The organism is Sideroxydans sp. CL21 (assembly GCF_902459525.1).
Lineage (GTDB): Bacteria > Pseudomonadota > Gammaproteobacteria > Burkholderiales > Gallionellaceae > Sideroxyarcus.
In genome coordinates this window covers 1,656,201-1,713,871 of the sequence record NZ_LR699166.1, presented here as the reverse complement: position 1 = coordinate 1,713,871, position 57,671 = coordinate 1,656,201, and the positions used below count along the sequence as shown (strand labels likewise).

Sequence of the window (57,671 nt, the reverse complement as noted above, 5' to 3'; positions counted from 1 at the left end):
TCGATGGGTTCAGCGGCAATCGTAGCGGCGAAAGCAAGTTCAAGCGCCCCCACCGGTTCGTCAGACGTTTTCGGCAAGTGGCAATCGGCGGTGAAGCGATCGCGTGTCGCCGACGGCGAAATCACCAGCTTTGCCACTTGATGACCGACCTCATCGGACGGAACGGTGAACGAACGACCGAATGGGAAGATCACGAAGTTCAGGAACATGGCGACCAGCTTGCTCGGATAATTTCCGATCACGCCCTTGAACGCTTCCTGTGCCAGGTAACGCGAGTTCTGCAGATTCCAGTGCAACAGAGGCGAATCGGCGTTCTGTCCCACATCCTGATAACGCTTCAAAGCGGCCGACATGAGGTACATCTGCGCCAGGATGTCGCCCAGACGCGCCGACATTTTCTCGCGGCGCTTGAGGCTGCCACCGAGCACAAGCATGGACACATCGGAGATGAAGGCGAACGCGGCCGAGAAGCGCGTGACCTGCTGATAGTAGCGCCTGGCTTCGGGCGCGACGCTGGACGGCACACTGACAAAGCGCGCGCCGGTCAGGCCGTGCCATAAGGCGCTCACGCCGTTGCGCAGGGTGAAGCCGATATGCCCGAACAGGGCTGCATCGAAATCGTGCAGAGCCTGTGCCGCATCCGGATTGTTCGCCGCCTGCATCTCTTTCAGCACGTAAGGATGGCAGCGGATCGCACCCTGGCCGAACAGGATCAGGCTGCGCGTCAGGATGTTGGCGCCTTCGACCGTGATGCCGACGGGTACTTGCTGATAGGCACGGCCGAGGAAATTCGATGACCCGAGACAGATGCCCTTGCCGCCGATCACGTCCATGCCGTCATTGACGACTTTGCGTGCTAGTTCGGTGACGTGATACTTGGCGATGGCGGAAGCCACCGAGGGCTTTTCCCCGAGATCGATTGCACCTGCGGTCATGATGCGCGTTGCATCCATCAGGTAGGTATAGGCACCGATGCGGGTCAATGCTTCCTCGACCCCTTCGAACTTGCCTACCGACATTTTGAACTGGCTGCGCACCCGTGCGTAGGCGCCAACGCCGCGAGCAGTGAGCTTGGCCATGCCGGTATTCGACGACGGCAGCGAGATCGAACGTCCGGCGGCCAGACATTCCATCAGCATGCGCCAGCCGCGACCCGCCATCGCCGGGCCGCCGATGATGAATTCCAGCGGCATGAACACGTCCTTGCCGCGCGTCGGGCCGGTCGTGAAGACGCCATTGAGAGGGAGGTGACGACGGCCGATATCGACGCCCGGATGATCGTGCGGCACCAGCGCACAGGTGATGCCGATGTCTTTTTGATCGCCCAGCAGCCCCTCGGGATCGTACAGGCGGAACGCCAGACCGAGGATGGTGCACAACGGAGCGAGCGTGATGTAGCGCTTGTCCCAGGTGACGCGCATGCCGAGCACTTCCTTGCCTTGCCACTGCCCCTTGCACACAATACCCGCATCGGGGATCGACGCCGCATCGGAACCGGCCCACGGCGAGGTCAGCGCGAATGCCGGAATCTCAATGCCTTTTGCCAGACGCGGCAGGTAATAATTCTTCTGCGCATCGGTGCCGTAGTGCAACAGCAATTCGGCCGGACCGAGCGAGTTCGGCACCATCACCGACACACCCAACACCGACGAGCGAGTGGACAGCTTTTGCACCACCTGCGAATGTGCATAAGCGGAAAACTCAAGGCCGCCGTATTTCTTCGGAATGATCATGCCGAGGAAGCCTTTGTCCTTGATGTATTGCCAGGCTTCGGGCGACATGTCGTAGGTCGTCTGGGATACCTTCCAGTCGTCGACCAGGCGGCAAGCTTCGTCCACTTCGTTGTCGAGAAATGATTGCTCGATTGCGGTCAGCTTCGGTTGCGGATAGGAGTGCAGCTTCTTCCAGTCCGGCTTGCCGCGGAACAGTTCGCCCTCCCACCACACGGTGCCGGCTTCCAGCGCCTCGCGTTCAGTGTCGGACATTTGCGGCAGGATCTTCCTGTAAACGGCAAGCAGTGGTGCGCTGAGCAGCACGCGCCGCAAGGGACGCACGACCAGCAATGCGGCCAGTGCCACAGCGACCAACAACAGCGAGGATGCAATTGAGAACATGATGACTCTCTCCTGAATGATTAGTTACGGACTTCTGTCTTGTTATGCCGCGCCATTTTTATTTGGCCGACTTGGCCGTTGTCGGCTCGGCCACATTTCCGGACTGCGGCAACGGTGCACGCAGGCCACCAAGCAGGAACGACATCAGGCGCGGCAGGAGATTGTTATCCTGCTCTGTCGATCCTTCTTCAACCTGCCAATCGGTCACCAGGTGCAATGCGTCGGTACCTGCGATCGCATAGGAAGTCGCACCCAGCATGAAATGGAAACGCCACACGATCTCGGCCTTTGGCACGTCCGGCAGCGAACGAAACAACGCTTGCTTGTAGCGCTCCAGCACGTCGGCATATTCCGTCGACATGAAAGCTCGGATGAAGTCCGACGGTTCGGTGAAGGTACGCCCGAGCAAGCGCAGGAACGTTTCTCCGCCCGCCTTCTGGTCAGCTGTAGCGCGCAGCAGCGTGCCGAAATAACAATCGATGATCACGGACGGTTTCAGCGGTTTTCCAGCCGCTTTGGCCTCGGCCTCGTTCAACAGGCGCAATCGTTCCTGGTTGATGACCTCCAGGCGTCGTCTCAGTACCGCCTGCATCAAAGCTTCCTTGGAACCGAAGTGATAGTTGGCAGCTGCCAGATTGACCCCGGCTTCGCTAGTCACCACCCGCATTGAGGTTCCTTCATATCCGTACTGCATAAACAACTGCTCCGCGGCATCGAGAATGCGCTCCCGTGTGTCCCTGAGGGTCTGTTCATTAATCGGTTTGTTCATGGCAGCCAACCTCTCTCACCCAATCTAATTCAAACGTTCGTTTTAATTCTAGGTAAAAACAAAAGGGTCCGCAAGCGTTTTCTCACTTATCTTTCGAAATAGCGCGATTCCGCCGGCTTAAAACCCTCAATGACCTAGATACAGCCGGGATATTTCTTTTTCATAGCGCTCAAAAACGCGGGTGCGCTTGAGTTTCAAGGTTGCCGTCTGCAAGCCGTTCTCGACACTCCACGGCTCCAAAGTTAACGATACGCGGCGCACCTTGGCGTAACCGGGGAATTCCCTGATCTGCTCCGCGATGCGCTGCAGCACGATCGCCTCGATGCGGGGATCACTGAGCGATGCGCCCAGATCGGCCTGCACACCCGCTTGTTGCGCCAACGCATTCCACTGCTCGGGATTGAGCACTGCCAGCGCGATCAGGTAGGAGTGCCCCTCGCCGTAAAGCACGACCTGTTCAAACAGGGGATCGCGCATGATGGCGCCCTCCATGTCGGCAGGCGGGAGCTTTTCGCCGTTGGACATGACGATGATCTCCTTAATACGTCCGGTAATGGTGATATGTCCGCTCTCGTTGATGCTGGCCGTGTCGCCGGTGTTAAGCCAGCCGTCCTTGTCTATCGTGGCGGCAGTCGCTTCGGGATTGTTCCAATACCCGAGCATGTTGCAAGGCCCCCTCACCAGCAGCGCGTTCTGCTCGCCAATGCGCACTTCTATGCCAGGCAGCGGCTGCCCCACCGTAGAAGGAAGATTTTCCCCAACGCGATTGATGCTTACCACCGGACTGGTCTCGGTCATGCCATAACCCTGAATCAACGGCAGGCCCAGTGCAATGAACAGACGCGAAACTTTTGGCGGCAAAGCCGCACCTCCGCTGATGGACAAGCGTAAACGTCCTCCCAGTCTTTGCATCAGCTTGTCGGCCACCAGCTTCTTCAGCACGGGCCACAGCAAAAACTTCGGCGACCATTTGCGGCGTCCCTGCTGGTATTCAAAGCGTTCCCAGCCGACATTCACCGCCAGCGTGAACAGCCTGCGGCGCAACGGCGACGCTTCTGCCAACTTGGCGTGAATTGCGTTGTAGATGCGCTCGTAGATGCGCGGCACGGAAACCAGGATGGTGGGGCGGATGATCTTGAGATCATCCGCTAGCAAGGGAATGGAACGCGCATACGCCACGGATGCGCCGGCCATCATGCTCATGTAGTAGCCCGCCGTGCGTTCAAATGCGTGCGACAGGGGCAAGAACGACAACATGCTGTCGTGCGGATGGACCGTACAAGTTTGCAAACCGCCGTAAGCGTTATGGATGATATTGTGGTGGGACGACATCACTCCCTTGGGTTTGCCGGTCGTGCCCGATGTGTACATGATGCAGGCGAGCGCATCCCGGTTCCGGCTGCGTTCCGGCTGCATCTCGGCCTGTGCAGGCAGCCATGACTCAACCTGCTGCAGGTGCGGCACGCCATGCCCGGCAATGCTTTCCAGACTGACGAAACGCTGCACGCAAGCCATTTGCCCGAGTACCGTGCTCAAACCCTGCCACTGGGCTGCAGTCTCGAAGAACAGCACTCTCACCCGTGCATCGTTGACGATGTAGGCAGTATTCTCCGGCCTGTCCTCGACATAGAGCGGGACCAACACCAATCCCAACGACAGGGCAGCCTGTTCGTACATCACCCACTGCGGGCAGTTGCGCAACATGATCGCGACGCGCTCGCCCACGGCCAGATTCTCCTGCCGCAGCGCGGCCTGCCAGCGCGCCACTTGTGCGTGCATCTCTGCCCAGCTCAGCGTCAGCCACGCATCCCGCTTCGCATCGAAATAGCGGTAGGCCATTCCTTCCGGCGTACGTTTGGCGCGCTCAAGGAATAATCCGTGCAGCGTCACCGCTTCTTCCGGCTTGATGTAATGCTCCCCCATGCTTCTTCGCTCCTCTTGTTTTTTCTAATGCCCTGTGAAAATCTTCCTCAGGGTTTGTTAAGGAAAAAGTCCTCGAACAGCGGCGTACCGGGCGTCGTCGCGTATTGCTCAAAATCCTTCACACCGGTTGTGCGCAACAGATCCTCATCCACAAAGAAGTTGCCGGTACAGTCGCGACTGTTGCGCGTCAGGATGTGATATGCCGCATCCGCCATGATGGCCGGATGGCGCGACGCACGCAGAACGACTTCCGGAAAATTGAATTCGACTGCGGCGGTGGCGATGACGGTACGCGGCCACAGGCAATTCACGGCGATGCCGTCGTTGGCGAACTCCATCGCCATGCCGTGGGCGCACAAGCTCATGCCGTATTTTGAAATGCTGTAGACCACATGCGGCGCAAACCATTTCGCTTCCATATTGAGCGGTGGCGACATCGTGAGGATATGCGGGTTCGCCGATTTTTTCAGATGGGGGATGCAGGCCTGCGAGGCCAGGAAAGTGGCGCGCATGTTGACATCCCACATCAGATCGAGACGCTTGGCCGGGGTATCCAGAGTCTTGGTCAGGCTGATAGCGCTCGCGTTGTTGACCAGCACATCGATACCGCCGAAATGCTGTGCCGCGTGCTCAACCGCGGCCTGCAACGCAGACTCGTCGCGCACATCCATCTGGATGGCCAATGCGCGCCCTCCCGCCTGCTCCACCTCGGCAGCCACGCTATGGATGGTACCGGGCAGTTTTGCATGCGCTTCCGCCGTTTTGCCGGTAATCACCACATTCGCCCCGTCGCGTGCGCAACGTAGCGCAATCTCGCGCCCGATGCCGCGACTGGCACCGGTGATGAATATTGTTTTTTCATGCAGGTTGTTCATGCCTATCAGCTCCATATGGATTGTTTCGTTGGTGAAAGTGAGGATCAGTCGTTTCGGTATATCTGCCGAATGAAATCCGGCAGCGGCTGCGAAATGCCGGTACGCGGGTTCCACCACACAACCTTGACGGCGCCCTCGGCATAGAGCGTGGTGTCTTCGCCTTCGCAGCGTATTTCGAAATAGGTAGGCAGGCTGCTGTTCCCGGGCTTGCCGATCAGGATGTCGATCTCAACGGTCGCCGGATACACGATCGGCTTCAGGAAGGTACAACTCGCGTTGATGATCACCGGTCCTCCGTCAACGTTGACCATGTCGGTGACGCCGAGCGATTCGAGCCACTCGATCCGAGCCTGTTCCGCATAGCGAAAGTAAACCGTGTTGTTGACGTGTCCGAGGGCGTCCATGTCGCCCCAACGGACGGCAATGTGTGAGGTGTGTACGAGTATGCGATTAGGTTCCATGATCGGGAGTCTCCGACGGTTACGCCAAGGCGCTGTCGGCAGCTTGCAGGCTGGAAGCGCCGCGCTGAGTCATGACGAGCAGAGAAGCGGTCAGGGGCAGCACCTGGTCGGCATAGAAATGGGCGGTCGCGATCTTCTGCTTGTAGAAGCCCGCGTCGCCTTCCCCTGCCGCCAGCCTGGCTTGGGCGGCCACCGCGGACTTCACGAGCGCCCAGCCGCCAGCCACGGTGCCGAACAACTTGAGGTAATGAGCGGCACTCAGCAACGTCCCGGCAGTGTTGGTCGCAAAGTTGTGCAGTATCCACTCGCTGGCAGTCTGGAGGTGGCCCAATGCCTGCGCGAGATCCTTGCCCAACCCGGCAGTGACCGGATCGGCCATGGCTGCAGCCACAGTCTGCTGCATTTCCTTCAGCAGCGCGATCGCGGCTTCACCCTTGTCGCGGGCCAGCTTGCGCCCCATCAGGTCGTTGGCCTGGATGCCGGTGGTGCCTTCGTAGATGGTGGTAATGCGCGCATCGCGGAAATACTGCGCCGCGCCGGTCTCCTCGATGAAGCCCATGCCACCATGCACCTGCACGCCCAAGGAGGCGATCTCGTTGGCTTGTTCGGTGCACCAGGCCTTGACCACGGGGATCAATAGATCCACGCGAGCCTGCCAGAATTTGCACTGTGCTGCGTCGGGATGACGCTCGGCCTTGTCCATTGCGGCAGCGGTGATAAAGGACAACGCGCGCATGGCTTCGGTCTGGGAACGCATGGTCATGAGCATGCGGCGTACATCGGGATGGAAGGCGATGGGCAGATTGCCTTCGCGGCCGATCACCTTGCCCTGGATGCGTTCCATGGCGTAGCCGTATGCGTGCTGGTAGGCGCGCTCGGCAAGGCCGACACCCTGCAGGCCGACACCCAGGCGCGCGTGGTTCATCATGGTGAACATGTATTCAAGTCCGTGATTGGCTTCGCCCACCAGATAGCCGATGGCCCCGCCGTCTTCACCGTAGGCCATGACGGCGGTGGGACTGCCGTGGATACCCAGCTTGTGTTCGATGGAGACGCACTTCACGTCATTGCGCGCGCCGATGGAGCCGTCGGCGTTGACCAGAAACTTGGGCACCACAAACATGGAAATGCCCTTCACTCCGGCGGGCGCATCGGGCAGACGGGCCAACACCAGGTGGATGATATTGTCGGTGTAGTCCTGCTCGCCGTAGGTGATGAATATCTTGGTGCCCGTGACACGATAGTGATCGCCCTCCGGTATGGCCTTGGTGCGCAAGGCAGCCAGATCGGTGCCCGCGTTGGGCTCAGTCAGGTTCATGGTGCCGGTCCACTCGCCGGAGATCATCTTCGGCAAATAGGTGGCCTTCATTTCCGCGGAGGCATGGCTGTGAATTGCGGTAATGGCACCGGCAGTCAACAGTGGGCACAAGGCGAAGGCGACATTGGCGGAGTTCCACACTTCGCCCAGAGGTATACCCAGAATCTCGGGCAAACCTTGGCCACCGTACTCGGTGGGACAGGTAATACCTATCCAGCCGCCTTCGGCGAATTGCTGGTACGCGGATTTGAAACCGGGAGCCGTCGTCACCTTGTAGTCGCCCCATTTTGAACCCTGCTGGTCACCCACCTTATTAAGGGGTGCCAGCACTTCCCCGGCCAATCGTCCAGCTTCCTCCAGCACGGCGGACACCAGATCGGCGTCCACTTCTTCGCAGCCGGGCAGCGCAATAACTTCGTCCAGTCCCGCTACTTCCTGCAGCACGAACATCATGTCCTTCAGCGGAGCTACATAGGTCATTTCTTATTCCTCCAATTTTTTAGATAGACGCAGTGAGTTGCGGCACAGCTTCAAACAGGTCAGCCACCAAACCGTAATCGGCCACCTGGAAGATGGGCGCGTCCGGGTCCTTGTTGATGGCGACGATGACTTTCGATTCCTTCATCCCGGCCAGATGCTGAATGGCACCGGAGATCCCGACAGCGATGTAGAGCTGGGGCGCGACGATTTTGCCGGTCTGGCCCACCTGGAAATCATTGGGTACGAAGCCCGCATCCACTGCAGCGCGGGAGGCGCCGAGGGCCGCACCCAGCTTGTCAGCCAGTGGCTCCAGCAGTTGGCGATAGTTATCGCCGCTGCCTAAGCCGCGGCCACCGGAAACGATGACCTTGGCGGCGCCCAGTTCGGGACGGGCGGACACGCTGAGTTCCCGCCCTACCAATTTGGTTGTGCCTGTATCAGCCGGAGGCGTCACAGTTTCCACGACGGCACTGCCACCGTCGGCAGCAGCTTCAAAGGCGCTGGGACGCACGCTGATCACTTTGATGCCGTCGCGACTTTCCACGGTGCAAAGTGCGTTGCCGGCATAGATGGGGCGCACGAAAGTATTGGCATCCACGACGCCGACGATGTCGGAGATCTGCGCCACGTCGAGCATGGCGGCCACACGCGGCAGGAAGTTCTTGCCGAAGGTGGTGGCAGGCGTCAGCACGTGGGAATAGCCGCCCGCCTTCACTGCCTGCACGGTAAGATTCGCGAGGTTCTCGGCGAGACCATCGGCCAGGTGGGCGGCATCCGCCACCAGTACCTTGCGCACACCGGCGAGTCCTGCGGCAGCTTGCGCAGCAGCCTGACAGTTGTGGCCTGCAATCAGGATATCCACTTCGCTGCCCAGCTTGGCGGCCGCAGTGAGGGTGTTGCGGGTGCTGACCTTGAGGTTAGCGTTGTCGTGTTCGGCAATCAGCAATGTCGTCATGTTCCGGTCTCCTCAGATCACCTTGGCTTCGTTCTTGAGTTTCTCTACCAGCGTCGCCACGTCGGGAACGATCACACCGGCTTTGCGCTTGGCTGGTTCCTGCACTGTACGCAGCTTCAGACGTGGCGCGATGTCCACGCCCAGGCTCGCAGCGGCGATGGTTTCCAGCGGCTTTCTCTTGGCCTTCATGATGTTGGGCAGCGTGGCGTAACGCGGTTCGTTAAGGCGCAGGTCGGCGCTGATCACCGCGGGCAGGCTAACGGCCAGTGTTTCCAGTCCGCCATCCACTTCGCGCGTCACGGTGGCCTTACCTTCGGCGATCACCACCTTTGATGCAAAGGTGGCCTGGGGCCAGCCTTGCAGCGCGGCCAGCATCTGTGCGGTCTGGCTGGCATCGTCGTCGATGGCCTGCTTGCCGCAGAGCACCAGGCCCGGTTGCTCCTTGTCGGCGATAGCCTTGAGCAGCTTGGCCACCGCCAGCGGTTGCAGCGTTTCAAGTGCGGCAGCGCCGACATCCACCAGAACGGCACGATCGGCACCGATTGCCAGTGCGGTGCGCAGGATGTCCTGGGCCGCAGCGACACCACAAGTCACCACCACCACTTCGGAGGCGATGCCCGCTTCCTTCAGGCGAACTGCCTCTTCCACGGCGATCTCGTCGAAGGGGTTCATGGACATCTTGACGTTGTCCAGCTCCACACCGGAGTTGTCCGCCTTGACGCGGACCTTGACGTTGTAGTCCACCACCCGCTTCACGGGCACAAGAATCTTCAGGCTCATAGTGTTTTTCCTATCTCGATGTTCAATCACGATGTTAAATCACTACATGGTTTGATAAATCGGTCCTTCGCCACCCTGCGGCACGACCCAGTTGATGTTCTGTCCTGGGTCCTTGATGTCGCAGGTCTTGCAATGCACACAGTTCTGCGCGTTGATCTGCAGGCGAGGATGGCCACCGCTTGCGTCGCGCAGGATTTCATAAACACCCGCCGGGCAGTAGCGCTGCTCGGGTGCGTCGTAGATTGCGAGGTTGAAATTGATCGCCGCTTCCGCATCCTTTAGCTGCAAGTGACAGGGCTGGTTTTCTTCGTGGTTGGTGTTGGAGAGGAACACCGAGGACAGCCGGTCGAAAGTCAGCACGCCGTCGGGTTTGGGATAACTGATGGGCGTGCATTCCGCCGCGGGCTTGAGCTTGCTATGGTCCGCGATGTTGTGCAGCGTCCAAGGCGCTTTGCCCCGGAACAGCGTCTGGTCGATACCGACCAGCAGCGCGCCCAGATTGGTGCCCATTCTCATATAAGGCTTGAAGTTGCGTGCCTTGTACAGCTCCTGATAGAGCCAGGAGTTGCGGTATTTTTCGGGATAGCTTGCGAGTTCATCGCGACTGCGTCCGGCAGCCAGGGCTTCGACCAGCGATTCGGCTGCCAGCATGCCGCTCTTGATCGCCGTGTGCGAGCCCTTGATGCGCGAGGCGTTGAGGAAACCCGCGTCATCGCCGATCAATGCGCCACCGGGGAATACCAGCTTGGGCAGGGATTGCAGGCCACCCGCCGCGAGGGCGCGCGCGCCATAGGCGATGCGCTTGCCGCCTTCAAAGAAGGTGCGGATCTTCGGATGGGTCTTGAAACGCTGGAATTCCTCGAAGGGTGAAAGATAGGGGTTGCTGTAGCCCAGTCCCAACACAAAACCCACTGCAACCTTGTTGCCACCGTAGTGGTAGAGAAAAGCGCCGCCGTAGGTGTCGGATTGCAGCGGCCATCCGGCGCTGTGTATCACCAGCCCCGACTTGAACTGCTCGGGCTTGACCTCCCACAATTCCTTGATGCCGAGGCCATAAGTCTGTGGATCGGCATCGGCGCGCAAATTGAATTTTGCTTCAAGCTGCTTGCCCAGATGGCCGCGGCAACCTTCGGCGAACAAGGTGTACTTCGCATGCAACTCCATACCGGGTTGATAGGCATCGGTGTGTTGCCCGTCGCGGCCCACGCCCATGTCGCCAGTGGCGACGCCCTTCACGGCGCCATTTTCATCGTAAAGAATCTCGGCACCGGCGAAACCGGGATAGATCTCGACACCCAAGGCTTCCGCTTGCTCGCCCAGCCAGCGCGTCACCAGACCAAGGCTGACAACATAGTTGCCGTGGTTCTGGAAACAACCCGGCAGCGTGAAATTGGGGAATTTGATGCCGCCGGTTTCCGTCAGCATCAAGAAGCGGTCTTCTGTCACTTCGGTTTCAACGGGAGCACCTTTTTCCCTCCAATCGGGGATCAGTTCGTTCAGCGCACGCGGGTCCAAAATCGCGCCAGACAGGATATGCGCGCCGATCTCGGCGCCTTTTTCGATCAGGCAGACGCTAGTGTCGGCGTTAAGTTGCTTGAGGCGTATCGCCGCAGCCAACCCCGCAGGGCCTCCACCAACGATCACCACATCAAATTCCATTACTTCACGCATTTTAGTCTCCTGGCCCAAACGGGTTTAAAGAGGTGACGTCAGGCAATAAGCGCGCAGCACAATTTGCGCCCGTTGCCACGGCTGGAAACGGTAATGAATACTGTTTTTTATGCAAATTATTCATTCTTATCAGCTCCGAGTTACTTATGACTTCGTCGGTAAATTTCTGGGTTCGCGGCCAAATGATATATCTATTCCAAATTTATTTCAAACGTTCGTTTTAATTGGATGGTACAGACATTTGAACAAAATACGCAATTGATTAGCAAACCGCAGGCAATTGGTAGCGACAACAGCCCGGAGAACATCGGCAGCACGCTGAACAACTTGGGGGGAACAACAGGGAATTCGACTGGGACACATCCAGCCAGGCAAGCCGCAGCAAAAAACTTATATCGAACGTACAACCGGACGGTACACAACGACTGCCTAAGTCATTAACTGTTCAAGTCGATTGACGCGGTGCAGTTCAGGATTTAGCAACTGACTGGATGTGGACTTACAATCACGAGCGCCCAACATAAGCACTGGGGATATCACCCCAAAACAGAGGTTGGCTTTAACCGAAGCTACTTCTGACCACAGCTAAAATGGGAGGATTACCTCGTGACTCTCGTTCAACTTGCCACATTCGACATTGATTGCCAGCGCCATACATCGCGGCACATATCTTCAATGCCATATTGTGCCTGCCAACCCAATAGTGTTTTTGCAAGCAAGGGATCGGCATAGCACGCGGCTATGTCGCCGGGTCGCCGACCTACAATCTTGTACGGCACTTTCTTCCCGCTTGCCGCTTCAAATGCCCGAACGACGTCAAGCACACTATAGCCCTGCCCTGTTCCCAAATTGGCCGTCAGCACGCCTGGAGAAACTGTCAATGCTTTAAGCGCTGCAAGATGGCCGCGAGCCAAGTCCACTACGTGGATGTAATCACGAACCCCGGTTCCATCATGCGTTGGATAATCGCAACCAAAAACCGAAAGCTCTGCCAGGGTACCCACGGCCACTTTTGCGATATAGGGCATCAGATTATTTGGGATTCCGTTTGGATCTTCGCCGATCAAACCGGACTCATGAGCACCCACCGGGTTGAAATAACGCAATAAGGCGATGTGCCATGAAGCATCCGCATGGGCGATATCGCCGAGAATTTGCTCAATAATCAATTTGGAGCGTCCATAGGGATTGGTCGCAGAAAGAGGAAAATCTTCACGTATAGGCACCGCATGAGGGTCTCCATAAACCGTAGCGGACGATGAAAACACCAGCGTCTTCACCCCTGCCTCGGCCATCGTTTCAAACAGCACCAAGCTACCGTTAATATTATTGTCGTAATAGCGCAATGGCTGGGCCACGGATTCGCCTACCGCTTTCAAGCCGGCAAAATGAATTACCGCTTCCACGCGATAGTCGGCAAACAATGCACGCATTGCCTCGCGGCTGCGAACATCTGTCTCTACGAAACCAGGGCGACTCCCGACAATACGTTCAATACGCTCAAGTACCGATGCCTTGCTGTTGCAGAAGTTATCGACAATCAGGACCTCGAATCCGGCCTGCATCAATTCCACAACCGTATGCGAACCTATGTAGCCGGTACCACCTGTTACTAGAATCATGGTTCATTCACCAAAATAGGGGATACAAAAGTGCGTAGCTTAGCTGCCTGCATTAAATTTAAGCGCGATCCAATTTCCAGGGTGAAGCAAATAAGCTTCGATCAGAAGTGTGAGACAAGCCACCTTGTAAAAGCAGATATGATCTACGTGATCATATCCCGCAGATGGTTTTTGAATTATATGACAGAACCAACCAGCTTAAACGAAACGCGCCGTTGTGAGCGGCGCGGAAATTTCGCTTAAGTATCAAAGATACTCAGACAAGATTCATCGTGTTATTCTGGCTCTTGCTGCGTCTTGCCAAGAACCCAACCAACCCGAGACCAGCCAGAAGCATGGCGTAGGTTTCAGGTTCGGGTACTGCAGAAGCCGGAGTGAAATACACAACATCCTGAGAACCTGTGCCGGGCGTCCCCTGATATTGATTTGGTTGCAGCATTAAAAATTGGGCATTGTAACTACTGGTAGCATTTGCCAAGTTATTTAACCATTGTTGAGCGAGAGAAATTGAACCATTGGGGGTACCATAAGAATAATTGGTAAAGCTTATTGGCTGCCCACTCGTCAGGCTAAATTTTCCAGCGCTATTGATCGATTGTCCGTCGTTCACAATTGCCCAAATTGCAAGCTGAAAAGCTGTCTCATTAAGATTAGTGCTTGATGTAGAAGCTATGTTAGTACCATACAACGTATACAGGCGCCCAAGGTTTAGGAGTGCAGCCGAACTTAACCCGGACGGATTTTGCGTTGGTGCATAATCATATGATACAGATTGGGAACCAAAATTGAAATCGTGGAAAATATCCACACAAAATGTTTGAAAAGGCTTTGTCCTATTCGGATCTGTTGTCAAGTCAAACGTTTGGAAACCACCAGCCCCACCAGCAATATTGTAGTTATTAAGGGTTACAGTCTGGTCATACCAAACATTGCCTGAGTAATTTATGTTTATGTTTCCAGCCCCAGCCCAAAAATTGTGCAAGTCAATCTGATCTGCCCATGCCGGTTGTGCACCAATCAGCGCGGCTGCTACGAGCGCTGCTTTCAAACTGTGCCGTGCAATTCTGTTTTGAGTCATCGTCATTTACCTCGCCAATTTTAAGAATGCCAAACCATTAATCAAAGCGTAATGGCCAGATTTATTGGTGATATGAAACCATATCTGAAGATCAAAACCTATTGTACTAACGTACAGGTGAAGGGCGACGAGGGACTCTTTAAGCAACTTAATGGGTTTTGCCTCTGGCTAACAGCATCCGTTTGATCAGATTTCTGGCAAACAACGTGATTGCAAAAGGGATATTAATCAAGAAGTAACGTTTAAAAAGACGTTTTGGCTCCTGTAGAACCCGATAAAACCATTCCAAACCAGCCCTTTGCATCCAGACTGGGGCACGCTTAACATCCCCAGCCACAAAACTGAAACTCACACCTATCCCCAACCACCATGAAGACGGCAAGAGTTCCCGGAGCAACGCAATTAGCTTTTCCTGCTTCGGTGATCCCAAGCCAACAAATATAATGTCTGGTCGAGTTGTTACCAGAAATTTTCGAATTTTCTCCATTTCATCAACGCTTTTTTCAAAGCCGAATGGAGGTGCGTAGCAACCGGCAAGGCAAATCGCGGGGTATATTTGCTGAAATTTTTGGGCGGCAATTTCTGCAGCACCTGGATTGCCACCCAACAGGAATATCGTCTTACCATTTGATGCGGCTTGTGCCACAAGCTCGACAAAAACATCCGATCCGGCAACACGTTCCGGTAGAGGTGTACCCAACAAACGGCTCAGCCAGATAATCGGGGCTCCGTCCGCTGTAAAGATAGTGGATTCGCTACTAACTAGTAAGTGAAAAGATGCATCCGTTACCAAACGATGCAATATGTCAATGTTGGGAGTCACTACCCATCCGCCATGTCCTTGTGAATGTCGATGAATGATCAAATTCACGACTTCCTTCATTCTTAATTTGGCAAAGGGTACGTTTTCTATCAGCACAACAGGTAGAGAGTCCAATTGCATTTTCACCGCCCCCAACTAATGGGTTGAGCCCAAGATTTTTTGTTCGATTTCTTCCGTGGCTTTTCGCTTTCCAACGATCAAGCATCGCTTCTGATAAGCATGAAGAAAACGAATGAACTCAGTGTCGTCGTATTTTGGCAGTCCCCTTGCCCAGCTCGTGATGTATCCCCACAGCATCGCAAGTCCTCCAACGACAACAGGAGGCCGGGTCATACGAAACCCGGCACTGGCAACCATATAGGGAAACCAGGTACCCATGAAGTATTGACCGAAACCGTGGCGTTGCCTACCGGTAAGCATACCTTTCTGGCTAGAACCCATTGCACGCAAATGAAGGAAGCGCAAGTCTGCATCATCCCAACTGCGAGCAAGCCAACCTTTCATCCGGCAAGTGTGGCAGTCAATCCCGTCCCACATCACTTCACGAACAAAGCCACCAATTTCTTCAAAGCATTGAGTGCGATAGAACTTCGTCATGCCCACCGACATTTCATCACCACACATTTCGCTGATAAGCTCGCCTGTATCAGGATCAGGGAAATATGGCTTACCGCTACAGGTGCCTAGACGCGGCTGTTGCTCCATCCGTTCCATTAGTATTTCGAAATATCGGGGAGGAATTTCCAAATCAAGATCAAACTTGCAAATATATTCAAAATCATCAGTATTGATCGCAGCGTATCCCTCATAAAAGGCTTCGATAACACCCGGCCCAACTTTGCGAACTCCACGATCAGGCCGTCTAATTATTCGAATAAAGGGATAACGATTTGCATATTCTTCCAGAATTTGCGGAGTCGAATCTTTTGAGCCATCGTCCACAATTATCCACATTGATGGAGCAACGCTTTGCTTCACGACGCTTTCCAAGGTTCTGCGTGCGTATTGCTCCTCGTTTCTGCATGGAGTAATTAAACAGTAACGCCTATTCACTGATATCTCCAAGTAACGTACCGCAAAAAGAATCTACCATGCCCAAAGTAAATGACTTCCGGTAAATCCGAAGGCTTATTGGGTGAGTCCCCAAGCATAGTCGGCAGTTTACGCCACTCAATTATAGACAAAGTCAGCTTCCAACAATCGCGGCAGGAATGCCAACTGCCGTTTTTCCAGTAGGAACATTTGTCAGAACCACTGCGTTCGCCCCGATGCAAGCATGATCACCAATATGAATATTTCCCAGAATCTTTGCGCCTGCTCCGATGTCAACATGGCCTCCAATCACTGGCGGATCGCTAGATGCGCGAGTACCAATTGTGACCTGCTGGAAGATCAAACAATTCGGCCCGATCCGTGCGCCAGGATGGATAACGACACCATTTGGATGAGGCAGCAGTAAACCACCGCCAATCTGGCTATCAAGGGGAATATCTGCTCCCGTAACTATGCTCCAGAACCGATGTCGCAATACAGCGAATCTCTTTATTAGGATACGCCAAGGATTACGTGATTCAGCACATCCCTGATACATCCGAATACTAGCAAGCAATGACCGGGATGGCTGCCATGAAAAAAAAGATTTTTTTTCACGTGACCAATCTGGTACTTCCGCGGAAACAACCACAATGACTCCTCCCTTATTCATTTATATTCTATAAGGTGTGCAGTATTTCCGGTAACTCTGTTATACAAAAAGTTCATCTGTCCAGCCGCCTCGGGAAATTTCCCCAGCACCAAGAAAAAGGCGCGCCACCAGTTTTCATGCGCCGATCGTGTCCCTCGCAAAGCAATACGGACAACCTGCAACGGGTAAAGCAGCAATAACGCCAAGCTCCATACCCCTAGCCAGACAGTTAAACAAGCGACAACCAAAGGAATAAGTAAACCCCATATCCAGATACGCCGCGACTCCTTCACGCGATGCATTTCCGGCGAAGATCCATGCAAATATTTTCCCTCAGCATAGGCGTATCCGGAGCGTCGTGTTCGTTTCCACCACTGCCAGAAATGTGTCATTGCGGCATCATGCAGCGCCATATCGGCGTCAAGTCGCCAAACTTGCCACCCGGCTAACCGGAGGCGCACACACAACTCCGATTCTTCTCCGGCAATCAAATTGGCGCGATAACCGCCTGCAGCCTCGAACCCGTCCACCCTCGCCATAGCGATGCCGCCACATGCCTTTGCCAAACCAATCTCAGTATCCCATTCGATATCGCAAAGCAAATTATAGATAGAATGTTCTGGATGCCGCTCCCTGAGACGGCCGCAAACCATTGCCACATTTTTATTATTGTCCAAAAATGTGGCTGCTGCTTCTAGCCACCCGTCTACTAACTCGCAATCACCATCCACAAACTGAACATATTGGATTTGAGGATAAATTTTTCTCATCCGCGCAAATCCTTCATTTCTTGCACGTGCAGCTGTAAAAGGAACTGTCATATCCAAAGCCACAACGTCAGCACCAGCGCTCAATGCCGCATTCACTGAGTCATCCGTCGAGCCTGAATCCACATAGATAAGTTTAGAGAACTGAGCGGTTAAAGACGCAAGGCATCGCACGAGACGTTCTCCCTCATTGCGGCCAATAATGACAACTCCTACGCACGTTAAATCTAACATACAGTGATTTTCCAGTTAAAATTGCCACGACAATCCGGAACAGTTCTCTACGAACCCGGAAGCTCAGTCGAGATATTGGCTTAATTGAATTGCATTCAAGGAAAAACCAGTTAAATGGCTCCTCCAGAGTTGGTTCGACGGTTCACCACGAACGGACTTAATCGGCGATAGCTTAATGTATCGGTTGCTTGCCCATTCTGGTTTGAAAAAAACACTTCCACACTGTGAGCGAATGCATTAAGCGCAAGTAGAGCCATTCAGGTCGCTTGAACCTGGCTATATCTTTCAAAATCTCGATGAAATCAGCAAGTGACATCAAAAAAACATTCACTATGGAAGCGACCAACCCGCAATTTTTGCGGAAATACAATAATTCACTCTCAATTTGCAAAGAAGAAATTTGCCGCCCACTCGCTGTAATTTCTCCGTCTGACTTGGCACTCTCACCACCAATATGCACCACCGAAGTATAAGGATAGTAAACAACTTGCCAACCGGCTTTTTTTGTGGCGAAACAATGGTCCATTTCTTCAGAGTATAAAAAATATCTGGCATCAAACAGCCCCACCTGATCAATAACTTCTTTTCGAACCAAGTAATAACAGCCAGGCACCCAGTCACAATCTCTAACAGCAGCGTGATCCCAAGACATGTCATCCACCATTTTCGTACCCTTAAAAATGCGTTTCAGGCCCGTGCGGGACAGGAAAAGATTCCAAGGAGTTGGGAAAAACCGGCATGAAGGTTGAATGACACCATCACGCCCAAACAACTTGACACCAAGAATGCCACACTTGGGGTTGGCATCCATGTATTGAACTGTTTTGGCAATAGTGTCCGGCTCTATAAAAGCATCGGTATTTAGTAAAAGCACATATCGGCTTTTGATGAATGGTAAAGCTTGATTATTGGCACGCCCAAAACCCACATTTATTTTATTCTCGATGAGTCTGATTTGTGGATATTCCTGGCGAAGGATTTCCGCAGAATTATCTTTTGAAGCGTTATCAATAACAATTACCTCCATCTCTAAATGATGCGAAGAGGAAAATAGATGACTGAGTGCTGTTTTCGTCATCTCTATCGTATTGTAGCTAACAAGAATTACTGAAATATCCGGCATATCTTTTCCAAAATAATTCTTAAGGAAACGCCGAACAGCCACTCCACACTGAGCAGGAGTCGTATTGACGAATCCGGATTCGTTGAACAAATTAGATATTAGATTGATACTATTTCAAATATCTTAACATAAAACTATTTCTAAATTGGTGAGCCGCGCTGGCAAATAAGGCATCATCAGCCACTTGCTCACAAGATATCCGCTATTCTGCTATCCAACCTTGTGCCAACTGGCAACAATCTGCGGCATAATCCATAGCTGTCCAAACCTACTAATCTAAATATGGCTACGCGAATTGCCTATGTGATCAACCGGTATCCAATGGTCAGTCACAGTTTCATCAGAAGAGAAATTCTGGCGCTGGAACGTCAGGACTTTGAAATTCTGCGAATTTCCATAAATGGCTGGGATGCCACATTGGTAGACGAAACAGATCAGCAAGAGCGCCTGAAAACTCGCTATATTCTGCAAAACCAAACCATTTCCCTCTTGCTGGCGGTATTGCGAACCCTGTTGATGACACCCAGGCGTTTCTTTACTGCATTCGCCTTGGCAGTTCGCATGGGACGCGGCGCACAACGTTCCGTGCCGTATCACTTGGCATATCTTGCTGAAGCATGTTGCATATTGCCCTGGTTGAAGTCTTTCGGTGCCACGCATATGCATGCCCATTTTGGAACCAACTCGGCAGAAGTTGTCATGCTGGCGCATGCCTTGGGTGGACCACAATATAGTTTCACGGTGCATGGTCAGGACGAGTTGCTTTTTGGGGGAACAGCCGAAAAGGTACACCGTGCTGCATTTGTGGTCGCAATCAGTTCGTTTGGACGTAGCCAGCTTTATCGCAGGGTTGAGCACAAACACTGGTCAAAGATAAAAGTAGTTCATTGCGGGTTGGAAACAGCGTTTCACGGCATCGACTCCGTGCCGCCTGCTGCAATTCCGCGTCTTGTTTGCGTGGGTCGTCTGAGCAAGGAAAAGGCCCAGTTACTGTTGGTTGAAGCAGCCTATCAATTGATGCAGAAAGGTATCGAGTTCGAATTGGTTCTTGCAGGCGATGGCGAGATGCGATCTGAAATTGAGGATTTGATCGCGCAATATGGGCTAACCAAACAAATTCGAATTACAGGCTGGCTCAGCAGCAATCAGGTTCGCGAAGAAATTCTGGCGGCGCGTAGCCTGGTTTTGCCCAGTTTTACCGAAGGATTGCCTGTGGTCATCATGGAAGCCTTTGCTTTGCGTCGGCCCGTATTGGCTACCTATGTCGGTGGAATTCCAGAACTGGTCATTCAAGGTGAAAACGGATGGCTATTCCCTGCCGGTTCGGTTAACGAACTAGCGGCAGCTCTGGAAGATTGCCTGTCGAAATCCCCCGACGAATTGAAAAAAATGGGAGATTCTGGATTTCATCGTGTCGTGGAACGTCACTCTATCGATACTGAAGCTGCCAAACTTGCAGAACTCTTTCGTGCATCCAGCCAGCAGTATTCATGATTATGCTGCCGCAATATTCAATTTCCAGCCTTGAGCATCCGGCTCAATATACCTAACTGCACCAGTTTTTCGACATCTCCAACGCGATCGTCTTTCCCAAGTAAGAATTCCTGCCAACATTGCCGAATAGCGTCTCTATCAAAGATTTCGGGATCGAATAAATCAGCTTGATTCAGAATATTCTCGAAGCTGCGTCTCCATTCAGGATCGGTTGCATACAGTATTGAATGCTTGGGCCACGAACCTGTTGTTCGGTAGGTGTTGCCAAATATAAAGCGTCGTACTTTGCCCAGAATGGGTTTGATACGTCGTGTCAGTTTATGTGCTGCAGGTGGCCAGCACATCGGTAGCATGCTGTTGGAATTCATCACCCATGCCGCGCGGGGATGCAGTTTATGTATCAAAAGCGCACCAAGATTCTTTTCATTGCGAAAACGCGATGGAAGCATTTCAAGCACTTCATGAACATTGGCATCGAACATCATGTTTCTTTCCGGTACGCTGCTACGCAGGTCCAAGAACATGAAGAAAGTTGGAATGGTCTGCACGGAATTCCAGCGCAAACATTGATCCCCTAAAATAAGCGGATCTTTGGAGGCATCGAAAACCTTCCCATAATAATCCGTGATTTCGTGCTCGATTGAAGTTTCAACTTCTGCGCGAATTTTCGCATTCAGCAAAGACAGGGTCGCTTCCCTGTTTGCAGGTCGATAAAGAGGCAGCCTAAGTAGATCAAATACACTCACAAATTCTTCTGGTAAACATCTTTCCTTGCCGGCCTGATCCACCGAACAACACAGTTTGCTAAAGGCTTCACATAGATCGCCGAGGATAAAACTCGTCGCGCCGTACTCCTCATTGACGCTGGCTGCAGCCTCAGAAAAGTGGCCGTGAATCCAGACATAGTTTCCGCCGGTCTCGTACACGGCATTTTCCAACGATCTCAAATACCACAGGTTGTCGCGCCAGATAACCTTGTGTCGAAGACCAAGCGCTTTTGCCGTCTTTCGTGCCACTTTAACTTCGAGGTTTTCGCCATCCCCCAGAGTTACCAATAATGGATCCCCACCAGCCGCCTTCAGCGCCGCGGCAGCAAGCCTGGAGTCGGTCCCGCCGCTGAAGAAGACTGCCAGGTTTTCACCACTCTGGACCAATCTGGTTGCGGCAGACAACAAACGTTCTGATGTCAGGTTTACCCAGTCAGTCAAGGATAATTCATTGTCAGGCCGGTGATGAAAACTATACCAGCGATATTCATTGTGATTTCCTTGAGCATCCAATCTGACAATCGTTCCAGCCGGAGTGCCTTCGACTCCTAGAAATAGATTCTTGCCAGGATCCACCGGACCGCCATAGAGAAGGAATGATGCAACGAAACCCGCATCCAATTTGGGGGACGGCAAAGAAAGTGCAATGGCCGTGGGATGCGAAGAAACAAGCCATCCGGAATTGTGCCACTTTCTCCAGAGCGGGCGCGAAGCCATGCGATCCGCAATACAATAGGTAACGTCACGTTGGTCGTTGCGATAATAAAATCCAAATGAGCCATGAAGTTCTGATAGCCATTCCGCCAACGCCTCGAACGATTCCTTCCCGTCAATCTGGGCAAGACACCACTCTGCAGCATCGCTCTGATTGTTAAAAGCTTGTCTGGACTTGGCTCCGACAAGATAGCCGGAAAGTACAAGGTACGAGTTTTTCCCTCTAGCGATGAAGTGAATATCTCCATTGGCGCGTCCCCAGATGAGAATACTTTCTCCTTGTCCGATAGGGCTGTATTCATAAGCTGCCTTGCAGGTAGCGGGAACGATACGTGCAGGGTCAACACCTGCCCCGTCGGTGCCACTGCTAAAAACTTCAAAACCATTCATCATGCATTCCTCATTTATCTGTCAGCGGTGCAGCCCCGCCAGATCGGGCAGTATTCTCCATTGCTAAAATGGAAATCTTACGGATAGTTGCCTGCGCAGCTTTTTGCATTACGGGCAGATTGTCGAAGTAGAACTCATCCTGCGTTTTGCCGTCAAGCGTTGCATGCGTTAAAGCTTGCCTCTGTTAAACTAAGGGTGAAATTCTTAGTACACATGCATTTTTACAAATTTCTTTCAACTTATGAGTATAAAAAAGCTTCTTCGCAATAACATCGCCCAGTTACTTTCACTAACGGGACTCACTTCACCGGCTCGCAGCGGTCGTGGACGCCTCTCTATTGCAACCTTTCACAGAGTGCTGACTGAAGCTGAACGCCAAGTCTACCCACTCCCCGGCCTTTGCATAACGCCCGAAGAACTCGATGCGTTATTGGCATACTTTGCCGAACATTTCGATTGTGGCACGCTCGCAACACAGCACGAACGTTACCTGGGCGGCGAAATCACAACGCGCCCGCTCCTCGCAATCACATTCGATGACGCACAGCATGACAACTACTTCAACGCACGTCCATTACTGGCAAAACATCAGGTAAAAGCATCATTCTTCGTTCCCGTTGAAGCAGTCGAACAGCAGGAACCGCTGTGGCATGACCGACTCGGTTTTGCAATCCTTGCACTGCTCAATCAGGCAGATGGTGGTCGAGAAAAATTGACCCGGATTCTGGACAGCGCGGGACTTTCGGCAAGCCGCGATGATGGACTGGTAGGTAGCATCATTGAAGCATCGAAGAAACTACCCCTCCAAACAAGATTGGGTTTGATTGAAAGACTCGTAGTCGCGTCAGGCACGGCTCAGGTTCCAGCGTTTGCAAGGCTCATGACATTCAGTGAAATTGCGGAACTGGTCCGGGATGGGCACGAAATAGGCTCACACAGCATGACGCACTGCCTGATGCCTGAATGTGACGATGAAACACTGATGTACGAGCTTGCAGATTCCAGACGTATTCTGCAATCGCATCTTGGTCAACGTATTGAGTCATTTTGCTACCCGAATGGCAATTCGGACATCCGTACTGGCGAAGCCGTAGCAAGAGCCGGCTACCTGCGGGCGGTAACCACCACATGGGGAAATAACGGAAAAAACGGAGACCGATTCCAGCTTCGTCGCTACAACATGGATGCCAGGCGAGTTTTTGATTCAAATGGAAAGCTGATGCCTGCCATTCTTGCGTTCCGCATGAGCGGTTTATTTCCAGTGTAAAAAACGTCAGCTATTGATCCTGCTCACATAGCTTTTACGTATTGATAGATAGCTCTTTTCAATTTGCTTGAACCCATCCGACACTCTTTAACTTGGCAAAAACAATTTCAGCAAGCTTCTTGTAACCATCTGGATTTAAATGCCCACCTTGCCCATTTTTGCAACGAGTGTAAATATCACATGGATCGCGATCTCCGAGGTATTTATTAAACTCCTCTGCCACTTCGGGGACAACCACCCCTGCATTTTTCAATCGGTTGGCGAGCTCTTCATACGGCAAGTTTCCGTGATCGCGAAGCCAAAGTATATCTTTCACATCCGGAATCAACAAAACCATAGCCTTTTGGTTGCGCTTGTGCGCTTCACTTACGAATGCTTCGATAATTGCATCGGTAAGTTGCAAAGCATGGGATGTATGGGCCGGATCATAGAATGGCGAATAGCTGGGGTAGCCCTCGATTCTAGCAATGAGGCGATAATGTCGGATTGTGCCGAGCAGTGACAGAGTGAAAGGAAACTTGAGACTGTGAATCCCTGACGGACCGCCCGGCGCGAAATAGTCGTAAGGCAAAAGCTCTTGTGCATGCGAACGAAGGCTGAGGTGCTCTTCTTCAGTCAGTATCGGCAGTGGAATCAGTCTCAACTCATTTGATTCCAACACGAATCGCGGCTTTAGCCCAATGGGTTGATTTGTAAGAAAGCCTCGCTCTTGATTAATGTTCCGGGTAATGTTGTCGGAGAAATGCCCCAAAATGACTATCGGAGATTTATCTTTGATTACTTCTTTATAACGCAGGTATGCCTGATCCGTGCCATATCCACCCACACCATAATTGGCAACGCGACATCCCATCAACCGTGAAAGCACATTGCCATAGGCTTGTTCGGGAGTAACTTCATCGCCCCAAGTAAACGAGTCTCCAAAAACTGCGACGCAACTAGGAAGTGATGGGTCAGGAAATGCAGGAACGACCCGTGAACCGGAACGATCGTACTCTTCGTGCCCAAAACTGGTTGGACTTGGCCAACCAAGAACAGGGTCGCGGTTCTTCAAATAACTTGCGTAGTTTTCTACTCGCGAAGGGGCGTAAAGCAATGCCTTGTCTGCGAGAATTTCCCCCGCTATGTAGCTCATGATTTCTACAGGCACCGCTACAATGACAAAGAGCAAGAGAACTTGAAGAAGTCTGCGCGCTGGGGATGATTTGGCGGTCATTGGTCACTAAATAAAGTATTAATCCAGTTCAAAGGCAGTCTCGTAATTTTGCTTGAGCGCAGGATCCTGATCTTCCTTATTCAAGTAACAATTGCCAACTGCCAGGACGTCTAAGTCAGTACCCATAAAGCAGCGAAACGCATCTTCCGGTGAACCAACGATGGGCTCACCGCGCACGTTGAAACTGGTATTCACCAGAAGCGGACAACCTGTTTTACGCTCAAATGCCGACAGTAAAGCGTGATAGCGTGGGTTGGTGTCTTCATGCACTGTCTGAATGCGTGCCGAGTAATCAACGTGCGTAACGGCTGGAATGTCAGACCTGGGCACATTCAGCTTGTCGATACCGAAAAGTTGATTTTCTTCCACCGTCATTTCACGACGCCGCGATTTCACCACATCAGCCACCAGAAGCATATATGGGCTTTTGCCTTCAAGTTCGAACCATTCACTCACGCGCTCTCCCAAAATTGAAGGCGCAAAGGGTCGGAATGATTCGCGGTATTTGACTTTGAGATTGAGCGTCTTTTGCATGGTCGGGGAGCGAGGATCGCCAAGGATCGATCTATTTCCCAGAGCGCGCGGGCCAAATTCCATTCTGCCCTGAAACCACCCCAATGCTTTTCCTTGCGCCAGATCATCCGCGCTCTTATTGATCAACTCCGAGTCTTCGAGCGTCTTGAACTTTGCTCCGCAGTTTTTCAGGCGTGTTTCAATCTCAATCTGGGGGAACGCCGGCCCCAGGTAGGAACCACGCATGGCATCACCGCTCACTTGTCGTTTTTGTCCGAGCTGCAAGTAGTTGCCAGCTAGAGCGGCCCCAAGTGCGCCTCCTGCGTCGCCTGACGCAGGCTGGACATAAATGTTTTCGAAGCGACCGTCGCGCAATACCTTGCCATTGGCGACGCAATTGAGTGCAACACCACCCGCCATGCACAAATTCTTGATTCCGGTTTCAGCCCGTAGTGCGCGTGTAAGCCGCAATACTACTTCCTCCGTTACGGCTTGAATTGAAGCTGCCAAGTCCATATGCCGTTGTGTCAACATTTGATCCGATTTGCGCGGGGGACCGCCGAAAAGTTCATCAAACTTTCCATTGGTCATAGTCAGTCCGGCGCAATAATCGAAGTAAGACATGTCCAATCTGAACGATCCGTCCGGTTTGACATCAATCAGATGTTTGAAAATTAATTCTGCGTATTTCGGCTCACCATAAGGTGCGAGTCCCATTACTTTGTACTCGCCGGAGTTAACCTTGAACCCCGTGTAGTAAGTCAAGGCAGAATACAAAAGGCCCAGCGAATGAGGAAAATGAATTTCCTTGATTACTTGAAGATTGTTTCCTTTTCCAATCGCGACAGAGGTTGTTGCCCATTCGCCGACACCGTCCATCGTCAGGACTACAGCCTCTTCGAAGGGAGAAGGAAAAAAAGCGCTTGCTGCATGGCTGAGATGATGTTCACTAAACAATAACTGTCCATTCCACTTGGCGTCGCTGTCAATTTTGTGAAACTCCTTGCGCAGAAGATTCTTAAGAAAGAGCTTCTCGCGCAGCCAAAGTGGAATTGACATCGAAAATGACTTGATCCCGCGTGGTGCAAATGCCAGGTAAGTCTCAAGTAAGCGCTCAAATTTCAGGAATGGTTTGTCGTAGAACACGACGTGGTCTACATCACCCAACCCGATACCGCCTTCGGACAAACAGTAGCGAACCGCATTCACAGGAAACCGGGAATCATGCTTCTTACGTGTGAAACGTTCTTCCTGAGCCGCAGCAACAATAAATCCGTCCTCAATCAACGCCGCAGCGCTGTCATGATAGAGCGCCGAGATACCGAGAATGCGCAAGGAGTTCCCCTTTAAAACAATGTATAAATGAAGGGCGCAATTGCAGAGCCCTGTGCCAGGACAATAAGCACACCCAAGAAGAGCATCATTACCATAATGGGCCACAGCCAGAATTTTTTTCTGGTGCGCAAGAAGGCCCAAAGTTCTTTAATAATTTCCATAATTATTTCCTAGAATTGCTGTGTCATTGAGTCAGGCGATGGCCCAGGCGGATCGCGCGGAATCCAGTATGAATTTGCTTCGGGATCGAACTTTAAGCGTAGCGAGTCCTTTCCTCTGAATCTCATCACTGCGCCGAGCGGAGTGATGACTGCATAAAAAAGGATACCCAAAGCAATCGGGCTGATCACTTTGCCCATCAAAACACCAAGTTTTGACCAAAGCCGGTTAAGCCCTGAAAGCATTGCCGGTCTCACCAAGGCAATGAGAGCGAATATTGCCGCCAAACCAACTGCCCACCAACGCACCGCTCCACCGTGGAGCAGCGGCAAGCCACCAATCAAGCAAAACATGCCTGCAAACACTAAGCCAAACGATCTGTCGGACGAAGTCTCTATATGCTGATCTCTATTTAGATTTTCGTGTGCCATTATGTCGGCTCCAATTTCAAGTTTTTCAGAAAAATAACGCTTTAGTCCACTTAGGAATTATTCGCACACAATTTTGGAGGCTAAACTGAATCCATAAATTTGTCCATTGTACCAAGGGGAAGTTTGGCGACGGCCTATAAATTACCCATCACGTACACGGTTACTGGTGAAAACCCATTTGCCGCGTTACTGTCAGTTCGTTTCAAGCACGTCAGACAATACGGAGGAATCTATTACAGTTATATTAAAGAAATGCTGACTAAGATCACGTTCCAGCGCAACACGTGAAATTTGTCGTGATTTTCGCGTTCAATTTCTTCGCTCATGGCATCAATCATGATGACCAAAGTTCTTGCGGCGAACCGGGCGGAGCCGGCCAGAAGAAGCACTTGACCCAGATCAGGCCAATCGACTGAAAAATAATTGACTCTACCCCCTTACTGGTCCGCCACCATGCGTGAAGGTCGAAGCCATCAGGCTTCGCTGCCAATACGCCAACCTGAACCTTGTTGCCTAAAGCGATGCTGAAGAGCAAACGTGAGCGACGTGCATGTGCACCCGACGAAAACAGATTGATCGCTTCGATCTTACTTCCGGACTTCGATAACCATTCGCGCACCATAACAGCACTCAGAAACGTGCGTTCCTGCGCCGATGGCGGGGCCGGCACCACATGAATCAGCTCTCTTGGTACGCCATGCTGCGCGAGATAATCGGCAGCCATTTGTGCGAAATTGCCATATTTTGTTTCGGGCCAATCTGTCGGGCCACCTGTTGTTACGACGCTTGTATAGTTGCCCATTTTGAAGGCCTGCACAGCCTGGTCAAGCTCGGTCCGTGCAAGCCACCCTTCTACTACAAGCATACGTGCATCGACGGGGGCATTAGGTGCAAGAAACCCGTAGATATTTTGCACGCAGAGCATGCACACAACAGAACAAATAATCAAAAGGAGAAACCAACCCCAAATTGTTGGCAGGCAAACCTGGCGTTTACGACAGAGCGTTATATTTGGCATTAAGAGTTGATCAGTGATCTCTATCACGATTGGGTGACAAAATTTAGGACAAGATGAAGAATTCAGCCAACATCAATGCCAAATTCGAACGCGATGAATACTACGCAACAGAGTGAAATCATGCAACAATGGCAAACAACCAGATAGACTTGTGCAACTTCAGTTTGATACAGCCAGAGAATTACGCTCGTTTCGCAAGGAGTCGTAAACGCATCCGTGAAAAAAATGAGTTTTTCTGCCAACGATTTGGGAATGGTTTCCGGAATTACGTGAGTGTCCGAACTGGAAAGCGCGCCATTGACAAATGCAAGATTGCGCGAATTTAGATCTTAAATTTAAATGAGGTTATGATGATCACAAAATTGGCATTGAAAAATTCCAACGTTAAGGTTCTGGCGGTCTTCGCAATTCTCTGCCTCGGTGCGTGTGGAGGTGGAATCGCCTCTGGAAGTGCCACAGCTACTCCACCAACTGGCACCACACCAGCTGCTCCCGTAGCAACCGGCAGCACGCCACTCGGCAATCCGCCAGATCTCACCCCGCCCTTAACAAATTCGTTCACGGCCACAACATCCCGCACCACCGGTGTTGCTCCCTTGTCGGTGTTCTTCGATGCCACCGCCACGACTTCGTCACTGACCACTAAGCCATTCCATAAACTTCAGTACACTTGGGATTTTGGAGATCCTGCTGGCAGTCCGGTAAACGGTACAACCTGGGCAAATGGTTCAACTCCTGGAGTGTCAAGCAGAAATGCGGCAACAGGCGCAGTGGCAGGGCATGTGTATGAAAATATAGGTACCTTTACGCCAAAATTGACTGTATACGATGGATTGACATCCTATTCTGTCACCACCTTGCCATCAATAACTGTTACTGATCCGGCTACAGTGTTTTCCACTAATACCATTTGCATTGCAGCCACATCAACGCCTATTGCCGGAAATAATGGATGTCCACCCGGGGCAACTGTTTTGCAGCAATCCGCATTTGATACAGCGATGAAAACTGCAACTGGCAGCAACGGATGTGGTACTGGTGTTATATGCAAAAGGATTTTATTTAAGAGGGGTGATTCTTTTTCACAATCAGTGTCGTTTAATCTCTACATCAATGGCCCCGGAATCATCGGCTCTTATGGTACAGGTGCAACACCTGTTATAACAGGAACTATGGACGATTCTCAGTTGCTTTTTGGAAAACTTCAATATCCTTCAGTAAATAGCTGTTCTAATCCCGGATCTTGCATAGGTGGTGTTTTGGCTGACTGGCGCGTAATGGATTTGAACTTCATAGGAATGGCAACAGGCGGCACAATTGCAAGCTCAACTTCAGCAGTGAATATGGCAGGGCAGTTTAATAATCTAACATTTCTAAGACTTTCCATGAGTGGACAACGTGCCGCGTTCGGAAATGGCGATCAGGGATTGGATTTGTATAACAACACTGGATGGTGTTGCCATAACATATGGACAGGAATTACTCTTCAAGATTCCACTATTTTCAATCCACAAGTTGGTACTGTAGGAAACACAGCTACTTATTCTTACGGTGTCTACATGAGTGGGGATCGTGTCTTTTTTTCAGGAAACTCAATTGATCTGGGTGGAACAGCATTGACTACTGAATCTCATGTGGTCAGGTTCACTTACCTGGGACAGGCAGCAATAACAAATAACACGCTGGCACATCCGGGACCAACAGAACAAAACATCAAGCTAATGGCTCCTGGATTTCCGGCAGCATGGGGCGGGGCCGGCGATATCGACCCAAATCCCTGGTGTCCCACTGCCGCTGGATGCCCAGCAGTGGACATAGCAGGCCTGGGCAAGGGATATACCAGATGGGTGGAAATATCGGATAACCAATTCATCAGTGGCAGTAACAATTACATGGTCGCCGCCGCGCCGCAGAGTCAGGGGAGCGATGAACGGATCAGGGATGTTGTGATTGAGCGCAACCACTTCGCTGCAAAAAATAGTACTGTATCTGTCGCGCTTTATCTCGATGGCTTCGACTACACCGTCAGAAACAATACGTTCGATATGAAGGTGGCGGGGGGGCCGGCAAATGCCATTGCTTTTATAGCTGAAGTTGGTGGAAACATTTCTGTTGCCCCTGACGATTTGATGGCATACAACAATTCCTACTATTCCGGCTATGCAATAGGGGGGAATAACATAAATTTCCTGCAACTAAATACCACATCGACCACTGTGGACGTGGAAAACAATCTTGTGTACGCCCCTTTATCCACCAATGGGCAGACATCCGTTATATATGGAACCCCCAAAGCGGGGAGCATCGTGGCCCCTAATTCGACAACAGCGCAGATGAAGACTGTAGACCCCTTGTATGCTGTTACACCTCCGGTTAACCCAACAGACTTCAAACCTGGCACTGGCAGCTATGCGATAGGTACAGGTGCAAGCGTGCCGGTATGGACAGACTTCTTCGGCGCACCCAGAGGTGCAGCAAGCGCAGTAGGCGCAACATATGATATGGGCGCTGTAAATCATTAACTGTTACGCATCAGACTCAGCCGGACGGTGTTAATACTTCACCGTTTGGACCAATACCGCTTACAACTATTTAACCTGCGCATCATCATTCATATGTCCAAGACAACACCGAACAAGTCCCCTCCCCCTCCGGAGGGAAAGCAGACTTAATCGGTGCAACCCCAAGGCCATCATATTTGCGGATAATCATTCAGCTTCGTATAGAATAATAGGTATGAGCAGACCAAGTCTTAACCTGATACGTTGATATGCCAGAAGTTTTCAGATCATTAGTTGTCATTCTTTTCATTGCCACGGCCTTCTTTTTTTTCGCGCGCCGCCTCACCATCTCCCCTGATGAGCTAAATAGTTTTAAACGGAGAAAAAATATTTGGCTGTTCTTAACTCTTGCCGCCTTTCTGGCACAGAGTTTCTGGATATATACAATTATCGCCATACCTGCTCTGTTGTACGCAAACCGGAATGAATCCAATCCGCCAGCGTTGTTTTTTTTCATATTGTTCGCTGTCCCCATGGCTACAACTGAGATTCCCGGCATGGGTCTGGTCAATTATATTTTTGATCTTTCACATGCGAGATTGTTAGAACTGTTTGTACTCCTGCCTGCGTTTTTTTCATTACGCCAACGAAGTGACGTTATTCCTTTCGGGCGGACGATACCTGACAAGTTTTTTGCCGCGTATCTCGTGCTCACGGTTGTGCTCGATCTGCGAGTATCCAACTTGACAAGCATGGCGCGTGACATTTTCTATCTGTTCATTGATGCATTTCTTCCCTACTATGTGCTCAGCCGCTCGCTCAAGCATATGCAAGATTTTCGAGATGCCCTGCAGGCCCTCGTGATAGCGATCATGATTCTTGCACCGATAGCTGCTTTTGAATTTTCAACACATTGGTTGCTCTATGGGGCTCTAATTGACTCGCTCCAGCTTAGCAATGCAATGACGTTATACCTTGGAAGAGGCGGCATGCTCAGGGCCCTTGCCTCTGCCGGACACTCTATTGCTCTGGGCTATCTGATGGTTATTGGGATAGGTTCGTACCTATTTCTGCAACGCGCAATCAAATCGAAACTTGTACGTCGCTTCGGCTTGGGATTGCTGATTGTCGGAATAATATCCTCCTTATCACGTGGCCCCTGGGTTGGCGCTGTTACCGTCTTTATTGTTTTTATTGCCACCGGTAGAAAAGCGGTTCAACGACTAATTCTGCTAACTACTATATGTTTACTGGCTTTTCCTTTGATTGCTGTACTCCCGGGAGGAATGAAAGTCATTAATTTGTTACCCATAGTCGGCACAACCGATAAAGGAAGCATCGATTACCGGCAAAAACTGCTCACTAACTCACAAATCGTTATTATGCAAAATCCATGGTTTGGGTCTGCAGACGTTCTCGAAACGCCCGAAATGCAAGCCATGCGCCAAGGTGAAAACATCATTGACATTGTCAATTCCTACCTCTCAATTGCCTTGTCCCAAGGATTAGTCGGCCTCGGGCTATTCGTGGGATTTTTTGCTTTTGTGATAAGAGGAGTATATCGCTCTATGCGCTCTCTCCCTGACAAAGACAGTGAGGAAGCCCTGCTTGGACGGGCACTGTTGGCCACGCTTTTCGGTATTCTTGTAACCATCTTTACGGTTAGCGGAATTACCTTCATTCCTATTGTTTACTGGTCGATTGCCGGGATAGGTGTTGCTTATACCCAGATGGTCCGTTTAAAACAAGGTACTCATTCTGTAGTTATTTAAAGCCGAGCCACTTTCCTTATGTTTCATCGTAATGTTTTGTTAGATAACCAACTCCGCAAAGGAATGTCGTACCATTTCTCTATTAGAACAGAAAGCACAATTAGAAAAACTACCAAAGCAAAGCCTGAAACTGGCGCATAGATTTCTACGCTATCTTTTAACACATACTGAAAAATATTTTTAACTGGCTCATGAAGCACGTATATCGGGTAACTGGCCGTTCCGAGAATTAGCAATAAACTTTGAAATCTCGAAGTCTCACCTTGCGCAGCAACCAAAACGGAAAATGGAAAAATAAGAACAACTGAAAAAACGTCAATAATTTTGTCATAATGCTCAAAGCTTGGTGATGCCAAGATAGCCGCTATCATAAAAAAAGCTAGCCAAGGCGAAATAAATTTCGCCCCCTTTAAAGCAGTACTCAAAATTAGGCGATGCCTAAATAACAGTAACCCAAAAAATATTCCAAAAACAGAGCGCAAAAAACCTGCAATTAATGACCAAAATCCCCAAGCATAGCCCACATCTAGATTCCCATGAACAAATGACACCACTGTGAGACAAATTCCGGAAATAAGCACTATAGATGCTAAAACAACATTTGATAAAAGTGGCCTTGAAATCGCATATACGGCATTAGTAATAAGCTCAAAAAAAAGAGACCAATATGGCGGATTTATTGAAAAAAGGTATGAACTCCCAGCAACCTGAGATGGAAGAAACAAAGCGCCCAACGCTATCATATTTAGAGTTTCCCCATATCCAACGCTCAGTTTATGTTTCCATATGGTTTCAATTAGAATAAAGGAACATAAAAGTAGCGATAATAGGTAAACAGGATATAGTCGTATTAATCGTATGAGCAAAAATTTCGGTGCAGAAATTTTGTCGCATTTAAGTTTTTCGTCATATGCATATGCAATTACAAATCCACTCAGAATAAAAAATAGATCAACTGCAAGATAGCCTCTAAAAAAGTGTATGTGCCAAAAATCTTGTGTATGAAGAGTCAGTACAAAGATTGCGGCCATACCTCGAATACCGTCTAGGAATGCGTACCGATTGTGTCGATGATCCATTTCAATATAGTCCGATTAAAGGCTACGCAGTTAAGTACTCACAGTAAAGCTAAGGCTTATTGGGTTAATCATTCAAAGAAGTTGATTCACCGTACGCTACTCACGGTAGCACGATCAATATATTGAATTCTCGGCCTAAACAAAAAAGCGCCCTTTAGAATCCAGGGAATCACCCGCAAAGGCCATTCCCCCTTAAATACTTTGAGCATGAGCTTAAACGATACGCGAGCTACTCTTAGTATTTTTAATACGAATGAACCTGGTACAAGTTTCGCCCTGGCAACATGATTTCTGGCGAAATAGGCAACTTTTATAAAATCCTTTCCAAACGGATCAAAACTGTCATCCTGGTAATGTGTTACTACGCTGGTCAACACGCAATAGCCTTTACCATGTCTGACAAGCCTGCTAACGAACTCCCGATCCTCGTCCCAAAGAAAGAATTCGGCAATGGGCAGCCCGGCCTCGTGGACTGCGCGCGTACGCACAAGCAGCCCTAGCCAGCACGCGTCAACTGCTTCAACGCATTTGTCATCCAGGACGCTGCCATACCAGGCGATAGACTGGCTGCCGCCAGGAGACATGTAGGTTTTTCCATGCCGGTCAATAATCCGGCTACCGAGGAATACTGTTTCCTGCCGCTTGAAATACGGGCATTTGACCATTTCTTCGAGAGCCGTAGGGGCTGGAACGGCATCGTCGTCAAAAATCCATGTCCAGCCATGCCCGCGCTGTATGCTTTCCGTGATTCCCCTGCAGAAGCCACCTGCACTTCCCAGATTCTCCTGAACGATAATAGTCAGATCCTGCTGTCCGGCCAGCCACGATGCAATTGTTGGGTTGTTACCCTGATTAATGACAATTATTTCATCAGGTTTTCTGGACTGATTCCGCAGTGCGGTGATCAGATCCGGTAAAATTTTTTCGCGCGAGTAAGCAAGAACCACAGCAGAAACTCGATCATCATTGTAAATTGACATCACAGCTCACCGGTTAAAATGCAAACAGATTTCATTCGTTGTTGATTTTATTTTCTGATTTTTTGGTCGCAAAAAATTATCAATCCTAAGGCTTAATAACCGTCAATTCATAAGTTATTCCATTTGCCGGAAATACCCTACATAATCTTCTTTCAAAGAAATCTTGTCGCTTTGTATTTTTATTTATAAAGTTAAATAGGCGTGGAAATGCAATTTTATCGATCAGCGAATGGTTCAAAAGGGTAATTGTGACGGATTGAACTTTAAAGCGACATTTTGAATAAAATGCGGGTACTTTTCTAAATTCAGGTTGATTCTCTATTGGCACAAAGTAATACATAGAAAAAGCTCCGAAAAATCGCACATGTGTAGGGTCAGAGTAGTAGTATGGATTTGAGAAATGCGGAACTCTAATTTCTATTTTTCCGTTAGGGCTTACAATCCTGTGCAGTTCTTCCATCAATCCGATAAGATTATTGATATGTTCAAGTACGTGACATGAATAAATTTCGGATACTGAATTATCCGGTAGTAATTCCAAAGTGCGATTCAGATCGGCAACGATATCGACATTATTATCGATATTTGCCATGTCCAATCCGTAAAAGCCTTCTTTCTTGCCCCCACCACTTCCCAGATTGATTTTTAAAGGGATCCCTTGGTCTATGTCATTTTTTACTGCCAAGTTTAAAATTTCCACTTAAGACCTCCGCTATTAAGTACATTCATGATGATTAAGTTCGATTGTAGATGCGACATGCCAACATCCGGCAGCTATCAGCAAATTCTTACAAGAAGATCAAGCCATAATTTTATTCCCATACATAATTTTCAAATGCTCCAAGCCACATGTTTATCAAGACTCCGATGCATGCAGTGATTTTGCGGACTTCGCGCATCTAGTAGATGTGTAAAAGTCGCACCGGCATAGCAGCAACCAGTGTTCACCTACCCTACAATGAAAGGTGCCCGTTCAATGAGCTTGTTATGCTCTACTATCATTATGACAATCTTTGTTTTTACCGCGACATACTAACAAAATGCTGTGCCAGCATATTTACCAAGGCCCCGATCGCCAGACCCGCAGGCAGCGCTGGCAGTACATACAATTCTCGTTTCAGATTTAAGAATCCGTATTTCGCCATGAAATAAACTCTGATCGGCAAGGCCAACAATGGAGTCAGCGCAATAATCCAAATGGCACCATCTAACCCATATGCGTTGTAAATTGGCGCAATTACACTGAAGGTTATCAGCAACTGAAAAATTTGTGCCGGTATCAACAACCTTGGCTTGCCTAACGCAATAAAGACATTTTCGGAAAGAACATATCTGATGCCAAACAGGGAAATAGCCAATATTTCGAGCATATGCCCTGCATTTGCATACCGATTATCGTATAGCACATCAGTAATCAAGTGCCCTGCATAAAACAATAAGCCGCAAATGAACAATATCGCCAAATCAATCGGAAATCGTATTTTGTAATAAACTGCACTTAAATCTTCTCGTCGTTCACGAACTACTTTGCTCAACGCAGGCAACGCAGCATTTGTTGCCAACTTGGACAAAACCTCCTGCAAGGCACTAATCATGAATAGTGCAATCGTATACACTCCAAGGACATCTGCCTTTACTAAACCCGCCAATACTAGTCTGTCTCCATTGCTGACAAAGTACCCTAAAATCGTAGTCAACAATATCCATTTGCCAAAAGCAAACAACTCTAAAAATATATCCCTGTTCCACATTAACCGATTAGTTTGGCCTTCAATATACCAATGACTCAATATCGTTTTGATGCAGGAAGACAAAATTGTGCCGCCGACTAAAGCCCAAATTGATTTGTCCACTAGCGCCCAAACGATCATTACAGCGAGCCCGGCAACTTGAGAAATCAGTTCCAGTATCGTTATCCGCCCCTGTCTCATCACCCTATGAGCTGAAGCCAGATTTGTCGATTCAAACCCTGAAATCAACGCTGTGAATGACAACGCCGCAAGGACACTTGGTAAAACCGGATCATGGTATGCGCTGCTTGCACCTACCAGGCCAAACGAATTTGCAATGGCAAGTCCGGCAGCCAGGGAGATTGCCAGCAAAAAAATGATTCCGCCACGCAGTATCTGAAAAGTCCATGCCGTATTCAGAAATAACGGATCATCACCTCTATGACTTTGAATGATGTTGTGTTGAACACCGAAATAGGAGCAGAGCTGCAATCCCATAATAAGAATATTTGCCACAGCCATCACTCCAAACATCTCTGGCACCAGGATACGCGTCATGATCAAGTTACCGCCCAATCTGATGACCTGAGAGGCGAAATGTCCGCTCAATATCCACATGCCTGCATGGATTATGGTTTGGCGCAGGGATGAATGCGGTTTATTCATATTGTTAAAAATGAAAATACTTTTGAAAATAAAAACAATTAACAGGATTCAATTTATCCCAGATTGCCCATTAGAAAAACCACGTCATTGTTGGAACTACTAGCCATTCGACTAAGCCCGCAGGCGGGCAAGTCGCTGGTTATCCGGCGAAGGCCGGAATCCAGATGATTAATACTTTTCCCACGCAAGTGGGACAACATCACGGTTTTGTCCGCGCACCCGCAAGAGGTAGGCCGTAGTTGTAAGGGGCTGAAGCCCCAACAACACACGCACGCGCGGCCTATTTTCATAGCTGGATACCGGCTTTCGACGGTATGACGGCCTAATGGACTATCTGGGTTTATTGAACATGACCTAATCGGTACTATCTTAGTTACATATCATTTCGCCCAGCAACACTATCCTGTTTCATTTGCATCCAATTGAACAGAAGCGACAATCCATCCTGAATGGCAATTTCAGGTACCCAATTTAATTGGGACTTGGCCTTTTCGATGTTTAGCACAATTTCGCGAACATCAAATGACCGCCCTGCTTTATATTCTATGTTCAGTTTCATTCCGCTTGCTTTTTCAATCATGTGTGCAAGCTCAATCAATGTTAGTCCTGTGCCCGACCCCGCATTGAATATGCCGGTCAGCTCAGATTCGGCGGCCATGCGACAGATTCTGGCCAGATCGGAAACATAAAGATAATCACGTTTTGCAGACCCGTCTCCCCAAATAGTGACTTTCCCGTTGGACAACATTTTCTGCATAAAGGTGGATGCAACTCCTTGGACGCCATCGTGCCCCTGGCGTGGGCCAAAGGGATTCGACGCTCTTAGGATCAGGGGTTTAAAGCCATAAAGTTGTTCAAACATACCGAGGTATTTTTCAACTGCTACTTTAACAACGCCGTATGAACATATCGGATTAAGGGGATGATCCTCCTGCACTGTAGCCGTGGAAGGTATGCCATACACAGTACCCCCCGAGGAAAGATAAATAATCCGCTTCACGTTTACCGATACCATCACCTGGAAAAGACGCACACTACTTTCGAGGTTGCCTTGAATGTCACTGATAGGGTCGAGGTTTGAGGTGCTTGGGACGGTCGTACTGATCAGGTGAATTACGACATCAACCCCCTGCAATGCCTCAGCGAGCATGGGTACATTTGAAAAATCACCCAAAAAATAATTTACCGAAGGCAATGGTTTTCGCCATATCTCATATCTTCGTCCGAATACCCGGACTTCGTGACCCGCATCAAGAAGTTCATCCACCACATGAGAGCCGATAAATCCGTTGCCGCCTAATACAAGTATTTTCATAGTTGATCGCCACCGACTCTAGAATCCAGAGCAGCCAGCAATAACTCTCTGCGTTGCCGGCCTACATTGCTCCACAAATACTCTCTCGCCCTGTTGGATGCATTTCTGGAGAATTGCATCCGCAATTCAGCATCAGAAAATAACTTGCGTATCGCATCAATCCAACCGTCTGTATCATGGGAATCAATAATTAGTCCCTCGCATCCGTCATTGACGATGCCGCCCCCTCCCATCGGGCTTACTATAGAGGGCAGGCCGGCACCCAAAGCGAGGTAAGTGACTAAAGGGCTTCCCTCTTCCAGACTTGGAAAAATAAAAATATCCGCATCCAGATACAATGACTCGAGATCTTTGGTGAAAGGGATGTGCTCAATATCATGACGCGACAAATAAGGCTCAACCAATGGCTTTGCGCTGTGTTCAATATTGCCGACCAGTTTCAACTTCCCTTTAATTCCGGATTTGACCCAATATTCAAGCAAGAGATGTACTCCCTTGCGGATACCTATTCTTCCAACAAAAATGGCTGTTAACTCCTTTTTTTTGGCTCGCATTTCAATTTGCTCAGGTAACATAATATGTGTCGAATCAAGCCCGTAACTGGTCCTTATAATTTTTTCATGTGGGATATTTGCATTAAGAAGTGATTTGCTCACTTCCTCGCTTGGACTAAATACATAATCGACCAATTCCAGCTTGGCATTTTCATCGCAAATTCTTTCCTCATCAATTCCGTGGGCAGGCTTTAAACCTAGCCTGCTATATTCAGCGTCCAGAATTTTCTTGCTGGTGGCCTGATGAGTATTGATATTTTCTGTTAACAAGATATGGCCTTTTGATTTGGCAAATCTGTATGTATCAATTGAAGTGCCGGGCCACAAATACGCAATTTGCTGCCCCTTAAACGAGTGTCGATAGCGCCACTCTGTATACTTCTCCCATAAATCGTCTGAAATCAGTTTATATCCTAGGGGCTTCGCCCAAAGCGGCAACGAAAGACGATGAAATGAACTGAGACGCACATCTTTATTGGCGGAAACACAAAATAATCTCACATCAGTGTCTGCAGATTGCATCGATTCGAGAATTGATTGGCATGCATAGCAAACACCGCTTTTGTAAAGATGTGTTGCATATATAGTATTGATCAGCATCGCGAGATTACCTTATCAGCTTGCCACTGTTTTTTGTGCGCCAGCACAACACGTTAAGCTTCATGGATTGGATGGTTGGACGCTTACCGAAGATAATCTTGCGAGGCGACAAGCTTGCCGGCGACTGAACACTTGGTCAGCACATTCGTATGATTTTCTGATGGTTGGCCAAGTTTATTCCTTAAAAAATTCAGGTTTGCCAACTTTAGGTTCCAAAACCCAGTCATAAACTTCCCTTGTTTGTCTGGCCTTGGCCGCCCAAGTGAAAAAATTGTGCACGCGGTTTCTGGCTGCAAGCTTCATCGGTTCAAGGCATTGCCGGTCATCGGCTGTCATTTTCAATTTGTCGCTTAAAGATGAAATAATCATTTCGCGTCTCGCCATAGGCAGCTTGAATCCCGTATCTTCATTAACCAGTTCGCCCGGACCAGCGTAGTCAACAATTATTGGAACGAGTCCCAAGGCCATGGCCTCAAGTACGACACCGCCGCCGAACTCACGAATACTCGGAAAAGCAAAAACATGCGAACGGCACATGATTTCCTGAATCGAAGAATGCGCGACCCACCCATGCAGGGTAACTGCCGATTCCAATCCTTTTTTGCTAACCATATCTTGCAAAGTTTGCAACAATGGTCCATCCCCAAGAATATCCAAGTGCAATCGCCCCTCCAAAAGCAGAGGAGTTGCAGCCTCCAGCAGCATGTCCGGTCCTTTGTAGGGAACCAATCTGCCGACAAAGCAAGCGTGTAATACAGATGTGTTTTCAGGACAGGATATGCGGGAAAATTTCGCCGGGTCGATTGCGTTTTCCGGCAAATAGATGCATTTGTCATGATACTTGGCCGGTACTTGATTCAGCGTATCTTTGGACCCAATCAAAAGCGCTGAGGCCGATTTCAAGGTGCTGCGATATCCTGGAAAAAGCTTATATGCATTTCGAATATAGGATAACCATTCTTTTTCCTGGCGGCGTGCGGAGTCAAAGCCTTTGGGCCAAGGCACACCCCCATTGAGTGGTCCAAGGATAAAAGGAACATTCGCTCGACGGCACTTTTTGGCGATGAGACTCGGAATTGTCGGGCTGAGAGGCGTAATACGGTGAACGATATCAAACTTGCCGGAACGAATAGCTACGCCAAATTTTTTCCAAACCAATGCCTCAAAATAGTAGTAAGAAATGATGCTAATAGCCGTACCCGTGGTCCATCCTTTTCCGGCACCGCCACGAAGCATATTAGAAAGCTTCCATAATGGTCTGGCAACTTTCTCCGAATCAATCGCCGTAAAATCTTCGCCTTCAACCAGACCGGCATTTAGAATCGCTTGCCGATTGCGGATATGAGTCACAATATGAACGTCCGCTACATCTCTAAGCGCATTGGCCAAAGACCAACCCACCAACGGGACGCTTACCCAATCAGGGTTTGCAGACTCGGCAATGATCAATACTCGGGGACGGAACATTACTTTTTGAGTACTCCATTTTTTACTTGATAGACAGTTTATTAACTTATGCCTTATTAAATACTGTCCCGATGAGATTTGCCTTTGACAGGTGACGAAGGCTGTCTTCGATTTCACGCTTGGATGACATGCCACTGGCTACTACCATCAGGATGCAATCAATTTTGGGGCAGATGGCTATCGCATCATCGCTATGCAACAGCGATGGCAAGTCGAATATGATCACTCGCGATTCATAGCGATCACGAATCTCGGTGACCAAATTGGATATTTTTAATGATGAGAGAGTTTCGGATGGGTTACTCACCGAATTTTTAGTCGGTAGTATCACCAGCCTTGGTATGCCTGGGTTGACGAGCATTTCCGAGAGTTCTGCGTCCCCTTCCAGCAGATCGTTCAGGGACTTCTCCATGGGGATGCCAAGATAGTTGCCGATCCTCGGTTGCCGCAGGTCAAAGTCAACCAGCATGGCTGTTCTGTTGGTTTGCTGGACAATGCTGATCGCCAGGTTGATGGCGATCACGGTTTTTCCTACTGCGGGTGTGGGAGAAGTAATGGCGATGGTGCGCCAGTTGTTTTCATCCATTTTTTGCAGAATCTGTGTGCGCAACAAGTCGAAGTTCACGCTCGTTGGATCATTTCTGTTGATGGCAAATATGCGGTTGTTTGCCAGTTGATGTGCTTGCAGTTCAACTACGCGAGTCTGGCTGTATTCAAGCTTTGCATGCAAGTCGGTTTCAGGCAGGGGCATTGCGCTCAGCCGACCCGCTTCTCGAGGTCTCTGGCTTCTTGCCTTTTTTACAGCCTGTTTGATGCGTTCCATATTTATCTCCTATGCCAGCAATTGCGCCAGGACTTTCATAAACAGCTCGTTCAATGGCATGTAGAAAAAATGTAGTAACAACGCGATTAAAATCAATCCCAGGCCGGCAGCAATCGCGGCAATCTTGATTTTGCGTTTTCTGTCAACTTCTTCTTCCGGAAGCACAAGGTAGGGAATGACGGCCAACGGACGCATACCCAACACATGCTCAAGCGCATCGGCACTACGTATTTTTTGATCCAGCGACATCAGGAGCATCAGCATTCCTCCGGAGGATGCAATTGCCAGGAAAAACCCCATGACCATTATCTTTGCTGGTTTAGGCTTAAAAGGTTTATCGGGCATGACCGGAGGTTCCAGCAGGACGAAGCGCTCTGATTTGTTCTCACTTTTCAGTTTTTCCGCCATCTGCGCACTCTGCAGTTTGTTCAGAACTTCTTCGTACCTTTTCTGTTCGCTGTCGCGTTCACTGGTGAGAACACCCAACCCTTGTGCAACCTCGGGAGCCTGAAATATTGCCGCTTTATTTTGGGTGATTCTGTCCTGAAGAATTTGCCTTTGCCGCGCTAGCTGCTCTAACCTGCCTGTAGCCGAATTTGCTTTTGGTGATTGACTGGCCTGTTCCTTTTTTTCGGGTGTTACATTTGGAGTGTCATTTTCATTCTCCAACGCTGCGATTTTGGATTTGAGCGCTACAATTTCTGGGTGCGAATCATTGTATATGGATGAAAGGCTAGCGAGCTTGGCCTTAAGTGCCGATAATGATGTTGGGGGAGTGGTAGGTGATGATGAATCGTCACTTTTTCCTGTTAACTGAGCTTCCAGCGCCTCGTACTTCTGTTCGAGCATATTCAGATTGATCTCATCAGTCTGTAATGTAGCCATATGCATACTTGCCATTTCTGGCAATGCATTTGCATGCTGTTGCTTGTATGCGGAAATCAATCCATTCAGGCGTTCAACCTCCTGTTTTTGCTTGTCCGCCACCTGGGTCAGGAAAATCGTGGTATCCGTGGCAGTCTCGGTTTGCAATGTCACGTTCCAGTTCAGGAAGAGCGCCACAAGATCATTTGCAACCTCAAAAGCAATTTTTGGACTTTTGTCCTGAAACGACAGGTTGAAAGCAATTGTAGCTTTGCCCGAACTGAAGCCTTGCACGGTATCCACACTAATCAGATCAACACTGACTTTGTCGCGCATCCTTTGAAGCAATTCCGTGCTCGACAAGAAACGATCTTTTCCACTGAAAATATTGTATTTATTGGCAATATTCAACAGGCTTTCGCGAGTCAGTACCCGTTGCTTGATGTTATTGATTCTTTCGTCAACATTAACCTGGACTTGCGTAGGAACCACACTCTCAGGCACATTCTGTCCCTGTATCATGATGGTGCCGGTAGATTGGTAAGTCCTTGGAATTGTGACAGCGGTTATGAGAGAAACCAGCAACACAGCAACAAAGATACCGATCAGGTAAGCCGGATGCCTGCGCATGACGGACAGGTAATCAGAGAGTTTCAGTTCATATTCAATGGCCATAGGTATGCGGTGATTCCCGGTTCAGAAGTTGGTGTAGGCGATCGAGAGACCAATCATGTTTGACTTGGCGGGATTAAGTCCGCCCCACACGCTGGTATTGTGATTAATGTATGCCTTCAAGCCCCAAGAGGTACTCAAATCATGATGCAGCCAAACACTTGCTGTTCGGAAAAAACTGACTGTTAGCTCATCATACTTCGACCACCCGAGGTCTAAACCGGTTTTGCTACGCTCACTCAAGTCGTAGCTTAAGCTCCCACTTACCTGCTCAGTAAGTATGATGCTACCCAGCCCGCTGGGTGTGGACTGGCGATTTGCGTTTAAGACCAGGTTTGACAGTTGCCCCTTGTAATTCATTGTCATCCCGCCCTGCAAACTTGTGGTTGCAGTAGTTGTATTGCCAGCAACGCTACTGGAATTCTCAAGCCGGGATGGGCCTGCCTGTAAGGTCCAATCCAGGCGTTCAGAAGCACTCCAGATCAAACCTAACAATGAGTTGTAGATTCGGCTGTTTGGTCCGCCGCCGGTGGGGACATAATCAACGTACGAAAAATTCAAGAATGTAGCACTGTGCTCATTCAGGACATAATTTATCTTTACCCCGCTGGTTTGCACAACGAAGTCGGTCAGACCGATATTGTTTCCGCCGCCGCTAAAATTCGTATAGGTATATGCACCATTCAGCGTGAGCGTGGTGCGTTCGCTTAGCTCTCTGTTCCAAACAGCAGACAAGTTGCGTGTAGTGCTTGTGGAGTTCGCAGATACCAAGCCTGTGGTGCTAGGCATTGCCGTCATCGTCGAGGCAACATTGTACGAGGTTGTAACGTCAAACTTGCTCTTGTCGCCCTGACGGTTCCAACCCAATGTTGCCGTCGGAAAGCCACCGTCAGCGATGATGCTAGTGTTTGAAGAATGAATTAACAGCAAGTCAATACCTGCTTTCAGCTGGTCCGCGCCAGACACATTAGTCAGCATGTAATTTGGATTGACCGTCGAGCGCCATGCACTAAGGCCCTGAAGTGCAGGATTTAGCAAAGGGTTGGTCACATATTCTTCCGATGCGTGGCCCGAAAAATTTTGTTGCAAGGTGTCAGCCCAACCTTCACTGGCAAACACTGTAAGACCGGCCAACAGAGCTGACATTCTGACAAGCCATTGCATGTTCACCCAACCCACCCATCGATAACAAAATTTTTCGGACAATTTTATGGCACCACGATGGTATCGCCCGCCTTGAGCTGGATATTGGTTGACATATTCTTGCCCGACACGATGTCGCTGTAATGCACGGGCAAAACTTCCTGCTGGCCATCAGGTTTTGTACGAATGACCTTGATTTCACTTTCATTGGCAAACTTGTCAACGCCGTTTGCGATACTGATGGCCTGCAACACAGTAATGGGACCGGAAATAATTAAAGGCCCCGGCTTCAATACCTTGCCCGTTACATAGGCGCGATTTCCTTCAAGACCTTCTATGACTACCGTGACGACAGGATCCTTCAAGTATTTTTTCAGTTTTTCGGCAATGTGTTGTTCGACTTCCGGTGTGCTAAGTCCACCCACCTCTACGCGTCCGGCCAGTGGAAGCGTGATGCTGCTGTCGGGCAGGACAACCACCTCTTGCTTCAACGTATCCTCGCCCCACACGGAAACCAATACTTTATCGCCTTGATGAAGCTGGTAAACCACAGGTTTGTCTGTTGCAACGATCTTGTCTGCCGCAACGGCCATATCCGCATTGAGGTATGCCAGCAACAATGTGAATGCAACTAATAGTTTCATCATTTTCATTAGTTAAGCTTCTTTCTGCAATATTAAATCTGCTAACTGTGCGCTGTATTTTTGATTTTTTCAGGATCGGCTCATTACAGACCAGCCTGACCAACCAGCCATTGTCGATCTCCGCTTCGCATCGACCTCAACAGGTCCGTCAGAAATGTTTGCTGAATCTGATAGGAAGCCTGTTCATCGTTGGATATGGTGGAGACTCTAAACAGAAGGCCATCCGGTATTTGTCCGGTTAGCTCGTATCTGAATGTTGCCCATTTTTCTTCAAACCAACCGCGTGTCAATGAATTTCCTATCTTGATCCAGTAAGTTATCGGTTCATTGCGATTGCCTTGTTTCGCAACCAGGCGCATTGCCGGTATTTTCCCAACAGTTGTATCCAAAAATATCTTGGTCATTTTTTTGATATCAAAACCGCCTGCCGCATAACAAATCTCAGGTCTGTGTACCTGCAAATCTACCCTCTGGTCCCTGCCGTAAGCGATAGCAAGCATAACACGCTCGCCTTGGCTGTTGATATAAGTGCGGGAAAGTGTCTGGTTATAAATATTGTCGATCTGACCTTTAACGTCCGGGCTGACCATAGGCTCAACATAGGCCAAGTCCATTTTCCATCCATTAAATTCTTTTGGAATGATGGCTTCCAAATTGAGTTTTTCTGTCTTGTCAGAATCAATGACGGTAGGTGTGGCCAGCATGGCGAGAACACTGGCCAGCAACATGAAAATGCCCATGACAAGGCTGACGGTTACAGGTTTCTTCATTGGGACGCTTTTAATGCCCGTAACTTGACAATATATTGAAGCAGCGCATCAATACTCACAATGAGTAAAAGTGCACTCATAAATAGCACCATCCCGGCAAACTCATGCAAGAACCCTTGCCCAGCCTCATCGCCATAATAATAAGTGATAAGCGTAAGGCTCATGACTCGTATCACATTGGATATGAATGATATTGGAATAATTAAAATGGCTAATATCGCATTCCTGAAAACCGAGGTGTGTTGTACAACATTCAGATAGAACAATCCCAGCGCTTCAAGAGTCAAAAGTGTTTGTAGCCCGGCGCAGGCAGTTGCAACAAGTAATTGATACTGGCCAATCTGCAGGATGACACCGCTGCGGGCTATAGGATAGCCGGCCCAGTATAGAATGTGTTCTGTTACATATGAGACGGCTATTTTCATTGGCATGGTCACTAAAATGACAAATGTGCCAGGCAAGGGAATCATGAACAGCATGAAGAACAGCGGGAACCACGCGGTCGCAAGCGCCCTACTGCCACGTTTGATTAAAAGAATTGCGGCAATCGTCCAGATGAAAGAACCGACTTCGAATATATAAATATCTAACGCACGGCCTACAACATAAAATATCAAGGCTATGGTAAAGACCACCCATCCTGTAGATGAACCAGACTTGCCCGCGCTCTTTTCCATCATGCGTGGCCAAATTCGATATAGCAGCCATAGTGAAAGTGCAAAAACTATCGGTCCCTGAGCTTGCTCTTCCATGCCCCACAGGCCATTGAACAGACCATAGTATGTTGGAACGTACATCGCCAGAAGGCCCAGCAGGATAGGCCACCATTCCGGCATGGTGGCCTTCAAACCAGGAAGTCTGCCTGAAAAGGAGTTCATGGAAAGCAACAATATCCGATCAGTTGCCTGCCGGTTTCGCTGACGTTGCGGGGGCTGGCTGTGCGGCAACAGGGGCGGATGCGTTCAGGTACTCAATCTTGGCCAAGGAACGCAAATGTTTTACTTCGGTGTCCACCACTTCCTGAGTATTTTTGACTTTAAAATATTGCTCGATCGCAGGCGCTGCATCTTCAAATGCGATCGGGTTATCCTTGATGTCAACAATGGAGACGATCATGCTATTGCCTCCCTCGTTAACAACGAACATCTGACCCGCGTGCATGGACATCAGCTTGGCTGCCATCTCCGGAGGCATGTTCATGGTGGTGCGCGATGCTACGCCACGCGCAAAATGCACGTTATGGCTGATCATCCAGGTTGCGATTTCCTCCAGTGATTTGGCGGACGTAATCTCCGCTTTAAGCTTGTCGTCCATATCCTTGCCAGCGATAAGCAAGGAATTCATGTGATATAACTTGCCGTTACCGAATATCTCGGGATGTTTATGAAAATAGTCGCTCATCTCCGCCGTAGTGGGTTTCTCTACTTTGGACACTACTTTTTCCAAATATGCCTGTTGGATAATATTTGCCTTGGATCGCTCGATTGCCTGCAGCACGCTGGGAGAACGATCAATCTTCTCGCGCATTGCTTCGTCTATAATTACCTGGCGGTCAATCAGCGACTCCAGAATTTTCTTGCTGGCATCTTGCTGTTGGTTTGCCGGAACATTGGCATGGGCCAATTCGTCATTTACTTGCAGCATGGTGATATCTTCACCGTTGACTCGGGCGAGCGACTGCCCTCCTCCTTTTTCCTTGCTACAAGCACTTAGCCCCATACCGGCAACCAGTAACAAGGCCCCGCAGAGCAGCCATTTACCCGACACTGCATTTCCGGCCTTTGAAGATGAAGATACGTCTAACTTAAACAAAGCATTCTCCTTTCACATTCTTGATACACGGTCAAATTACACGGAGCTGACAATAAAGAACCCTGTGCAACAAAAATTAAGGGGGGCGCCGATCAGGACGCCACACCGGCGGAAGCCGGTGTCCAGTTGATTGAAACACTGGATTCCGGCCTTCGCCGGAATGACGTATCAAGATTTAATCTGCGTTTACCTTTTAATACTTTTTCCATACCTCAAATAATTGTACTTTAGTAGGCATTATCTTTGCGCAACACTACCCACACCGTACGCATGATAATCCACAAGTCCAGCCAAATAGACCAGTTTTGCAGATAATCCAAATCAAATTCGATACGTGCTTTCATCTTGTCCAGCTCCTGGGTTTCTCCACGGCAACCATTAACCTGTGCCCAGCCGGTAATTCCAGGTTTGACTTTATGCCGCAACATGTAACCCTTGATTAGCTTGCGATACATTTCGTTGTGTGCTACAGCATGCGGCCGGGGGCCCACTATGCTCATGCGTCCTTGCAGCACATTAATGAATTGCGGCAATTCATCCAAAGACGTGCGTCGCAGAAATGCACCGACCCTGGTTGTCCGTTGATCATTCTTCTGTGCTTGGACGATGTTCGATCCGTCTTCGCACACCGTCATGGAGCGAAATTTGTAAACAATAAATGGCTCTCCGTTAAGGCCGTAGCGACGTTGCCTGAAGATGGCAGGCCCCGGCGAGGTCAGCTTTATAGCTAAAATTATTGACAGCAAAATAGGCGAAATAAGGATCAGTATCAGCGAGGCAAGGAGGATATCGCTGAAATTTTTTACAACTGTATCCACACCGGAGAGCGGCGACTCGCATATAGCAACCACGGGCACTCCACCAACATTGTCAAAGCGTGCCTGCATCATGTCAAAGATGTAAACATCGGGCAGGAAGTAGATAGAGGCAGTGGTGTCATGCAGGTCATCCAGCAACTTGTTAATGCGGGGCTGGGTTGCCATGGGCAAACTGACAAAGATCATTTGGATATTATTTTTGCGGACATAATTGCCCACCTCCGACACTGCGCCCAACACTGGCAATTTAGCCCCCTGAATCCGGGATGCATCGCGGTCATCAAAGTAACCGCGCAAATCAATCAACAGGTAAGGGTACTCGGCAATGCGTTCTTGCAGCTGCATGCCAACATGGTTGGCTCCTACGATTACCCCGGAGCGCACCATGCCCTTCTTGCGCAAGTCGGTAATGATTTTATGTACGACAAAATGGCTTGCAATCAGCGCGAACGGCGTAACGACCATCCAGGTCAGAATGACCTCATCAGAATAGCGATAGGACAGTTTGGTGGCATAGCCCAAAAAAAACAGAATGGCGACTACAGCACCCCAACCAACGAAGGTATCGCGCACATATGCCAGTAGCTTTCCATTGTGCCATTTGCGATATAGATTGGTTTGTTCGAATATGTAGGTCGAGATGAAAAAAGCGATGATCATCAGCACCAGATAGTAGCCAGTGAACGTTTCGTCATACAGCAAAGTAAGCAGGACTAACGAACCCCAAATCATGAATGGATCAAGCAAGTACTTGAAAAAGGCAACTACAGGGATGTCATTGATGAACATTGATATTCGAGTCCTTACAACATTGCGAGATCGTCACAGCCGCCGAGAGAATAGCATGATCTGAGCATAATGAACTTTGCGAATACTACTCGGCGCGCTGCTGAATCAAAAGCGACGATACACAATGGAATCCATGAACTTTAATCAGGTTAAATTCTCATTACAGTAGTGAGAATGAATAGAACACTTGTGGATATGTCCCGTCATGCGCAATGCCTAAAATCTGTATGCCTGAGAATCTCAGTTATCTCAATGAATGAAACCCCCAGATTTGCATGCCAACACTCGTCAAACAAAAACCCCGCCACTCGAGCGGGGTTTTTGTCCAGGAAGCAACTTTTTTAGAAGAAGCTAGTCCTGCGGCGACGTGCTGTAAAAGCCAGCAGCCCAAGACCAGCCAGCAACATGGCATATGTTTTGGGCTCAGGAACTGCACTGATGTTGATACTACCACCATATGAAGCTGCGCCAGAACTTGGGCTTACTGTACCTGATATTTGAAGTGCATAGGTATCAGTGGCATTCAATACAAAATTAAAAATGCTTGCAAACGACTGGCCAACAAGACTGGCAGGAACGCCTAGGCCAGCTGCAATAATACCAACTGAAGAGTTTGATTGAACCCATGTATTACCAGTAGACGTATCAAACAATGCAATGGATGAGAATGTCAGGTTACCAGTACCATTAGTGCCGATTGAATTGGATTGGCCACCCGGGGCTCCGTTCAACCAAGGCAAAGCCATGGGATTCGTAAATGTGAATTGATCAACAAATGAGCTTCCTGGCCCGCCATTACCAATACTTACGCCCCACGAGACTGGATTTCCCGTCGCAACCCAAGCACCAGAAGCTATAGTCGTATTGCTTGTAGGAGCTTGATAAACAGGATTAGCGCTAGCCACCCCTGCGGATAAACACAGCCCTAATGCTGCCGTCATTGCTAAAATTGAAGATGATCTCATCGTAATTCCCCTCAAGAAAAATGAACAAAATGATTAAAAAAAACACAACTCGAATCGAGATATTTCACTTACCTTGCTTACCTCGACAAGACCAAAAAACATTAATTACGGTCATGCAAAGAATATCAACTTGGGAAACTATTTCTACTGTACTTTGGTACTAGAAACGTGATATTTAACAAAAATTTAATATCCCAGAACACCTGAACTGCAGATTTCACCTTCCCAGTTTCTAAGAAAAAATTGCAGTCGATGCAGTGTATCTTTGTACGCAGAAAAATCTATTGTACTTTGGTCTCAGGGAATGAATTTTTCGTGTGAACTGACAGAACAAAACAGTCTGCAATTCCAGTGAATTTCACCGCCCATTGCGAGCAGTGCGACAAGAAGTCTACTGGAGAAGTTGCCGCCGCTTCATCTGAGTGCCAACCTTGAAAACGATTCAAGCCTAGCGGAATTGGTTCGTTATCCGAGGTGGGTTTGCGATTGGAGTCGGATGATCCAGGGATGAACCTGCCACAAGGTTAATAAGGTCGGCTAAAACACTTCTGACTTCAGGATTGAAGCATTGCCAAGTGGACAGTGCTGGATCTTTTATTCACCTTTGACCCACTCTGTTCCTGGCGCTTTTCCGCCGACACAATCAATGCCACGTTGAGCCTGTCAGTGACTCCCAGTTTTTCAAAAATATTCGTCAAGTGGGCTTTCACGGTACGCTCAGTAATTTCCAGAGAATGGGCGATCTGTTTGTTACTTTCACCGCTTCCTATTCTGACTGCGATTTCATATTCGCGATCAGTCAGCTGATCAAGCGAACCATAAATATCGGCGCGAGGCTCAATATTTTTTGTTTGATCCCTGCCTTGCCGCTCTTCGATTTGATCCAATAAGCGACTTAGAAATTTTCTCCGTATCCACAACTCGCCATTGCTGACAGCTTTAACCACCATCTTGAGGGAAGATGGCTCAATATTGGCAGGACAGAATCCGCGCACGCCTGCCTTAAACAAGGCCCATTCATCTTCATCCGAAGCAGAGTCGTGGAACACAACGATATTTGTGTTGGGACATAATCTCCTCAACTCGGAAACTCGGCGCGCTCCATTCAAGCCGGGCAAATCGTAGTCAAGCAGGAGTATTTCCGGTTCAAGTTGGACAAGCTCATCCTTGAGGGAATTAAAATTGTTCACATGAAACAGTCTGGCAATTTCAGACAGCGCCTCACTGTGGCGAGTCGAGTTGATTTTGCACGCACTGGCGACCAACAAATTACCAACCTTGCAAAGGTTTGCATCACAAAGGAGTTTCATTATTTCCCCATCCTATCCGCTACGTTTCAAAGAAGTTTTCTGGATACCTAAACTTCACCACGGTTGTTTAATGATGCAAACCTGGCAATATAGTTTCTATAACTACCTGCCATCTATTTCTCTCATCCCGATACTTTGTCCATCCCCCAATGGAACCGAATTGACGGATACCTTGTGGCGAACTTGTTTTTTATTTTTTGCGCGACTTCCATTCCGGCAAGCCGTGTCACCCAATTATTAGCAATGACCATGCCATCAATCAGAATGCGCCATACACCTTGATACCATGGAAGTTTTTCAGATTGATTACTGTCGGTGAGGAATTGTTTGACAAATTGCAGACACTGCATTGACCAATACTCGACACCCCCTAAATAGTAACGATGGTATCAGCACTTTCAGTCAACTTCTTGGCCCGAAATTCTGTGTGTTGCAACCCCAATTAGCCATATTAAAAAACGGGGCAATACTAGCTTTCTGACTGTTATATGGAAAGTGGAAAAAGTATCTAGGCCCTTTGGCCTAGCCTTGGCCTATGACTTTTTCAAGGTTTACATAATTGACGACATTAATCACCACCTCCCAATCCTGCCTGAAGGAACTATCAGCTATTCGATTAGGTTAGCCAGCCAAGTCGCTGGTTAGTCCGGAGGGACATGGATGAGTACAGGAACCCTGCCGGTGTTGCACAGGTTAGCGGCAGTCTCCCACTCTCTCGATGAGTGAAAGTGCGTAGTTCAACTTGCAATAAAACAACCTCTAGTCTGAGTTAGTCAACGCCCCAAACTCTGCTTTGTCACTCAGCATTTCTTCAACCAAAGCCAAATCAATCAGCTTGGATTCAGCTGCAAAACCATAAACCAGCGCTGTATTGCAAAGAATATTGATGCGTCTTGGTATGCCTTCACTTGCCTGAGCGATTCTGGCACAGGCCTCGGCGGTAAATAACGGAGTGTCCCGGCCTGCTACTTTCAGACGGTGCTGGATATAACCCTGCACATCAACCGCCTCAAAGGGCTTGATATGAAAATCAACCTCGACGCGTTGAGAGAATTGCAAAAGTTCAGGTCTCAATAGTATCTCTTTCAATTGAGGCTGGCCTACCAGCATTATCTGAAGCAGCTGACTTTTGTCGGCATTTATATTTGAGAGCATGCGCAACGATTCCAGAGCGTCCGGATTCAGGTTGTGCGCTTCATCTATGATCAACAAAACACTTTTGCCAGATGCATATTGTTTTATCAAAAAACGCTGGAATTCGTCGAACAATGCCACATTAGACTGACCTTCATAGGTAAGACCAAAAGAAAGCATGATCCACTGCAGTAAATTGGCGATCTCGCGGTGCGTGTTGTACACCAAGCCCACGGTATGTTCGGGCGCCAGGTTATTCAGCAGATGACGAACCAAAGTTGTTTTTCCACATCCGATTTCGCCGCTGATTACCATGAAACCAACCCTGTTCCTGATTCCGAATTCCATCATCGCGTAAGCGTAAGAATGGCGCCGACCGAAATACAGGAAGTCCGGATCAGGCTGTATTGAGAAGGGATTTTCCTTCAGATCGTAGAACGCTTGGTACATGCTATATCGATATCCTGTGAATATAATTGCTGTCAAATATTACCCGGCAACAAATGCCATTTGGGAAGTACCTCTGATCAAAAAGCCACTCGATGGTGGCAATTCGAAATTTCACAGCCAGCAAACATCTTTTTTAAAAAGAGACTTTACAATTATGCCCTTGTTTTAATCTCTTTGTATAAAGACTGCACTTTTCGATCAAAGTTTAAATATTCACCATCACGCGGCACATTCCTGCGAAGAATAGGATGGAGGTACTTCGATAACCAGCTTGTCCAAATGACGCCGCCCATACCTTGGTGGATACTCAGGGAACGGAAGAACACGCACTCACAGTCAAAACAAATGTGATCGACTTAAATTAAGACCTGTGTCGATAAGGCAGCATCCGTGTCAGAACGTCGTCCCGGTTGATGAAATGATGCTTGAGCGCAGCCGCAATGTGTCCCGCGACAATAACAGCCAGAAAAATATTCAAGCCCCAATGCACGGTTTGCAATATATCGCCCAGTTCCTTGCTCTTCGATAGCAAATCGGGGATCGGGAATATCCCGAAGAGTACTGTCTGAAAACCTTTGGCGGAACTCATCAGCCAACCCGACAACGGAATCATAAACATCAATACATAGAGCAATGCATGGCCGCTGTGAGCGATAAATTGCTCCGCACGCCCCATATGCCGCGGCAATTTCGGAGGGCGATTAAAGAGGCGCCAAGTCAGCCTGATGATGGCAAGCGCGAAAATGGTGACACCAGCCCATTTATGCCACGAATAGGCACGCAACTTCCACGGGGACAGAGGAAGATCATGCATATACAGTCCAAACGCAAAAACACTGACGACGGCTATGGCCATCAACCAGTGCAAGCCAATAGCTGTCCTGGAATAGTGTTTCGATGCGGATTGAGTAGAATGCGATCCGGAAGTGCCTGCAGTAAAGTTTGGTGGCAGGATATCCATGATAATCATCTCGTTGTGTTTAGATGACGTCATGTTATGCGTTCCAGATTCACAGATAAACCATAACTGATGGCATGCAGTATCCCATTATCGGAACAATTCAATGTTCTTTGCTTGTGTAGTGGAATATGGTTTTTATTTTCGTGTTTGGAAAATTAAGAGGCTTATTTCTCAAAAAGTCAGCCTTTTCTAGATATGGTGCACCAGAAAAATTGAATCTAATGGGGGGGCTGGGAAATTCTGTTTTTATTAGCCGTGACCTTCAGCTTTAAGGCTGGTATTTCAATCCATGACAAAGGAAGGCTTGAGCAAAATCAGATCATAGTGTTGCGCAAGATAACCTATCGCATATACGGGAAACTTTAAAGCCACGCCGCCCCACGCACCCCGCTTGAATCACCGAACCTGTTCTTCACCAGCCTTGTATCCACCCGATCTGAGAACACCCAGTTGCCCCATATCCTGGGTACATTCGTATACAACCGTTCGATGTTGGACATGCCGCCACCCAGCACGATGACATCCGGATCGAGGATGTTGATAACGTGCGCGAGGGATCGTGCGAGGCGGTTCTCATAGGTTTGCAGGCTGTGTTCGCTGGCGGCATCACCCTGCTTCGCACGCGCCACGATCTCTTCGGTACTTAGCGACACGCCTGTCTCGCGCCGATGCAGCTGCATCATGCCCGGCCCGGACAGGAAGGTTTCGGTGCAGCCCTGCCTGCCGCAATAGCATTGCGGGCCGGGGAGTTCGTTCGCTTCCGGCCACGGCAACGGGTTGTGACCCCACTCGCCCGCGATGCCGTTGGGACCGGTGAGGACATGGCCGTTGACCACGATACCCGCACCGACACCGGTGCCGAGGATGACGCCGAACACGACTTCCAAACCCGCCGCGGCACCATCAGTCGCTTCGGAAAGCGCAAAACAGTTGGCGTCGTTGGCGATCGCAACCTTGCGCTGCAGCAAGGCTTCAAGGTCTTGCAGGATGGGCTGGCCATTGAGTGCCATCGAGTTGGAATTCTTGAGGAAGCCAGTCGCCTTGGAAAGAGCACCGGGCGTGCCGATGCCGAGCGAGCCCTGCTGTCCCAGTTCCGTTTCGGCGTCGTGAACCAGCGCCGCGATGGTCTGCAATGTCGCGGCGTAATTTCCACTTGGCGTGGGCACACGGCGGCGCAGCAATTCTTTGCCGCTGTCATCGAGCACGATGATCTCGATCTTGGTGCCGCCGAGGTCGATGCCCATTCTCATGATGCATTGCCGATCATGTTCTTCAGTTTTCTACGGGAATGCCAACGTGCGGAATTCTACTTTAGACATACTACGGCGCGATGCAGGCGATAGCACGATTATTACTAGATGGCGTTTCAATATGGAACTTCCAGCGCCTCACAGAGAAACGCCATGAAAGGCACGCTGGCCGAAAATCTTTTCCCGGCCAGCTTGACCAGACCTGGTCCGGTGGTCTCTGGAATGGACAAAGGGGCGATGGCAACGAAGTCTTTGCGCTTCAGGTCCTCTATTGCAGGATGACTTGCATCGTAGCCGCGCGGTGGCCGCGTCAGGCTGTCGCCCCAAAGCTCCCATTGCGCAACAAACTTCTTATCGCTCCTTGCAGCAAACCATTTTTCGGGCTTCTGTGCGATGAGATCGCGTATTTTTCCCAGCGCATCGGACTCCGGATGCCAGCAGCCGACAGCGAAGAAGCATTCGTCCGTTGCAATATGCACATAGAAGCCCGGCGCATGGATATCCTTGCCCAGCGCGTGACGGAACTGGATGCCGATGTTGGTCTTGTACGGCGTCTTGTCGCGGGAGAATCGGGTATCGCGAAACACGCGCATCAGCGAGCCCCCCATCTTGCGCGGTTCGGCGCGAAAATTCGGGGCGAAGGTTGCCAGCACCGGGTCCATCGCCTCGATAAAATCCAGAGCAGGTTCACGCACCAGTGCTTCATAGCGCGGTTTGTTGGCCTCGAACCATGCCCTGTTGTTATTGACAGAAAGCTCGTCGAGGAAATTGAAAGTGGCTTTTGTGAACATGCATTGAATTGTATTTCAATATGTCGTCTTGCCAAAACACACTTTTGGACTGGGAAAATTGAAGATACGCAAGGTTTTCATCAAATCACTCATTCAATAAATCAAGCACTTGGATTTACCCGCACTTGTCCCGCGATTAACGTGAAAACCACGTTAACGGCATCGCAGGTATAATTCTCACCCCCAGTTTACCAACCTCAAGGAAAAAGCCGTGTCACTCTCCAAACGCGTACAAGCCATCAAGCCCTCTCCCACTCTTGCCGTGACTGCCCGAGCGGCAAAACTGAAAGCCGAAGGCAAGGACATCATCGGTCTGGGCGCGGGTGAACCGGATTTCGATACGCCGCAACACATCAAGGACGCAGCCATAGGCGCGATCAACAAGGGCTTTACCAAGTACACCGCTGTCGGCGGCACACCGTCACTCAAGGCAGCAATCATCGCCAAGTTCAAGCGCGATAACGGCCTGGACTACACCGCGAAACAAATTCTGGTCTCCTGCGGCGGCAAGCAAAGTTTCTTCAATCTCGCACTCGCCTACATTAATCCCGGCGATGAGGTGATCATTCCCGCGCCGTACTGGGTGTCCTATCCCGATATCGTGCTGATCGCGGAAGGCAAACCGGTGATCGTGGAAGCCGGCATCGAGCAGGGCTTCAAAATGACCCCTGCCCAACTGGAAAAGGCAATCACACCGAAGTCCAGAATGGTTGTGATCAACAGCCCGAGCAACCCGTCCGGCGCGGTCTACACACTGGAAGATCTGAAATCCCTGGGTGAAGTGCTGCGCAAGCATCCAAACATCCTGATTGCCACCGACGACATGTATGAACATATCGCGCTGACCGATGCGAAATTCGTCAACATCCTGGACGCTTGCCCAGACCTGTATCCGCGCACCATGGTGTTGAACGGCGTATCCAAAGCCTACGCGATGACCGGATGGCGCATCGGCTATGCGGCCGGCCCGGAAAACATCATTACCGCGATGGAAAACGTGCAATCGCAGAGCACCTCCAACCCGACTTCCATTTCGCAAGTAGCCGCCGAGGCCGCGCTGAACGGCGACCAGGGCTGCATCACGCCGATGCTCAAGGCTTTCCGCGAGCGCCATGTGTTCGTGGTGAACACGCTGAACAAGATTCCGGGATTGAGCTGCCTCATGGCGGGCGGCGCGTTCTATGCCTTCCCTGACGCACGCAAGGCCATCGCCGCGCTGCACAAGAAGGGAACCATCAAGGAAGCGACCGACATCGCCTTCTCCGAGTATCTGCTGGTGGAAGCAGGCGTGGCTGTAGTGCCGGGATCTGCATTCGGCAGTGAGGGTTACATCCGCCTGTCTTTTGCGACTTCGATGGAAAACCTGCAAAAAGCACTGGAGCGCATGGCTAAAGCCTTGTCATGACCGCATGATAATCAAGCAGCAAGAGGCGGTTGCCGCCGAAGTTTTCGCTGCCCTGGAAAAAGGTCGGTTGGAACTGCCTACGCTGCCCGAAATGGCGTTGAAAATCCGCGAGGCGATCGACGACCCCAATGTCTCGGCAGAAAATCTCGTCCGCCTGCTTACCACCGATCCGTCCATATCCGCACAAATAATCAAAACGGCGAATAGCGCGGCTTTCTCGAACGGTAAGCAGGTGAACGATCTGAGGACGGCAATCTCTCGTTTGGGCTACCGCATGCTGCGCAACATGGTGATGCTCATCACCATGGGCAAGCTGTTCAAAGCGGGTAGCCCGATCATCAGCCAGGAACTGCAAAGACTGTGGGATCACAGCCGGGAGGTTGCCGCCAACAGCTACGTTCTGGCATTGCATCAAAAACATCTCA

At 49.6% G+C, this 57,671-nt stretch carries 49 protein-coding genes (2 of these 49 cut by a window edge); 6 read left to right on the top strand and 43 right to left on the bottom strand.

Annotated elements, in window-relative coordinates:
* The 16 genes from QOY30_RS07940 to QOY30_RS07860 form a co-directional block, all read right to left on the bottom strand.
* Nucleotides 1–2,114, bottom strand: the 5' portion of a protein-coding gene (locus QOY30_RS07940) for an acyl-CoA dehydrogenase (protein ID WP_283744091.1). Its footprint begins 256 nt before the window's first position; the window shows 2,114 of its 2,370 coding nt (coding positions 1–2,114); it begins with the start codon at nt 2,112–2,114; its stop codon lies beyond the left edge, outside the window.
* Nucleotides 2,115–2,172: 58 nt separating this feature from the next.
* Nucleotides 2,173–2,883, bottom strand: coding sequence for a TetR/AcrR family transcriptional regulator (locus tag QOY30_RS07935; RefSeq protein WP_283744090.1), 711 nt, complete (start codon nt 2,881–2,883; stop codon nt 2,173–2,175).
* Between the two features lie 126 nt (nt 2,884–3,009).
* Nucleotides 3,010–4,806 carry an AMP-dependent synthetase/ligase gene (locus QOY30_RS07930; protein ID WP_283744089.1) on the bottom strand — a complete coding sequence of 599 codons (1,797 nt, stop codon included), beginning with the start codon at nt 4,804–4,806 and terminating at the stop codon, nt 3,010–3,012.
* 47 nt (nt 4,807–4,853) lie between these two features.
* Entirely contained in the window at nt 4,854–5,681 is an 828-nt protein-coding gene (locus QOY30_RS07925; RefSeq protein WP_283744088.1) for an SDR family oxidoreductase, read from the bottom strand.
* 44 nt (nt 5,682–5,725) lie between these two features.
* Complete coding sequence (locus QOY30_RS07920) at nt 5,726–6,142, bottom strand: acyl-CoA thioesterase (protein ID WP_283744087.1); 417 nt, start codon at nt 6,140–6,142, stop codon at nt 5,726–5,728.
* A 19-nt stretch (nt 6,143–6,161) separates the two neighbouring features.
* On the bottom strand, nt 6,162–7,940 hold the full coding sequence (locus QOY30_RS07915) for an acyl-CoA dehydrogenase (RefSeq protein WP_283744086.1): 1,779 nt from the start codon (nt 7,938–7,940) through the stop codon (nt 6,162–6,164).
* Nucleotides 7,941–7,959: 19 nt separating this feature from the next.
* Nucleotides 7,960–8,895, bottom strand: coding sequence for an electron transfer flavoprotein subunit alpha/FixB family protein (locus tag QOY30_RS07910; RefSeq protein WP_283744085.1), 936 nt, complete (start codon nt 8,893–8,895; stop codon nt 7,960–7,962).
* Nucleotides 8,896–8,907: 12 nt separating this feature from the next.
* Nucleotides 8,908–9,669 carry an electron transfer flavoprotein subunit beta/FixA family protein gene (locus tag QOY30_RS07905; RefSeq protein ID WP_283746043.1) on the bottom strand — a complete coding sequence of 254 codons (762 nt, stop codon included), beginning with the start codon at nt 9,667–9,669 and terminating at the stop codon, nt 8,908–8,910.
* 48 nt (nt 9,670–9,717) lie between these two features.
* Nucleotides 9,718–11,346: an electron transfer flavoprotein-ubiquinone oxidoreductase gene (locus tag QOY30_RS07900; RefSeq protein WP_283744084.1), complete on the bottom strand. Its 1,629-nt coding sequence runs from the start codon at nt 11,344–11,346 to the stop codon at nt 9,718–9,720.
* Between the two features lie 617 nt (nt 11,347–11,963).
* A complete protein-coding gene (galE, locus tag QOY30_RS07890; protein WP_283744083.1) occupies nt 11,964–12,968 on the bottom strand; it encodes a UDP-glucose 4-epimerase GalE in 1,005 nt (334 codons plus the stop codon).
* A 256-nt stretch (nt 12,969–13,224) separates the two neighbouring features.
* Nucleotides 13,225–14,052 (bottom strand): PEP-CTERM sorting domain-containing protein, encoded by an 828-nt coding sequence (locus QOY30_RS07885; protein ID WP_283744082.1) that lies wholly within the window; start codon nt 14,050–14,052, stop codon nt 13,225–13,227.
* 142 nt (nt 14,053–14,194) lie between these two features.
* A complete protein-coding gene (locus QOY30_RS07880) occupies nt 14,195–14,989 on the bottom strand; it encodes a WecB/TagA/CpsF family glycosyltransferase (RefSeq protein ID WP_283744081.1) in 795 nt (264 codons plus the stop codon).
* 15 nt (nt 14,990–15,004) lie between these two features.
* Nucleotides 15,005–15,922 (bottom strand): glycosyltransferase family 2 protein, encoded by a 918-nt coding sequence (locus QOY30_RS07875; protein WP_283744080.1) that lies wholly within the window; start codon nt 15,920–15,922, stop codon nt 15,005–15,007.
* Nucleotides 15,923–16,055: 133 nt separating this feature from the next.
* Entirely contained in the window at nt 16,056–16,574 is a 519-nt protein-coding gene (locus tag QOY30_RS07870; protein WP_283744079.1) for a serine O-acetyltransferase, read from the bottom strand.
* Entirely contained in the window at nt 16,571–17,554 is a 984-nt protein-coding gene (locus QOY30_RS07865) for a glycosyltransferase family 2 protein (RefSeq protein WP_283744078.1), read from the bottom strand. The genes QOY30_RS07870 and QOY30_RS07865 overlap by 4 nt, the downstream gene beginning before the upstream one ends.
* Nucleotides 17,555–17,726: 172 nt before the next feature.
* Nucleotides 17,727–18,677, bottom strand: coding sequence for a glycosyltransferase family 2 protein (locus tag QOY30_RS07860; RefSeq protein ID WP_283744077.1), 951 nt, complete (start codon nt 18,675–18,677; stop codon nt 17,727–17,729).
* 282 nt (nt 18,678–18,959) lie between these two features.
* Between QOY30_RS07860 and QOY30_RS07855 the strand changes: the two genes are divergently transcribed.
* Nucleotides 18,960–20,171 (top strand): glycosyltransferase family 4 protein, encoded by a 1,212-nt coding sequence (locus QOY30_RS07855; protein ID WP_283744076.1) that lies wholly within the window; start codon nt 18,960–18,962, stop codon nt 20,169–20,171.
* Between the two features lie 17 nt (nt 20,172–20,188).
* On the opposite strand, the gene QOY30_RS07850 is transcribed toward QOY30_RS07855, so the two are convergent.
* Nucleotides 20,189–22,042: an asparagine synthetase B family protein gene (locus QOY30_RS07850; RefSeq protein WP_283744075.1), complete on the bottom strand. Its 1,854-nt coding sequence runs from the start codon at nt 22,040–22,042 to the stop codon at nt 20,189–20,191.
* A 241-nt stretch (nt 22,043–22,283) separates the two neighbouring features.
* Here QOY30_RS07850 and QOY30_RS07845 point away from each other — a divergent pair, with 241 nt between their 5' ends.
* Complete coding sequence (locus tag QOY30_RS07845; RefSeq protein WP_283744074.1) at nt 22,284–23,309, top strand: polysaccharide deacetylase family protein; 1,026 nt, start codon at nt 22,284–22,286, stop codon at nt 23,307–23,309.
* A 58-nt stretch (nt 23,310–23,367) separates the two neighbouring features.
* Here QOY30_RS07845 and QOY30_RS07840 read toward each other — a convergent pair whose 3' ends face one another.
* The 5 genes from QOY30_RS07840 to QOY30_RS07820 all read right to left on the bottom strand — a co-directional run bounded on the left by QOY30_RS07840 (nt 23,368) and on the right by QOY30_RS07820 (nt 27,879).
* The gene (locus QOY30_RS07840; protein ID WP_283744073.1) at nt 23,368–24,525 is read right to left on the bottom strand and encodes an SGNH/GDSL hydrolase family protein; all 1,158 of its coding nucleotides are present in this window, start codon (nt 24,523–24,525) and stop codon (nt 23,368–23,370) included.
* 18 nt (nt 24,526–24,543) lie between these two features.
* A complete protein-coding gene (locus QOY30_RS07835) occupies nt 24,544–26,373 on the bottom strand; it encodes a carbamoyltransferase family protein (RefSeq protein ID WP_283744072.1) in 1,830 nt (609 codons plus the stop codon).
* Between the two features lie 11 nt (nt 26,374–26,384).
* Nucleotides 26,385–26,534, bottom strand: a complete 150-nt coding sequence (locus tag QOY30_RS07830) for a DUF5989 family protein (protein ID WP_283744071.1) — start codon at nt 26,532–26,534, stop codon at nt 26,385–26,387.
* A 9-nt stretch (nt 26,535–26,543) separates the two neighbouring features.
* On the bottom strand, nt 26,544–26,963 hold the full coding sequence (locus tag QOY30_RS07825; protein ID WP_283744070.1) for an SxtJ family membrane protein: 420 nt from the start codon (nt 26,961–26,963) through the stop codon (nt 26,544–26,546).
* A 334-nt stretch (nt 26,964–27,297) separates the two neighbouring features.
* Nucleotides 27,298–27,879 carry a YdcF family protein gene (locus tag QOY30_RS07820; protein WP_283744069.1) on the bottom strand — a complete coding sequence of 194 codons (582 nt, stop codon included), beginning with the start codon at nt 27,877–27,879 and terminating at the stop codon, nt 27,298–27,300.
* Between the two features lie 449 nt (nt 27,880–28,328).
* Here QOY30_RS07820 and QOY30_RS07815 point away from each other — a divergent pair, with 449 nt between their 5' ends.
* Together QOY30_RS07815 and QOY30_RS07810 are read left to right on the top strand one after the other, a co-directional pair.
* Nucleotides 28,329–30,503 (top strand): hypothetical protein, encoded by a 2,175-nt coding sequence (locus tag QOY30_RS07815; RefSeq protein WP_283744068.1) that lies wholly within the window; start codon nt 28,329–28,331, stop codon nt 30,501–30,503.
* A 248-nt stretch (nt 30,504–30,751) separates the two neighbouring features.
* On the top strand, nt 30,752–32,254 hold the full coding sequence (locus tag QOY30_RS07810) for an O-antigen ligase family protein (RefSeq protein WP_283744067.1): 1,503 nt from the start codon (nt 30,752–30,754) through the stop codon (nt 32,252–32,254).
* Between the two features lie 23 nt (nt 32,255–32,277).
* Here QOY30_RS07810 and QOY30_RS07805 read toward each other — a convergent pair whose 3' ends face one another.
* The 21 genes from QOY30_RS07805 to QOY30_RS07705 form a co-directional block, all read right to left on the bottom strand.
* Nucleotides 32,278–33,333: an acyltransferase family protein gene (locus QOY30_RS07805; RefSeq protein WP_283744066.1), complete on the bottom strand. Its 1,056-nt coding sequence runs from the start codon at nt 33,331–33,333 to the stop codon at nt 32,278–32,280.
* A gap of 86 nt (nt 33,334–33,419) precedes the next feature.
* Nucleotides 33,420–34,313, bottom strand: coding sequence for a glycosyltransferase (locus QOY30_RS07800; protein WP_283744065.1), 894 nt, complete (start codon nt 34,311–34,313; stop codon nt 33,420–33,422).
* 85 nt (nt 34,314–34,398) lie between these two features.
* A complete protein-coding gene (locus QOY30_RS07795) occupies nt 34,399–35,013 on the bottom strand; it encodes a class I SAM-dependent methyltransferase (protein ID WP_283744064.1) in 615 nt (204 codons plus the stop codon).
* A 319-nt stretch (nt 35,014–35,332) separates the two neighbouring features.
* Nucleotides 35,333–36,661, bottom strand: coding sequence for an oligosaccharide flippase family protein (locus tag QOY30_RS07790; protein WP_283746042.1), 1,329 nt, complete (start codon nt 36,659–36,661; stop codon nt 35,333–35,335).
* 421 nt (nt 36,662–37,082) lie between these two features.
* Complete coding sequence (locus QOY30_RS07785) at nt 37,083–38,024, bottom strand: NAD-dependent epimerase/dehydratase family protein (protein ID WP_283744063.1); 942 nt, start codon at nt 38,022–38,024, stop codon at nt 37,083–37,085.
* Nucleotides 38,021–39,178: a glycosyltransferase family 4 protein gene (locus QOY30_RS07780; RefSeq protein WP_283744062.1), complete on the bottom strand. Its 1,158-nt coding sequence runs from the start codon at nt 39,176–39,178 to the stop codon at nt 38,021–38,023. Before QOY30_RS07780 ends, QOY30_RS07785 begins: the two co-directional genes overlap by 4 nt.
* 174 nt (nt 39,179–39,352) lie before the next feature.
* Complete coding sequence (locus QOY30_RS07775) at nt 39,353–40,645, bottom strand: glycosyltransferase family 4 protein (protein ID WP_283744061.1); 1,293 nt, start codon at nt 40,643–40,645, stop codon at nt 39,353–39,355.
* A gap of 46 nt (nt 40,646–40,691) precedes the next feature.
* On the bottom strand, nt 40,692–41,468 hold the full coding sequence (locus QOY30_RS07770; protein WP_283744060.1) for a CpsD/CapB family tyrosine-protein kinase: 777 nt from the start codon (nt 41,466–41,468) through the stop codon (nt 40,692–40,694).
* A gap of 9 nt (nt 41,469–41,477) precedes the next feature.
* The gene (locus QOY30_RS07765) at nt 41,478–43,007 is read right to left on the bottom strand and encodes a GumC family protein (protein WP_283744059.1); all 1,530 of its coding nucleotides are present in this window, start codon (nt 43,005–43,007) and stop codon (nt 41,478–41,480) included.
* A gap of 21 nt (nt 43,008–43,028) precedes the next feature.
* Entirely contained in the window at nt 43,029–44,174 is a 1,146-nt protein-coding gene (locus tag QOY30_RS07760; RefSeq protein ID WP_283744058.1) for a hypothetical protein, read from the bottom strand.
* 38 nt (nt 44,175–44,212) lie between these two features.
* Nucleotides 44,213–44,794: a polysaccharide biosynthesis/export family protein gene (locus QOY30_RS07755; protein ID WP_283744057.1), complete on the bottom strand. Its 582-nt coding sequence runs from the start codon at nt 44,792–44,794 to the stop codon at nt 44,213–44,215.
* Nucleotides 44,795–44,874: 80 nt separating this feature from the next.
* Nucleotides 44,875–45,561, bottom strand: a complete 687-nt coding sequence (gene epsI, locus QOY30_RS07750) for an exosortase-associated protein EpsI, B-type (protein ID WP_283744056.1) — start codon at nt 45,559–45,561, stop codon at nt 44,875–44,877.
* Complete coding sequence (gene xrtB / locus QOY30_RS07745) at nt 45,558–46,439, bottom strand: exosortase B (RefSeq protein WP_283744055.1); 882 nt, start codon at nt 46,437–46,439, stop codon at nt 45,558–45,560. The genes epsI and xrtB overlap by 4 nt, the downstream gene beginning before the upstream one ends.
* A 19-nt stretch (nt 46,440–46,458) precedes the next feature.
* Entirely contained in the window at nt 46,459–47,373 is a 915-nt protein-coding gene (locus QOY30_RS07740) for an EpsD family peptidyl-prolyl cis-trans isomerase (RefSeq protein ID WP_283744054.1), read from the bottom strand.
* A gap of 227 nt (nt 47,374–47,600) precedes the next feature.
* The gene (locus QOY30_RS07735) at nt 47,601–48,980 is read right to left on the bottom strand and encodes an undecaprenyl-phosphate glucose phosphotransferase (RefSeq protein ID WP_283744053.1); all 1,380 of its coding nucleotides are present in this window, start codon (nt 48,978–48,980) and stop codon (nt 47,601–47,603) included.
* Nucleotides 48,981–49,321: 341 nt separating this feature from the next.
* Nucleotides 49,322–49,945: an FxDxF family PEP-CTERM protein gene (locus QOY30_RS07730; protein ID WP_283744052.1), complete on the bottom strand. Its 624-nt coding sequence runs from the start codon at nt 49,943–49,945 to the stop codon at nt 49,322–49,324.
* Between the two features lie 554 nt (nt 49,946–50,499).
* A complete protein-coding gene (locus tag QOY30_RS07725) occupies nt 50,500–51,255 on the bottom strand; it encodes a LuxR C-terminal-related transcriptional regulator (protein WP_283744051.1) in 756 nt (251 codons plus the stop codon).
* A 759-nt stretch (nt 51,256–52,014) separates the two neighbouring features.
* Complete coding sequence (locus tag QOY30_RS07720) at nt 52,015–52,839, bottom strand: ExeA family protein (RefSeq protein ID WP_283744050.1); 825 nt, start codon at nt 52,837–52,839, stop codon at nt 52,015–52,017.
* 361 nt (nt 52,840–53,200) lie between these two features.
* Nucleotides 53,201–53,800: a cytochrome b gene (locus QOY30_RS07715; RefSeq protein ID WP_283744049.1), complete on the bottom strand. Its 600-nt coding sequence runs from the start codon at nt 53,798–53,800 to the stop codon at nt 53,201–53,203.
* Nucleotides 53,801–54,162: 362 nt separating this feature from the next.
* The gene (locus QOY30_RS07710; RefSeq protein WP_283744048.1) at nt 54,163–55,050 is read right to left on the bottom strand and encodes an ROK family protein; all 888 of its coding nucleotides are present in this window, start codon (nt 55,048–55,050) and stop codon (nt 54,163–54,165) included.
* Between the two features lie 116 nt (nt 55,051–55,166).
* On the bottom strand, nt 55,167–55,841 hold the full coding sequence (locus tag QOY30_RS07705; RefSeq protein WP_283744047.1) for a DUF2461 domain-containing protein: 675 nt from the start codon (nt 55,839–55,841) through the stop codon (nt 55,167–55,169).
* Between the two features lie 211 nt (nt 55,842–56,052).
* Here QOY30_RS07705 and QOY30_RS07700 point away from each other — a divergent pair, with 211 nt between their 5' ends.
* Nucleotides 56,053–57,246, top strand: a complete 1,194-nt coding sequence (locus tag QOY30_RS07700; RefSeq protein WP_283744046.1) for a pyridoxal phosphate-dependent aminotransferase — start codon at nt 56,053–56,055, stop codon at nt 57,244–57,246.
* 4 nt (nt 57,247–57,250) lie between these two features.
* Nucleotides 57,251–57,671, top strand: the start of a protein-coding gene (locus tag QOY30_RS07695) for an HDOD domain-containing protein (protein WP_283744045.1). 548 nt of this gene lie beyond the right edge of the window; only the first 421 of its 969 coding nucleotides appear in the window; its start codon is at nt 57,251–57,253; the stop codon falls past the right edge of the window.

Bases quoted from the DNA above. Each gene is read 5' to 3' on its own strand.
- QOY30_RS07935 (WP_283744090.1), bottom strand. From the start codon at position 2,883: ATGAACAAACCGATTAATGAACAGACCCTCAGGGACACACGGGAGCGC.
- QOY30_RS07930 (WP_283744089.1), bottom strand. From the start codon at position 4,806: ATGGGGGAGCATTACATCAAGCCGGAAGAAGCGGTGACGCTGCACGGA.
- QOY30_RS07925 (WP_283744088.1), bottom strand. From the start codon at position 5,681: ATGAACAACCTGCATGAAAAAACAATATTCATCACCGGTGCCAGTCGC.
- QOY30_RS07920 (WP_283744087.1), bottom strand. From the start codon at position 6,142: ATGGAACCTAATCGCATACTCGTACACACCTCACACATTGCCGTCCGT.
- QOY30_RS07915 (WP_283744086.1), bottom strand. From the start codon at position 7,940: ATGACCTATGTAGCTCCGCTGAAGGACATGATGTTCGTGCTGCAGGAA.
- QOY30_RS07910 (WP_283744085.1), bottom strand. From the start codon at position 8,895: ATGACGACATTGCTGATTGCCGAACACGACAACGCTAACCTCAAGGTC.
- QOY30_RS07900 (WP_283744084.1), bottom strand. From the start codon at position 11,346: ATGCGTGAAGTAATGGAATTTGATGTGGTGATCGTTGGTGGAGGCCCT.
- galE (WP_283744083.1), bottom strand. From the start codon at position 12,968: ATGATTCTAGTAACAGGTGGTACCGGCTACATAGGTTCGCATACGGTT.
- QOY30_RS07885 (WP_283744082.1), bottom strand. From the start codon at position 14,052: ATGACGATGACTCAAAACAGAATTGCACGGCACAGTTTGAAAGCAGCG.
- QOY30_RS07880 (WP_283744081.1), bottom strand. From the start codon at position 14,989: ATGCAATTGGACTCTCTACCTGTTGTGCTGATAGAAAACGTACCCTTT.
- QOY30_RS07870 (WP_283744079.1), bottom strand. From the start codon at position 16,574: ATGAATAAGGGAGGAGTCATTGTGGTTGTTTCCGCGGAAGTACCAGAT.
- QOY30_RS07865 (WP_283744078.1), bottom strand. From the start codon at position 17,554: ATGTTAGATTTAACGTGCGTAGGAGTTGTCATTATTGGCCGCAATGAG.
- QOY30_RS07860 (WP_283744077.1), bottom strand. From the start codon at position 18,677: ATGCCGGATATTTCAGTAATTCTTGTTAGCTACAATACGATAGAGATG.
- QOY30_RS07855 (WP_283744076.1), top strand. From the start codon at position 18,960: ATGGCTACGCGAATTGCCTATGTGATCAACCGGTATCCAATGGTCAGT.
- QOY30_RS07850 (WP_283744075.1), bottom strand. From the start codon at position 22,042: ATGAATGGTTTTGAAGTTTTTAGCAGTGGCACCGACGGGGCAGGTGTT.
- QOY30_RS07845 (WP_283744074.1), top strand. From the start codon at position 22,284: ATGAGTATAAAAAAGCTTCTTCGCAATAACATCGCCCAGTTACTTTCA.
- QOY30_RS07840 (WP_283744073.1), bottom strand. From the start codon at position 24,525: ATGACCGCCAAATCATCCCCAGCGCGCAGACTTCTTCAAGTTCTCTTG.
- QOY30_RS07830 (WP_283744071.1), bottom strand. From the start codon at position 26,534: ATGGAAATTATTAAAGAACTTTGGGCCTTCTTGCGCACCAGAAAAAAA.
- QOY30_RS07825 (WP_283744070.1), bottom strand. From the start codon at position 26,963: ATGGCACACGAAAATCTAAATAGAGATCAGCATATAGAGACTTCGTCC.
- QOY30_RS07815 (WP_283744068.1), top strand. From the start codon at position 28,329: ATGATGATCACAAAATTGGCATTGAAAAATTCCAACGTTAAGGTTCTG.
- QOY30_RS07810 (WP_283744067.1), top strand. From the start codon at position 30,752: ATGCCAGAAGTTTTCAGATCATTAGTTGTCATTCTTTTCATTGCCACG.
- QOY30_RS07805 (WP_283744066.1), bottom strand. From the start codon at position 33,333: ATGGATCATCGACACAATCGGTACGCATTCCTAGACGGTATTCGAGGT.
- QOY30_RS07800 (WP_283744065.1), bottom strand. From the start codon at position 34,313: ATGTCAATTTACAATGATGATCGAGTTTCTGCTGTGGTTCTTGCTTAC.
- QOY30_RS07790 (WP_283746042.1), bottom strand. From the start codon at position 36,661: ATGTGGATATTGAGCGGACATTTCGCCTCTCAGGTCATCAGATTGGGC.
- QOY30_RS07785 (WP_283744063.1), bottom strand. From the start codon at position 38,024: ATGAAAATACTTGTATTAGGCGGCAACGGATTTATCGGCTCTCATGTG.
- QOY30_RS07780 (WP_283744062.1), bottom strand. From the start codon at position 39,178: ATGCTGATCAATACTATATATGCAACACATCTTTACAAAAGCGGTGTT.
- QOY30_RS07775 (WP_283744061.1), bottom strand. From the start codon at position 40,645: ATGTTCCGTCCCCGAGTATTGATCATTGCCGAGTCTGCAAACCCTGAT.
- QOY30_RS07770 (WP_283744060.1), bottom strand. From the start codon at position 41,468: ATGGAACGCATCAAACAGGCTGTAAAAAAGGCAAGAAGCCAGAGACCT.
- QOY30_RS07765 (WP_283744059.1), bottom strand. From the start codon at position 43,007: ATGGCCATTGAATATGAACTGAAACTCTCTGATTACCTGTCCGTCATG.
- QOY30_RS07755 (WP_283744057.1), bottom strand. From the start codon at position 44,794: ATGATGAAACTATTAGTTGCATTCACATTGTTGCTGGCATACCTCAAT.
- epsI (WP_283744056.1), bottom strand. From the start codon at position 45,561: ATGAAGAAACCTGTAACCGTCAGCCTTGTCATGGGCATTTTCATGTTG.
- xrtB (WP_283744055.1), bottom strand. From the start codon at position 46,439: ATGAACTCCTTTTCAGGCAGACTTCCTGGTTTGAAGGCCACCATGCCG.
- QOY30_RS07735 (WP_283744053.1), bottom strand. From the start codon at position 48,980: ATGTTCATCAATGACATCCCTGTAGTTGCCTTTTTCAAGTACTTGCTT.
- QOY30_RS07730 (WP_283744052.1), bottom strand. From the start codon at position 49,945: ATGAGATCATCTTCAATTTTAGCAATGACGGCAGCATTAGGGCTGTGT.
- QOY30_RS07725 (WP_283744051.1), bottom strand. From the start codon at position 51,255: ATGAAACTCCTTTGTGATGCAAACCTTTGCAAGGTTGGTAATTTGTTG.
- QOY30_RS07720 (WP_283744050.1), bottom strand. From the start codon at position 52,839: ATGTACCAAGCGTTCTACGATCTGAAGGAAAATCCCTTCTCAATACAG.
- QOY30_RS07715 (WP_283744049.1), bottom strand. From the start codon at position 53,800: ATGGATATCCTGCCACCAAACTTTACTGCAGGCACTTCCGGATCGCAT.
- QOY30_RS07710 (WP_283744048.1), bottom strand. From the start codon at position 55,050: ATGAGAATGGGCATCGACCTCGGCGGCACCAAGATCGAGATCATCGTG.
- QOY30_RS07705 (WP_283744047.1), bottom strand. From the start codon at position 55,841: ATGTTCACAAAAGCCACTTTCAATTTCCTCGACGAGCTTTCTGTCAAT.